Source organism: Microbacterium sp. LWH3-1.2 (assembly GCF_040675855.1).
Lineage (GTDB): Bacteria > Actinomycetota > Actinomycetes > Actinomycetales > Microbacteriaceae > Microbacterium.
In genome coordinates this window covers 1,922,982-1,980,652 of the sequence record NZ_JBEGIK010000001.1, presented here as the reverse complement: position 1 = coordinate 1,980,652, position 57,671 = coordinate 1,922,982, and the positions used below count along the sequence as shown (strand labels likewise).

45 protein-coding genes (2 of these 45 cut by a window edge) are annotated in these 57,671 nt (G+C 70.8%); 23 read left to right on the top strand and 22 right to left on the bottom strand.

Going from position 1 to position 57,671, the window contains the following annotated elements:
- The 3 genes in view from MRBLWH3_RS09080 to MRBLWH3_RS09070 are tightly spaced (at most 23 nt apart) and all read right to left on the bottom strand, a layout consistent with a single transcriptional unit that may run on beyond the window.
- Nucleotides 1-331, bottom strand: the beginning of a protein-coding gene (locus MRBLWH3_RS09080) for a sensor histidine kinase (RefSeq protein WP_363430799.1). 1,154 nt of this gene lie to the left of the window's left edge; 331 of the gene's 1,485 nt are visible here — the first part of the coding sequence; the start codon lies at nucleotides 329-331; its stop codon lies off the left edge, out of view.
- Between the two features lie 23 nt (nucleotides 332-354).
- On the bottom strand, nucleotides 355-1,668 hold the full coding sequence (locus tag MRBLWH3_RS09075) for an AAA family ATPase (RefSeq protein WP_363430796.1): 1,314 nt from the start codon (nucleotides 1,666-1,668) through the stop codon (nucleotides 355-357).
- Nucleotides 1,665-2,297 (bottom strand): hypothetical protein, encoded by a 633-nt coding sequence (locus tag MRBLWH3_RS09070; protein ID WP_363430794.1) that lies wholly within the window; start codon nucleotides 2,295-2,297, stop codon nucleotides 1,665-1,667. The genes MRBLWH3_RS09075 and MRBLWH3_RS09070 overlap by 4 nt, the downstream gene beginning before the upstream one ends.
- Before the next feature lie 98 nt (nucleotides 2,298-2,395).
- Between MRBLWH3_RS09070 and MRBLWH3_RS09065 the strand changes: the two genes are divergently transcribed.
- Nucleotides 2,396-2,677 (top strand): excisionase family DNA-binding protein, encoded by a 282-nt coding sequence (locus MRBLWH3_RS09065; RefSeq protein ID WP_363430792.1) that lies wholly within the window; start codon nucleotides 2,396-2,398, stop codon nucleotides 2,675-2,677.
- Between the two features lie 42 nt (nucleotides 2,678-2,719).
- Here the strand turns inward: MRBLWH3_RS09065 and MRBLWH3_RS09060 are convergent, their stop codons facing one another.
- Nucleotides 2,720-3,328 carry a hypothetical protein gene (locus MRBLWH3_RS09060; RefSeq protein WP_363430790.1) on the bottom strand — a complete coding sequence of 203 codons (609 nt, stop codon included), beginning with the start codon at nucleotides 3,326-3,328 and terminating at the stop codon, nucleotides 2,720-2,722.
- 129 nt (nucleotides 3,329-3,457) lie between these two features.
- Here MRBLWH3_RS09060 and MRBLWH3_RS09055 point away from each other — a divergent pair, with 129 nt between their 5' ends.
- A complete protein-coding gene (locus MRBLWH3_RS09055) occupies nucleotides 3,458-3,898 on the top strand; it encodes an Rv3235 family protein (protein WP_363430788.1) in 441 nt (146 codons plus the stop codon).
- 106 nt (nucleotides 3,899-4,004) lie between these two features.
- Here the strand turns inward: MRBLWH3_RS09055 and MRBLWH3_RS09050 are convergent, their stop codons facing one another.
- The 3 genes from MRBLWH3_RS09050 to secA all read right to left on the bottom strand — a co-directional run bounded on the left by MRBLWH3_RS09050 (nucleotide 4,005) and on the right by secA (nucleotide 8,581).
- Entirely contained in the window at nucleotides 4,005-4,361 is a 357-nt protein-coding gene (locus MRBLWH3_RS09050; protein WP_363430785.1) for a hypothetical protein, read from the bottom strand.
- 74 nt (nucleotides 4,362-4,435) lie between these two features.
- Nucleotides 4,436-5,662: a pyridoxal phosphate-dependent aminotransferase gene (locus MRBLWH3_RS09045; protein WP_363430783.1), complete on the bottom strand. Its 1,227-nt coding sequence runs from the start codon at nucleotides 5,660-5,662 to the stop codon at nucleotides 4,436-4,438.
- 81 nt (nucleotides 5,663-5,743) lie between these two features.
- Nucleotides 5,744-8,581, bottom strand: a complete 2,838-nt coding sequence (gene secA, locus MRBLWH3_RS09040) for a preprotein translocase subunit SecA (protein ID WP_363430780.1) — start codon at nucleotides 8,579-8,581, stop codon at nucleotides 5,744-5,746.
- Between the two features lie 234 nt (nucleotides 8,582-8,815).
- On the opposite strand from secA, the gene MRBLWH3_RS09035 reads away from it, so the two are divergent.
- From MRBLWH3_RS09035 to MRBLWH3_RS09005, 7 genes are all read left to right on the top strand, one after another.
- Entirely contained in the window at nucleotides 8,816-9,745 is a 930-nt protein-coding gene (locus MRBLWH3_RS09035; RefSeq protein ID WP_363430777.1) for an efflux RND transporter periplasmic adaptor subunit, read from the top strand.
- The gene (locus MRBLWH3_RS09030) at nucleotides 9,742-10,566 is read left to right on the top strand and encodes an ABC transporter ATP-binding protein (RefSeq protein WP_363430774.1); all 825 of its coding nucleotides are present in this window, start codon (nucleotides 9,742-9,744) and stop codon (nucleotides 10,564-10,566) included. The genes MRBLWH3_RS09035 and MRBLWH3_RS09030 overlap by 4 nt, the downstream gene beginning before the upstream one ends.
- Nucleotides 10,563-11,771, top strand: coding sequence for an ABC transporter permease (locus MRBLWH3_RS09025; RefSeq protein ID WP_363430771.1), 1,209 nt, complete (start codon nucleotides 10,563-10,565; stop codon nucleotides 11,769-11,771). Before MRBLWH3_RS09030 ends, MRBLWH3_RS09025 begins: the two co-directional genes overlap by 4 nt.
- 38 nt (nucleotides 11,772-11,809) lie before the next feature.
- Entirely contained in the window at nucleotides 11,810-12,427 is a 618-nt protein-coding gene (locus tag MRBLWH3_RS09020) for a PadR family transcriptional regulator (protein ID WP_363430768.1), read from the top strand.
- Nucleotides 12,424-13,140, top strand: a complete 717-nt coding sequence (locus tag MRBLWH3_RS09015) for an ABC transporter ATP-binding protein (RefSeq protein ID WP_363430765.1) — start codon at nucleotides 12,424-12,426, stop codon at nucleotides 13,138-13,140. Before MRBLWH3_RS09020 ends, MRBLWH3_RS09015 begins: the two co-directional genes overlap by 4 nt.
- On the top strand, nucleotides 13,137-16,001 hold the full coding sequence (locus tag MRBLWH3_RS09010) for an ABC transporter permease (RefSeq protein WP_363430762.1): 2,865 nt from the start codon (nucleotides 13,137-13,139) through the stop codon (nucleotides 15,999-16,001). The genes MRBLWH3_RS09015 and MRBLWH3_RS09010 overlap by 4 nt, the downstream gene beginning before the upstream one ends.
- 119 nt (nucleotides 16,002-16,120) lie before the next feature.
- On the top strand, nucleotides 16,121-17,917 hold the full coding sequence (locus MRBLWH3_RS09005) for a DEAD/DEAH box helicase (RefSeq protein WP_363435402.1): 1,797 nt from the start codon (nucleotides 16,121-16,123) through the stop codon (nucleotides 17,915-17,917).
- Nucleotides 17,918-18,007: 90 nt separating this feature from the next.
- Here MRBLWH3_RS09005 and MRBLWH3_RS09000 read toward each other — a convergent pair whose 3' ends face one another.
- Nucleotides 18,008-19,699, bottom strand: coding sequence for a SulP family inorganic anion transporter (locus MRBLWH3_RS09000; RefSeq protein WP_363430759.1), 1,692 nt, complete (start codon nucleotides 19,697-19,699; stop codon nucleotides 18,008-18,010).
- 206 nt (nucleotides 19,700-19,905) lie between these two features.
- On the opposite strand from MRBLWH3_RS09000, the gene MRBLWH3_RS08995 reads away from it, so the two are divergent.
- A complete protein-coding gene (locus MRBLWH3_RS08995) occupies nucleotides 19,906-21,264 on the top strand; it encodes a hypothetical protein (protein WP_363430757.1) in 1,359 nt (452 codons plus the stop codon).
- A gap of 363 nt (nucleotides 21,265-21,627) precedes the next feature.
- On the opposite strand, the gene hpf is transcribed toward MRBLWH3_RS08995, so the two are convergent.
- The 5 genes from hpf to mtrA all read right to left on the bottom strand — a co-directional run bounded on the left by hpf (nucleotide 21,628) and on the right by mtrA (nucleotide 27,281).
- Nucleotides 21,628-22,287, bottom strand: a complete 660-nt coding sequence (hpf, locus tag MRBLWH3_RS08990) for a ribosome hibernation-promoting factor, HPF/YfiA family (protein ID WP_363430754.1) — start codon at nucleotides 22,285-22,287, stop codon at nucleotides 21,628-21,630.
- Between the two features lie 122 nt (nucleotides 22,288-22,409).
- Complete coding sequence (locus MRBLWH3_RS08985) at nucleotides 22,410-23,069, bottom strand: phosphoribosyltransferase family protein (protein ID WP_363430751.1); 660 nt, start codon at nucleotides 23,067-23,069, stop codon at nucleotides 22,410-22,412.
- A 94-nt stretch (nucleotides 23,070-23,163) separates the two neighbouring features.
- Nucleotides 23,164-24,873, bottom strand: coding sequence for an LpqB family beta-propeller domain-containing protein (locus MRBLWH3_RS08980; protein ID WP_363430748.1), 1,710 nt, complete (start codon nucleotides 24,871-24,873; stop codon nucleotides 23,164-23,166).
- Entirely contained in the window at nucleotides 24,870-26,594 is a 1,725-nt protein-coding gene (gene mtrB / locus MRBLWH3_RS08975; protein WP_363430745.1) for an MtrAB system histidine kinase MtrB, read from the bottom strand. Before mtrB ends, MRBLWH3_RS08980 begins: the two co-directional genes overlap by 4 nt.
- Nucleotides 26,595-26,600: 6 nt before the next feature.
- A complete protein-coding gene (mtrA, locus tag MRBLWH3_RS08970; protein ID WP_363430742.1) occupies nucleotides 26,601-27,281 on the bottom strand; it encodes an MtrAB system response regulator MtrA in 681 nt (226 codons plus the stop codon).
- 243 nt (nucleotides 27,282-27,524) lie between these two features.
- Here mtrA and MRBLWH3_RS08965 point away from each other — a divergent pair, with 243 nt between their 5' ends.
- From MRBLWH3_RS08965 to aqpZ, 6 genes are all read left to right on the top strand, one after another.
- Nucleotides 27,525-29,132: a glycerophosphoryl diester phosphodiesterase membrane domain-containing protein gene (locus MRBLWH3_RS08965; protein WP_363430739.1), complete on the top strand. Its 1,608-nt coding sequence runs from the start codon at nucleotides 27,525-27,527 to the stop codon at nucleotides 29,130-29,132.
- The gene (locus MRBLWH3_RS08960; protein WP_363430736.1) at nucleotides 29,129-29,809 is read left to right on the top strand and encodes a DUF4129 domain-containing protein; all 681 of its coding nucleotides are present in this window, start codon (nucleotides 29,129-29,131) and stop codon (nucleotides 29,807-29,809) included. The genes MRBLWH3_RS08965 and MRBLWH3_RS08960 overlap by 4 nt, the downstream gene beginning before the upstream one ends.
- Nucleotides 29,806-30,993, top strand: a complete 1,188-nt coding sequence (locus MRBLWH3_RS08955; RefSeq protein WP_363430733.1) for a DUF4350 domain-containing protein — start codon at nucleotides 29,806-29,808, stop codon at nucleotides 30,991-30,993. The genes MRBLWH3_RS08960 and MRBLWH3_RS08955 overlap by 4 nt, the downstream gene beginning before the upstream one ends.
- Nucleotides 30,990-32,006, top strand: coding sequence for an AAA family ATPase (locus MRBLWH3_RS08950; RefSeq protein ID WP_363430730.1), 1,017 nt, complete (start codon nucleotides 30,990-30,992; stop codon nucleotides 32,004-32,006). The genes MRBLWH3_RS08955 and MRBLWH3_RS08950 overlap by 4 nt, the downstream gene beginning before the upstream one ends.
- A gap of 5 nt (nucleotides 32,007-32,011) precedes the next feature.
- Nucleotides 32,012-33,313, top strand: a complete 1,302-nt coding sequence (locus MRBLWH3_RS08945; RefSeq protein WP_363430727.1) for a DUF58 domain-containing protein — start codon at nucleotides 32,012-32,014, stop codon at nucleotides 33,311-33,313.
- 284 nt (nucleotides 33,314-33,597) lie between these two features.
- Complete coding sequence (gene aqpZ, locus MRBLWH3_RS08940) at nucleotides 33,598-34,395, top strand: aquaporin Z (RefSeq protein WP_363430724.1); 798 nt, start codon at nucleotides 33,598-33,600, stop codon at nucleotides 34,393-34,395.
- Between the two features lie 73 nt (nucleotides 34,396-34,468).
- On the opposite strand, the gene katG is transcribed toward aqpZ, so the two are convergent.
- From katG to MRBLWH3_RS08925, 3 genes are all read right to left on the bottom strand, one after another.
- Entirely contained in the window at nucleotides 34,469-36,778 is a 2,310-nt protein-coding gene (katG, locus tag MRBLWH3_RS08935) for a catalase/peroxidase HPI (protein ID WP_363430721.1), read from the bottom strand.
- Between the two features lie 41 nt (nucleotides 36,779-36,819).
- Nucleotides 36,820-37,308: a Fur family transcriptional regulator gene (locus MRBLWH3_RS08930; protein ID WP_363430718.1), complete on the bottom strand. Its 489-nt coding sequence runs from the start codon at nucleotides 37,306-37,308 to the stop codon at nucleotides 36,820-36,822.
- Between the two features lie 64 nt (nucleotides 37,309-37,372).
- Nucleotides 37,373-38,368 (bottom strand): stage II sporulation protein M, encoded by a 996-nt coding sequence (locus tag MRBLWH3_RS08925; RefSeq protein ID WP_363430715.1) that lies wholly within the window; start codon nucleotides 38,366-38,368, stop codon nucleotides 37,373-37,375.
- 16 nt (nucleotides 38,369-38,384) lie between these two features.
- Here MRBLWH3_RS08925 and MRBLWH3_RS08920 point away from each other — a divergent pair, with 16 nt between their 5' ends.
- Nucleotides 38,385-39,230: an RDD family protein gene (locus tag MRBLWH3_RS08920; protein ID WP_363430713.1), complete on the top strand. Its 846-nt coding sequence runs from the start codon at nucleotides 38,385-38,387 to the stop codon at nucleotides 39,228-39,230.
- Between the two features lie 128 nt (nucleotides 39,231-39,358).
- On the opposite strand, the gene ahcY is transcribed toward MRBLWH3_RS08920, so the two are convergent.
- A complete protein-coding gene (ahcY, locus tag MRBLWH3_RS08915; RefSeq protein WP_363430710.1) occupies nucleotides 39,359-40,858 on the bottom strand; it encodes an adenosylhomocysteinase in 1,500 nt (499 codons plus the stop codon).
- Between the two features lie 45 nt (nucleotides 40,859-40,903).
- Nucleotides 40,904-41,110 (bottom strand): DUF3499 family protein, encoded by a 207-nt coding sequence (locus MRBLWH3_RS08910; protein ID WP_045301176.1) that lies wholly within the window; start codon nucleotides 41,108-41,110, stop codon nucleotides 40,904-40,906.
- Between the two features lie 208 nt (nucleotides 41,111-41,318).
- Between MRBLWH3_RS08910 and MRBLWH3_RS08905 the strand changes: the two genes are divergently transcribed.
- A complete protein-coding gene (locus tag MRBLWH3_RS08905) occupies nucleotides 41,319-41,759 on the top strand; it encodes a metallopeptidase family protein (protein WP_363430707.1) in 441 nt (146 codons plus the stop codon).
- Between the two features lie 12 nt (nucleotides 41,760-41,771).
- On the opposite strand, the gene MRBLWH3_RS08900 is transcribed toward MRBLWH3_RS08905, so the two are convergent.
- The 4 genes from MRBLWH3_RS08900 to manA form a co-directional block, all read right to left on the bottom strand.
- Nucleotides 41,772-43,178 (bottom strand): DUF5719 family protein, encoded by a 1,407-nt coding sequence (locus tag MRBLWH3_RS08900; RefSeq protein WP_363430704.1) that lies wholly within the window; start codon nucleotides 43,176-43,178, stop codon nucleotides 41,772-41,774.
- Nucleotides 43,175-46,051, bottom strand: coding sequence for a glycosyltransferase (locus tag MRBLWH3_RS08895; RefSeq protein ID WP_363430701.1), 2,877 nt, complete (start codon nucleotides 46,049-46,051; stop codon nucleotides 43,175-43,177). Before MRBLWH3_RS08895 ends, MRBLWH3_RS08900 begins: the two co-directional genes overlap by 4 nt.
- Nucleotides 46,052-46,138: 87 nt before the next feature.
- On the bottom strand, nucleotides 46,139-46,465 hold the full coding sequence (locus MRBLWH3_RS08890; protein WP_363430699.1) for a WhiB family transcriptional regulator: 327 nt from the start codon (nucleotides 46,463-46,465) through the stop codon (nucleotides 46,139-46,141).
- Between the two features lie 194 nt (nucleotides 46,466-46,659).
- Nucleotides 46,660-47,808: a mannose-6-phosphate isomerase, class I gene (manA, locus tag MRBLWH3_RS08885; protein ID WP_363430696.1), complete on the bottom strand. Its 1,149-nt coding sequence runs from the start codon at nucleotides 47,806-47,808 to the stop codon at nucleotides 46,660-46,662.
- A 147-nt stretch (nucleotides 47,809-47,955) separates the two neighbouring features.
- Between manA and MRBLWH3_RS08880 the strand changes: the two genes are divergently transcribed.
- The 5 genes from MRBLWH3_RS08880 to MRBLWH3_RS08860 all read left to right on the top strand — a co-directional run.
- Nucleotides 47,956-49,428: an O-antigen ligase family protein gene (locus MRBLWH3_RS08880; protein ID WP_363430693.1), complete on the top strand. Its 1,473-nt coding sequence runs from the start codon at nucleotides 47,956-47,958 to the stop codon at nucleotides 49,426-49,428.
- The gene (locus tag MRBLWH3_RS08875) at nucleotides 49,425-50,768 is read left to right on the top strand and encodes an O-antigen ligase family protein (RefSeq protein WP_363430690.1); all 1,344 of its coding nucleotides are present in this window, start codon (nucleotides 49,425-49,427) and stop codon (nucleotides 50,766-50,768) included. The genes MRBLWH3_RS08880 and MRBLWH3_RS08875 overlap by 4 nt, the downstream gene beginning before the upstream one ends.
- A gap of 133 nt (nucleotides 50,769-50,901) precedes the next feature.
- Entirely contained in the window at nucleotides 50,902-53,223 is a 2,322-nt protein-coding gene (locus MRBLWH3_RS08870) for a CDP-glycerol glycerophosphotransferase family protein (protein WP_363430687.1), read from the top strand.
- Nucleotides 53,220-56,318 (top strand): CDP-glycerol glycerophosphotransferase family protein, encoded by a 3,099-nt coding sequence (locus MRBLWH3_RS08865; RefSeq protein ID WP_363430684.1) that lies wholly within the window; start codon nucleotides 53,220-53,222, stop codon nucleotides 56,316-56,318. The genes MRBLWH3_RS08870 and MRBLWH3_RS08865 overlap by 4 nt, the downstream gene beginning before the upstream one ends.
- Before the next feature lie 30 nt (nucleotides 56,319-56,348).
- A protein-coding gene (locus MRBLWH3_RS08860) for a bifunctional cytidylyltransferase/SDR family oxidoreductase (protein WP_363430682.1) crosses the window boundary here: on the top strand, nucleotides 56,349-57,671 show its 5' portion. It continues 99 nt past the right edge of the window; 1,323 of the gene's 1,422 nt are visible here — the first part of the coding sequence; its start codon is at nucleotides 56,349-56,351; its stop codon lies beyond the right edge, outside the window.

Below are 57,671 nucleotides of genomic sequence, written 5' to 3'. Positions count from 1 at the left end.
CAGCGCGCACACGCGTGGGCGTCTCTTCGAACCAGTCCGGCGAGGCCGAGTCGACGATGCGGCCGGTCTGGAACGCCTCGCGCACCTGCGTGCGCCACTGCGGCCGTACGCGGTCGCCGACGATGTCGCGGTAGAAGAGGGTGGCCGCGCCGCCCGGGCGCGTGTGCGCGACGGCGACGAACGAGTCATCCGATGTCGGCACCCACAGCACGATGTCGGCGAAAGCCAGATCGGCGAGGAGCTGGCCGTCCCCCGCGAGGCGGTGCAGCCACTCCACGTCCTCGTCACTGGAGCGGCCCTGGGCGTAAACGAGATCGCTGAGGGTCGACACGGACCTAGCCTAGAGCGCCCGGCTCACACCACCCGCTCGCCGACACGTGCCACGTCGTCCGCGCCGGCGCGCGTGGCTCGTCGGGCGTCTGTGCGGCGAACGCCGCGGCGCCGTGCCTCTCCGGCGCGCTGCGGTTCCGGGGCGGGCACGATCGCCTCGCCCACGAAGCGTCGCAGCGCGAGCGTGAACGGCGATCGCGGTGCGACGCCGGCGATCGGCTGCGACGTGAGGATCGCGGCATCCGCGGATCTCGGGTCCTGCGGAAGGAACCACACGTCCTCGATGCCGCCGAAGCGGTCCAGCGTGCGGCGCACCTGCCCGCGGGCGTCGATGCCGAGCGTTCCCGGGCGGAGCCGGTTGGCGACGACCGCCACCGGGGTCGAGCCGATCGTGGCGCGCAGGTCCGCGTGTCCGCGCAGGAACCGTGCGACGCCGACGGGGTCGGCCGCGACCACTGCCACCACGAGGTCGGCGGCGCGCAGTGCGGCGAGCGTCGCAGCATTCCGGCGCGGGCCGTCGAGGTCGCTCATGATCTCTTCGTCGCGCTCGAGCGACGAAGCGACGTCGACCACCGTGTACTCGGCCCATTCGCGGCAGGCGGCAAGGGCGGCGGCCACGCGCCGGTCGCTGAGCTCCGGCCAGCGGGATGGCCGGTTGATCCCCGTGAGCACGTCGACGCCGGTGCGACCGAGCGGTACGGCGATGCGGGTGAGCTCGCGCGCGTCGAGGCCGCCGAGTTCGGCCTGCCGGCACGCGGCGGCGAATCCCGGGCCCTCGTCGGCGAGGCCGAGCGTCAGCGCGAGCGACGGGGCGAGCGTGTCGGCGTCGACGAGCGCGACGTGGCGTCCGCCGCGGGCGAGCTCGACGGCGAGCTCCGCCGCGACGGTGGAGCGCCCGGGTGCTCCGGCGGGACCCCACACGGCGATCACGCGCGGCAGAGGGCGCGCGTGCGCTGAGGCGGCCGTTGCCCGGGGCGCAGCCGAGAGCGCCTCGGCGACGCGCCACGGCTCGGCGTGCAGGCTCAGCGGGACCTCGAGTCCGCACGACGCGGCGATCCGCTCCCCTGCGGCGTCTTCGACGAGGGGAACGACGCGCGTCCCGGCGCGGTCGCAGAGCGCGACGACGGTGGGCGACATCGTGGCTCGCGACACCGCGACCACCAGCGCGTCGGCGTCGGCGAGAGCCCGGAGCATCGACTCGGCGTCGGCGCCCAGCATCCCGTCCACCGCAGCGAGGGCGGGAGCGGATGCCGGGACCTCGGCGATCACGTCGATCCCCTCTCGCCGCAGCCCGTCGGCGAGGAGCCGTGCGTCGTCGACGGCGATGACGACCCTCACGAGCCGGATCCCGTCGTGGGGACGATGGACAGCGCTGACTCGTCGGCCATCGCGGCGAGCGCGGCGGGAACGTCGGACCGCGGGATGACGAGCTCGAGGGCGGCCGCGCCGCCGCCGATCATGGAGTCGTCCCGCGTCACCGACACGACAGTGGCGTCGGCGACGAGGATGCGCGGCTCGTCGTACGCACCCTGTTCCCGCAGCGGAGCCGACCAGACTTCGACGACGCTGCCCGCTTCGACCGACGCCGGCACGTCGACGGCGCTGCGGACGACGACGCTCGTGGTGCGCGACGAGGCGGGATCGCCGACGGACGCCACGGGCACCAGCTCGCCCGCCTCGATCGTGCGGGTCGCGACCACGGGATCATCGAGGTCGTCGGCCGTGAGATACGTGTCGGCGAGGGTGCCGAGCGCGACGTCGACGACCTTCAGGTCGCCGGTGCCGATCGCCTCGCCCGGGACGATCGTGTGCGCGGCCGCGTACACCTCTCCGGTCTGCCGCGCGGCCGACACGACGAGCCATACGCCGACGACGGATGCCGCCACGAGGAGCACGCCGAGAAAGAATCGCGCATCGCCCCAGAAGGCGCGGCGCGGAGTGCGGACGGGGTCGTGGGCGGCGGTCATGCGTCCATCGTCGCCGACCCGGGACGAGAGCGTCGGGCGTTATCCACAGGGGGGAGACGGCCAGGCCTGCTCTGGAGAGGCGGGTCCATAATGGGGGCATGTCAGATGACCCGACGTCCGACGCGCGTCTCTACGCACCTGCCCAGGTGGGCGAGGTGCTCGGCGTGTCTGTCGACGAGGTCATGGCTCTGGTCCACGAAGGGCGTCTCCGGGGAGTGCGCGTCGGTTCCCCCGCACGCTGGCGGATCGATGCGGCGAGCGTCGGAGAATACCTCGACGATCAGGCCGAGGAGGCGCGGCGCATGGCGCTCTGGCGTCAGTCTCAGAACGCCAGCTTCCCCGAGCTGTGGGGCGGGAGCATCATCCGCCACCCGGACTGACGCGGCACCCGCGGATGCACGGCCGGTCGAGCCGATCGCCAGTCAGGGGATCGGGGGCGCCGCGTCGGCCCGGATCCACCCGATCGCCGTGAAGGGCACCAGCCGATAGCCCGAGACGGCGTCGGCGCGCCGCGGCGCGCCCGGGTCGTGCACCGCGAGGTCGAGGTGGTCCGCGCCGGCGCGATCGATCGTTCCGGTGAGGACCCGCCCCGAGACGAGGTGCACCGCGACACCGGCCCGTCGCCGCACGAGGTCGCGCAGGACGAAACCGAGGGTGAGCCGATCGGCGAGGGGCGAGCGCGGCGGGGCAGGACGCGCCGTGCGCAGCAGGTCGGCATGCGGCATCCCCACCGCGCCGATCGCGGCGAACGGCACGATCACCGCGCCGCCCGGCCCATCGGCCGGCGCCAGGGCGACCCAGTCGGCGCCCACGCCCGTCACCGACGCGCGCAGCGTCGCGCCGTCGGCGAGGTCGAACGACGCGACCGTCGGCGCGACCCCGTCTCGTGCCCCGAGCAGCGTCAGCCGCTCCGAGAGCTGCACTCGCGAGAGCCGCAGGCGCTCGGCTTCGGTGTCGAGCGCGGCGCGCTCCGCCTCCCATTCGGAGGCGAGCTGATCCTCCAGGTCGTCGAAGAAGCGGTCCCAGCGCACTCAGCGAGAGTAGGGCACCACGGTCGATCGGTCCGCGAGTTATCCACAGCCGACCGGGCCGGATTTTCCTGAGAGTTCGCTGTGTGGTCTACTGTCCGGGAAGACATCCCCCTGTCGAGATTGGCACCCATGGCACCGACGCCCGCGGGCACCGCCCGCGTACCGTATGCGTCCCGCAGCAGCGCGCAGGTCGCAGAGTTCTTCGCGCCGCAGCGGACGCCGTCCACCGCTCTCCCCACTCCGGAGACGTTCCTGCGCAACCTCACCGTCGGCGTGCTCGAGGTCTTCGCGGGTGTGCGTGAGGTCGACCAGCTCGCCCGCTGGCTCACCGAGGACGCTTACCGCAAACTCCTGACGCGCGCGAACCTCGCGACGCGGGCGCGCAGCGCACGTGGCGTGGCGGCGAAGCGCCCCGTGCACACGATCATGTCGGTGCACGAATCGTCCCCCGCCGACGGCATCATCGAAGCGGTCGTCGTCGTACGCGGACCGGCGCGGACCCGCGCCCTCGCCGTGCGGATAGAGGGCATGGACGGCCGCTGGCGCGCGACCTCGCTCGCGCTGCTCTGATGCACCCGCCGACGTTCGCGCGCGCCGCAGGGCGTCGCACGCGCGTTGCGCCGGCGCCCACGACCCGGCGACGGAACCGGCCTCGACGATGCGGCCGGTCCCGTCGTCAGCTCTTGTCGTCCTTGTCGATGAGGTCGAGCAGCGACCGGAGAGCGTCGCGGATCTCGTAGTGGTCGTGCTGACCCGCACGGCTCTCCGCCGCGATCACACCCGACCGGTGGACCTTCGCGAAGTCGCCCACCGGGAACGAATACGCCTGTTTCGTCTCCTCGTTCTCCCGGTGGTCGATGCCGAGGTGCCAGTGGGAGAACTCCGTCCATCCCTCTCGTTCGATGTACGAGTTCTCCTCGTCGGCTGTCGGTGCGGCCTCCGACCAATCGTCGCGTTCATCGCGCACGACCTTGCCGTCCCGGATGAGCGCGCGCACATGGCGCAGCGCCGGCTGGTTCAGTTCGATGGACATGCCGCGAAGGTACGACGCCGTTCCCCGTCACGCGAGGGGGTTGACGGATGCCGCGGGCCGCGGCATCCGTGGCTTCACTGCTTGTACGACGAGAGGAAGTTGCCGAGACGCTCGACGGCCTCGGACAGCACGCGCGCCTCGGGCAGCGTGACGATGCGGAGATGGTCGGGGGTCGGCCAGTTGAAGCCGGTCCCCTGCACGAGCAGCACGTGCTCGGCGACGAGGAAGTCGTAGACGAGCTTGGCGTCGTCGCGGATCTCGTACACGTTCGGGTCGAGGCGCGGGAACGCGTAGAGTGCGCCCTGAGGCTTGAGGCACGTCACGCCGGGAATCCGCTCGAGGCCCTCCCATGCGGCATCCCGCTGCTCGTGCAGGCGCCCCTCGGGGGCGATGAGCGCGTCGATCGACTGCACCCCCGACAGCGCCGCCTGCACGGCGTGCTGCGCCGGGACGTTCGGGCACAGCCGCGTGGAGGCCAGCAGCTGGATGCCCTCCAGGAACCCGGCGGCGTGCTTCTTGGGACCCGTGATGACGAGCCAGCCGGAGCGGTAGCCGGCCACGCGATACGTCTTGGAGAGCCCGTTGAACGTGAGGCACAGCAGGTCGGGCGCGAGCATCGCGAGCGGGATGTGCTGCGCGTCGTCGAACAGGATGCGGTCGTAGATCTCGTCCGAGAGCAGCAGCAGCGAGTTCTCGCGCGCGATCTCGATGATCCCCTCGAGCACCTCGCGGCTGTAGACGGCGCCGGTGGGATTGTTCGGATTGATCACGACGATCGCCTTGGTGCGCGGCGTGACCTTCTCGCGGATGTCTTCCAGCGAAGGCTGCCACCCGTCGTCGGGATCGCACCGATAGTGCACGGGGGTGCCGCCGGCGAGGCTGGTCATCGCGGTCCACAGCGGGTAGTCCGGCGCCGGGATCAGCACCTCGTCGCCCTCGTCGAGGAGGGCCTGCATCGTCATCGTGATGAGCTCGGACACGCCGTTGCCGAGGTAGACGTCGTCGGGGTCGAACTGCGGGAAGCCGGGGACCTGCTCGTACCGCGACACGACGGCGCGCCGCGCCGACATGATGCCCTTGCTGTCGCTGTAGCCGTGCGCATGCGGCACGGCCTCGATCATGTCGCGCACGATCTGGAACGGCGCCTCGAACCCGAAAACCGCGGGGTTGCCGGTGTTCAGCTTCAGGATCGTGTGCCCCTCGTCCTGCAGCCGGTCGGCCTCGGCCAGTGCCGCTCCGCGGATCTCGTAGAGAACGTTCTGGAGCTTGCTCGACTGATCGAGGGGACGGAGGGGACTCATCGCCCCAGGATATCCGCGGCCGAGGAGGGCCAATGAACGTCAGGTGGCCCGCGCTCCGGCGCGGGCCACCTGACGGGTGTCCTACTTCTTTCGCTGCTCGGCCGCGCGACGCTGCGCGCGGTTCAGCGGCGCCGGCGCCACAGCAGGCGCCTCGGCATCCGTCCGCTGGCCGAAAGCGCCGCGCTGCGGCTCGGCGGCAGGCGCGTGCTGCTGGGCGGGTGCCGCGGCGGCGGCGGCCGTCGCCTGACGCAGGCGGGAGGTCGCCGCCTGCTGCACCTGGCCGCGGTCGTTGCGCACCTCGACCTCGCCGGCGTCGTTCGACGCCGAGTACTGCAGGCGCTGGTTGTCGACGGGCTGGGCGCCGAGACCCTTGGCCTCGACCTGAGTGACCTGCTCGGCTCCGGCCTCGCCCTGACGGCGGACCTCGACCTCGAGGTTGTAGAGGTAGCCGACCGACTCCTCCTTGATCTGCCCCATCATCGCCTGGAACATCTGGTAGCCCTCGCGCTGGTACTCGATGAGCGGGTCGCGCTGGGCCATCGCGCGCAGGCCGATGCCGTCCTTGAGATAATCCATCTCGTAGAGGTGGTCGCGCCAGCGGCGGTCGAGCACCTGCAGCACGACGCGACGTTCGAGCTCGCGCGTCGCAGCCTCGCCGAGCGTGTTCTGCCGTGTGTCGTATGCGATGCGCGCGTCGGAGAGGATCTCGCGCTTCAGGCCCTCCGAGGTGATGCCGCCCTTGCGACCGGCGGCCTCGGCCACGACCTCGTCGATGGTCACGCCGACCGGGTAGAGGGTCTTGAGCTCCGTCCACAGCGCGTCGAAGTCCCAGTTCTCGCTGTGACCCGCGCCGGTGTGGTCGTCGATGACAGCGTTGATGGCGTCTTCGATGAAGTGCTGCACGCGGTCGGCGATGTCGTCGCCCTGCAGGATGTGGCGACGGTCGGAGTAGATCGCCTCACGCTGGCGGTTGAGGACGTCGTCGTACTTGAGGACGTTCTTGCGGATCTCGGCGTTGCGCGCCTCGACCTGGCTCTGCGCCGATTTGATCGCGCGCGTGACCATGCCCGACTCGATCGCGACGTCGTCGGGGAAGTTGGTGCGGGCGATGATCGCCTCGGCCGCGCCAGACTGGAAGAGGCGCATGAGGTCGTCGGTGAGCGACAGGTAGAAACGGCTCTCACCGGGGTCGCCCTGACGGCCCGAGCGACCGCGCAACTGGTTGTCGATGCGTCGCGACTCGTGGCGCTCGGTGCCGAGGACGTACAGGCCTCCGGCCTCGACGACCTTGGTGCTCTCCTGGGCGACGCGGTCGCGCATGGACTCGTACACGGCGTCCCACTCGGCCTCGTACTCGTCGGGCGTCTCGACGGGGTCGAGGCCCTTCGTCTTCATCTCCTGCACCGCGAGGAACTCGGCGTTGCCGCCGAGCATGATGTCGGTGCCGCGGCCGGCCATGTTGGTGGCGACCGTGACAGCGCCCAGGCGCCCGGCGCGCGCGACGATCTCGGCCTCGCGCGCGTGGTTCTTCGCGTTCAGGACCTCGTGCTTGATGCCCTTCTTCGCCAGCAGGCGCGAAAGGTACTCGCTCTTCTCGACGCTCACGGTACCGACGAGCACGGGCTGGCCCGCCTCGTGGCGCTGGGCGATGTCTTCGACGACCTGCGCGAACTTCGCCGTCTCGTTCTTGTAGACGAGGTCCGCCTGGTCCTTGCGGATCATGGGCTTGTTCGTCGGGATCGGCACGACACCGAGCTGGTAGGTGGACATGAACTCGGCCGCCTCGGTCTCGGCGGTACCCGTCATGCCTGCGAGCTTGTCGTACAGACGGAAGTAGTTCTGAAGCGTGACGGTGGCGAGCGTCTGGTTCTCGGCCTTGACCGGCACGGCTTCCTTGGCCTCGATCGCCTGGTGGATGCCCTCGTTGTAGCGGCGGCCGACCAGGATGCGGCCGGTGTGCTCGTCGACGATCATGACCTCGTCGTTCATCACGACGTAGTCGGTGTCGCGCTTGAAGAGCGCCAGCGCCTTGATCGAGTTGTTCAGGAACGAGATGAGCGGCGTGTTCGCCGACTCGTACAGGTTGTCGATTCCGAGGTAGTCCTCGACCTTCTCGATGCCGGGCTCGAGGACGCCGATGGTGCGCTTCTTCTCGTCGACCTCGTAATCGACGCCCGCGTCGAGCGTCTTCGCGATCTTCGCGAACTCGACGAACCAGCGGTTCGCCTCGCCCGACGAGGGCCCCGAGATGATGAGCGGTGTACGCGCCTCGTCGATGAGGATCGAGTCGACCTCGTCGACGATGGCGTAGAAGTGACCGCGCTGGACGAGGTCCTCCTTGCGCCACGCCATGTTGTCGCGCAGGTAGTCGAAGCCGAACTCGTTGTTCGTGCCGTACGTGATGTCGCAGTTGTACTGCTCCCGGCGCACCTCCGGCGTCTGGCCGGCGACGATCGTTCCGGTCGTCATGCCGAGCGCGCGGTAGATGCGGCCCATGAGCTCGGACTGGTACGACGCGAGGAAGTCGTTGACCGTGACGACATGCACGCCCTCGCCCGCGATCGCATTGAGGTACACGGGGAAGGCGCCGGTGAGCGTCTTGCCCTCACCGGTCTTCATCTCGGCGATGTTGCCGAGGTGCAGGGCGGCGCCGCCCATGATCTGCACGTCGTAGGCGCGCTGGCCGAGCGTGCGCTTCGCGGCCTCTCGGACGGCTGCGAACGCCTCGGGCATGAGCTGGTCGAGCGTCTCGCCGGCCTGGTAGCGGGCCCGCAGCTCGGCGGTCTCCCCGCGCAGCTCCTCGTCAGTGAGGTGCTCGTAGTCCTCTTCGAGGGCGCCGACGGCCTTCACGACCTGCTGGAGCCGCCGGAGGATGCGACCCTCACCGGCGCGAAGCAGTTTCTCGAGGGGGTTGGCCACGGAGTGTCTCCATCTTCTGGCTTTCGGGAGCGACGCAACGGCGCCAGTGCCGCCCGGGTGCATGGCCCCAGGCATACCTGCCTATGTTATCCACCCGTGACCTTGGTGTGCGCTGGGTGTGCAGTCGTGAGCACGCGCGACACGCGCAGGAGTGCCGCATTCCGTTCGGTTGCATTCCGGGTATGCATATACTCGGTGACTACATACTCGGTATGCCCTACGGAGAGGTGCGACATGGTTGTCTGGCGTCGATGGATCTTCCCGATCCTGCTGGTGCTCGTGCTGGGAATCGCCGCGGCCGCGCTGGTGAAGATCGCCTTCCTCCCCGACGCGGCGCCCGCCGCCGCGGCACAGCCTTCCGCGCAGATCGCCGATCCGGTCGTCCCCGTCGAGCGGGGGGCCGTCACCAACGCACTCAGCCTGCCGGGCACGATCGCCAGGGATGGCGGGTATCCGATCCGCTCGGAGATCGACGGCACCGTCACTGCGGTGCATGTCGGCGAAGGGCAGACGGTCACGGCGGGGCAGAAGCTCTTCACCATCAAGCAGGCCGACCCTGTCAAGAACATCGATGTCCTGGCTCCCGAGGCGGGCGACGTGACCGAGATCACCGTCGTGAAGGGGCAGCCCGCCTCGATCGGCGGCGAGCTCTCCTCGCTGACGCCCGCCCGGTTCCACGTACAGGCCACGGTCGACCCGGTGCAGCTGTACCGCCTGCAGGGTGCGCCGTCGGAGGGATCCGTGACGATCCAGGGCGGCCCCGCGCCTTTCACGTGCACCGGACTCAAGGTCTCCGTCGCCGAGGACGGCACCACCACCGTCACCTGCGCAGTGCCGGCCGATCAGGTCGTCTTCGCGGGGCTGCAGGCGCAGCTCGACATCGACCTCGGCACCGTCTCGGACGTGCTCGTCGTGCCGACGACCGCCGTCAAGGGCGGGTCGGGAACCGGCGTCGTCTGGGTGGATGCCGGCACCGGGGAGCTGGAGGAACGGGACGTCGCGCTCGGGGTGAGCGACGGGGCCATCGTCGAGGTGACCGCAGGCCTCGAGGAGGGCGAGCAGGTGCGCCAGTACGTGCCCGGCGTCCTCGCGGGCGAGGACCCCGTCTGCTACGACGACGGCATGGGCGGCGAGTACTGCGAGCCCGCGGGGTGGAGCTGGTGACCCTCGTCCGCCTCGAAGGCGTCGCCAAGCACGTGCTCCTCCCCGACGACAGCCGCCTCGACATCCTGCGCGGCATCGACCTCGCCGTTGCCGCGGGAGACCACGTCGCGATCGTCGGGCGCAGCGGCTCCGGCAAGTCCACGCTCTTGAATCTGATGGGCATGCTGGACCGCCCCTCCGAGGGCGCGGTGTGGTTCCGCGGGGAACCGGTCCGGAAGATGAGGCGCGGCAAGCTCGACAGACTGCGTGGGCGCAACGTGGGCTTCGTCTTCCAGCAGTTCAACCTGCTCGCGGGGCGTACGGCGCTCGAGAACGTCGAGATGCCGCTCGGCTACGCGACCGGCCGGGAGTTCTGGCGCCGCCGGCGCACCGCGACCGAGATGCTCGAGCGGGTCGGCCTCGGCCATCGCGTCGAGTCCACGCCGGAGCAGATGTCGGGCGGCGAGCAGCAGCGCGTGGCGATCGCCCGCGCCCTCGTCCGTCGCCCCGCGCTGATCCTCGCCGACGAGCCCACCGGCGCCCTCGACGTCGAGACGGGCGGGACGGTCATGGAACTCCTCGACGACATCGCCTCCAAGGCCGACGCCGCGCTCGTGACGATCACGCACGACCTTCACGTCGCCGCCCGCGCCCGGCGGCATTACCGCCTCGAGGCCGGTGTGCTCACGCCGTTCGACCTCGGCAGCACGCCGGCACCGTCGGCGGACTCGTCCGCACCTGAGCTCGCGGCCAGCGTGGAGGAGCCGGATGCCGAAGCCGAGGCATCCGTCGACGTCGCAACGCGGGACGGCGAACCGGAGCATGCGGAGGTGACGTCGTGAGCGGCCTCATCGGAGCGCTGGGCGAAGCGTGGTCGGAGCTGCGCCACCATAAACTGCGGGTGCTGCTGAGCCTCATCGGCATCGCGGTCTCGGTCGGCGCGCTGACCGCCGTCGTCGCCCTCAGCGAGTACCAGCGGCAGCAGATGGCGGAGCAGTCCGACCAGAGCGGCGGGAGACCTGCCACGCTGTCGATCACGGCGTCGCGCGCCGACGGTGCGCCGATGGACTGGGAGTCGTTCGACGCCCACCTCGACCGCGTCGCGGAGAGGTACTCGTTCTCGCACCTCACGCGCATCGTCGACCCGGTGCAGTTGCAGGTGCAGACGCCCGAGCAGGTGCGGCCGGTGATGGCGCGCCTCGTCGACCCCGCGTACGCGGTGATCCACCGCTCCCCCGTGCTCGAGGGGCGGTGGTTCCAGGACGCGGACGCCGAGCTGCTCGCTCCCCCGGTCGTGATCACCGAGGCACTGTGGGACGTCTACGGCCGCCCCGCGCTCGGGCCGGGATTCGCGCTGACCCTGCAGGGCGACCTCACCGGGCAGTACACGGTCGTCGGCGTGACGCCCCGGCTGTACGCCGGCGACGAGGAGAAGCGCGTGACGCTCATGTTCGTCTCCTACGCCGCGCGCCGCGATGCCCTGCCGGCGGACGCCATGATCGCGTGGGAGACGTGGGTGCCCCAGGACGGCGTCGCCGACCTCGGGCCCGTGCTCGCGGCGGATCTGCGTGCCGGCCAGGATGACATCCAGGTCAACGTCAGCCGCACCGACTGGGCCTCCCGGCCCGACGCGCAGAGCTCGATGGCCGTCTTCGAAGCCGTCACGGGCGGCATCGCCGGCCTGGTGCTGCTCCTCGGCGGTCTCGGGCTCGTCAACATCCAGCTCGTCGCGATGCGCCAGCGCATCCGCGAGATCGGCGTGCGGCGCAGCTTCGGCGCGACGCAGGGACGCATATTCACGTCGGTCCTGCTCGAGAGCGTCGTGGCGACGGCGGTGGCGGGCGTGATCGGCATCGCGATAGCGGTCGCGGTCCTGAAGGCGCCGTTCGTGATGGACATGTTCTCCGGCCTGCAGGACATCCCGCCGTTTCCGGTGCGCGCCGCGGTCACCGGACTGGTCGCAGCCGTCGCGATCGGCGCACTGGCCGGCTTCATCCCGGCGCTCATGGCCGTGCGTTCCAACGTCATCGACGCCCTCCGCTTCTAGCCGTTCAGGCTTCTGCCCCTCCACCCGAAGGAGATCCCATGTCCGTCCGACAGAGTCTGCTCGCGATCCTCGATCAGGGCCCGTGCTATGGCTACCAGCTGCGCGCCGAGTTCGACCGGCGCACCGGATCGACCTGGCCGCTCAACGTGGGTCAGATCTACAACACGCTGGACCGCCTCGAGCGCGACGGACTCGTCGAGAAGGGCGACGTCGACGAGCACGGTCACGTCTACTGGGAGATCACGGATGCCGGAGCCGCCGAGGTGCGGGACTGGCTGGCCTCACCGGTGCAGCGCGCGCAGGCCACCCGTGACGAGCTGGCGATCAAGCTCGCGGTCGCCGCGACTCTGCCGGGAGTGGAGGTGGCGGACATCATCCAGACGCAGCGCCGCGCCTCGCTCGCGCAGCTGCAGGAGCTCAACCGCGCCAAGTACGCCGGCGCGAACCCCGACGGCCCGGAAGAGCTGGCGTGGTCCCTCGTCGTCGATTCCATGATCTTCTCGGCCGAAGCGGAGGTCCGCTGGCTCGACCACTCCGAGCAGCGCCTGGCGCTGCATCCGCATCACGCCATGGCGCTCGAGCTCTCGACCGACAAGCCCAAGCGCGGCCGCCCGGCTCGCGCCGAGGCATCCGTTTCTCCCGAGAAGGCACGATGACCGACACCGTGCTGCGCCTCATCGGGGTGACGCAGCAGTACGGCACGGGGGCGACCGCGGTATCGGCGCTCTCCGGCGTGGACTTCGAGGTGAGCCAGGGCGAGCTCGTCGCGGTGATGGGCCCGTCGGGCTCGGGCAAGTCGACGCTGCTGTCGATCGCGGGCGGACTCGCGATCCCGACGACCGGGGAGGTGATCGTGGAGGGCCAGTACCTCAGCGAGCAGACTCCGGCACAGCTGGCCCGGCTGCGTCGCCGCTCGCTCGGCTTCGTATTCCAGGACTTCAACCTCATCCCCACGCTGACGGCGCTCGAGAACGTCACGCTGCCCCTCGAGCTCGACGGGTTCCGGGCGCGGGTCGCGCGTCGCGCGGGGCGGGACGCCCTCGCGTCCGTCGGGCTCGAGAACAAGGCTGATTCCTACCCCGACGATCTGTCGGGCGGCCAGCAGCAGCGCGTGGCGATCGCCAGAGCCGTCGTCGGCGGCCGACGTCTGATCCTCGCCGACGAGCCCACCGGCGCGCTCGACTCGGTGACCGGCGAGATGGTGCTGAAGATGCTGCGCGCGCGGGTGGATGCCGGGGCCGCCGGCATCCTCGTCACCCACGAGGCCCGCCACGCCGCCTTCGCCGACCGCATCGTCTTCCTCCGCGACGGCCGCATCGTCGACGAGTCGCGCCGCGCAAACGCGGACTCGCTGCTGGCGGCCCGATGACGAGCACCCTCGAGCGGAGCGTCGACGCGCCCACTCCCCCGCCGCTACCCCACCCCGACCGAGGCTCGCGGACGGCCCGCTGGCGGGTCGCGATCCGGATGGCGCGGAGGCAGCTGCGACGCGCGTGGGTGTCGAGTGCGCTGGTGACGACGCTGGTGGCGCTTCCCATCGCGGGCATGACCGGGTTCCTCGTCTTCACCGCGAGCGCCATCGCCACCCCGCAGGAGCGCACAGCAGCCGAGCTCGGTGACATGGAGGCGTGGATCGCCCCAGCCGGCGTCCCCGGCGAAGGGTTCTGGCAGGTGCCGTCAGAGCCGGAGTGGAACGGATACCCGATCGACGCCGACGGCGTCATGACGATGCCGGATGGCGAGCCGCTGGACGATCCGGCCGGGCTCCTTCCCGCCGGCACCGAGGTTCTCACCGTCTCGAGGGGGATGGTCTCGATCGCCACCGACGACGGGTCGGCGCTGCTCCCGGCCTGGGCCGGCGACACGTGGGATCCGCGGTTCGCCGACGCGTTCGAGCTGGTGTCGGGAGATCGGCCCGTGGCGGATCGCGACGCGATGGTCACCCCCGCCGCGCTCGAACGTCTCGATCTCGAGATCGGCGATGCGTTGCGGCTGTCGGACGGGCCGACCTACACCGTCACCGGCACCCTCGATGCGGGGACCATCGCCGACGGCGTCGCTGCCGTGTTCCTCCCCGAGCAGGCCCGTGACTCCGTCGGGGGGACCGAACGCTGGTACCTCCCGGAGCGCGAGCTGTCGTGGGCCGATGTGCAGCGACTCAACGAGGAGGGCGGCTTGGTCGCCTACTCGCGCGCCGTGGCGGTCGACCCGCCGGAATTCTCGAACCGCTACTACTCGTCGGCATCCACCGACCGGTGGGCGAAGATGTGGCCGCTCGTGCTCATGCTTTCCGTTGCGGCGCTGTTCGCCGGCTACGTGGTGGTGATGCTCGCGGGGGCCGCCTTCGCCGTCGCGGCCCGTCGCCAGCAGCGCGCCCTCGCGGTCGCCGCAAGCGTGGGAGCGGACCGTCGGGATCTGTCGCGGACGGTGCTGCTGCAGGGAACCGCGCTCGGTCTCGTCGGCGGCGTGGTGGGCATCGCCGGCGGGATCGGCATCGCCGCGCTCGTGATCACGCTGAGCGCCTACGGCAGCGTGACGCAGTTCTGGGGCTTCCACGTGCCGTGGGAGCTGGTCGCCGCCGTCCTCGTGTTCGCCGTGATCGTCGGCACGGTGTCTGCCTGGATACCGGCGCGTAGAGTCGGTCGCTCCGACACTCTCCAGGCGCTACGGGGCGCGCGCCGACCGCAGAAGCCCGTCGCCGCGCGCCCGCTCTGGGGATCTGTGCTGATCGTGAGCGGCGTGGCGATGACGCTGCTGTGCGCGTTCGCCGTCGCGACCATCAACGCCACGAACGCCTTCGGCTACGACTCGCCCCTGCGCTACCTGCCCGCCTACGGCATCGTCGTCGGGCCGATCGTCGCACAATTCGGCATCCTCCTCTCGGGGCGATGGCTGCTGTGGACTTCGTCGCGTGTTCTCTCCCGCACGGGCGTCGTCGCGACCCTGGCGTCGAGGGACGCCGCCGCCAACGCGTCACGCACCGTCCCGGCGTTCGCCGCCATCGCCGCGACGGTGTTCATCGGCGTCTTCGCGCTCGCGCAGTCCTCGATGCAGACGGCTCAGACGGCCCGTCTGTGGTTCTACGACGCGCCCCCCGGGAGCATCGCGATCCCGATCTGGCCCGGTGCCTCGTCCCTGGGCGCGCTCGACCCGCAAGGCGCCGAGGCCGGCGCCACCGCCGCTCTCCAGATCGCGCGCGACGCGGGCGCGGACAGTGCGGCGGTCGTGTCCCGCCAGTTGAACAGCGTGTGGGAGTACCCGTCCGCCGAGGAGGTGCCCGAGCACGTGACCCTCACGATCGCCCTCCTCGGAGAACAGCATCTGCTCGACCCGGACGTGAACGACTCGTACTCGTCCTTCGGTCAGGACCCCGGCAATCCGATCTCCGTCGTGGCCGCCGGAGACGTCGCGGACGTCATGGGCGTGCAGCTGTCCGCATCCGCCCTCGCCGCCTACCGGGATGGCGCCGCACTCGTCGCCGACGATCGATTCGTCTCGGAGGGGGCGATCGACATCGCGACCTTCGCCGGTGCCGACGTCTACGAGGGACGCGTGCCCGACAACATCTGGGAGCGTCGGCCCGACGCTCCCGCGGTCGCCGAGCCGCAGCGCACCGAGCGCCTGGAGGCGATCGTGGTGGATGCCCCCCTGCAGCCGGTCGCGATCGCCGTCGACCCCGGCACCGCCGCGCGGCTCGCCATGGTGCTGCTGCCGGAACGGGTCGTCGCGACGACCCCGGCACCGCTGGGATCGGCGGAGCGGGACCGCATGCAGGCGCAGGCGGAGCTCCTGAGCGGCGCCTCCTTCACGCTCGCACCCGCCGTGGAGGAAGGACCCCCGAGCGATGCGGCGTGGATGGTGCCGCTCCTCGCGGCCGTGGCCGTGCTCGTGCTCGGCGCGAGCGCGGTCGCCCTCGGCCTCGCCCGGCTCGAGCGCCGACCCGACGATGCGACGATCGCCGCCGTCGGCGCGACACGATCGCTCCGACGCGGAATCGGGTTCTGGCAGGGGTTGATCATCGCCGGATTCGGCACGCTCGCCGGGGCCGCGGTCGGCGTGCTCCCGCCGATCGGCTTCTCGATCCAGTCGGGAGGCGCCCAGCAGCTCTCGGACGTTCCGTGGTGGCTGATCGCCGCGGTGGTCGTCGTGCTCCCCGTCGCGATCGCGGTCACCAATTGGCTGGTTCCCCCTCGAAACCCCGATCTGACCCGCCGCACGGTCATCACCTGAGCATCGCCGCGGGCCGGGGAAGCGGCATCCTGTCGCCTCACAGGCGCACCCCGCTACGGTTAACTGTGCACACGAACGCCGACCAGATCGAAGCCGAGGCTCAGACCGAGCCCGCAGCGATGACCTTCTCCGACCTCGGGCTGAGCCAGCCCGTCCTCAAGGCCCTCAAGGACATCGGCTACGAGACCCCCTCGGCGATCCAGTCGGCGACGATTCCGACGCTGCTCGGCGGCCGCGACGTCGTCGGCATGGCGCAGACCGGAACCGGCAAGACGGCCGCGTTCGCGCTGCCCATCATCGATCGCCTCGACCTGGGTCAGAAGACCCCGCAGGCGCTCGTGCTCGCCCCCACGCGCGAGCTCGCGCTGCAGGTGTGCGAGGCGTTCGAGAAGTACGCGGCCCATCTGAAGGACGTGCACATCCTTCCCGTCTACGGCGGTCAGGGCTACGGCGTTCAGCTGTCCGCCCTCCGACGCGGCGTGCACATCGTCGTCGGAACCCCCGGCCGCATCATCGACCACCTCGAGAAGGGCACGCTCGACCTCTCGGAGCTGCAGTACCTCGTGCTCGACGAGGCCGACGAGATGCTCAAGATGGGCTTCGCGGAGGACGTCGAGACGATCCTCGCCGAGACGCCCGAGACCAAGCAGGTCGCGCTCTTCTCAGCGACGATGCCGGCCACGATCCGCCGCATGTCGAAGCAGTACCTGCACGACCCGGAAGAGATCACGGTCAAGGCGAAGACGCAGACCTCCGCCAACATCTCGCAGCGCTACCTCGTCACCGCGTGGCAGCAGAAGATGGACGCCCTCACGCGCATCCTCGAGGTCGAGAACTTCGACGGGATGATCGTGTTCGGCCGCACGCGCTCGATCACCGAGGAGATCGCCGAGAAGCTCCGCGCCCGCGGGTACTCCGCCGCCGCGATCAACGGCGACATCGCCCAGCCGCAGCGTGAGAAGACGGTGAACCAGCTCAAGTCGGGCAAGCTCGACATCCTGGTGGCGACCGACGTGGCCGCGCGCGGCCTCGACGTCGAGCGCGTCTCGCACGTGGTCAATTACGACATTCCCACGGATGCCGAGTCCTACGTCCACCGGATCGGCCGCACCGGCCGCGCCGGGCGCTCGGGCGACGCCATCAGCTTCGTCACCCCGCGCGAGCGCGGGCTCGTGAAGATGATCGAGCGCGCCACGCGTCAGGAGCTCACCGAGATCCCGCTGCCGAGCGTCGACGAGGTCAACGAGACCCGCCTGTCGCGCTTCGACGACCGCATCACCGCAGCCCTCGGCGAGGCCGAGCGCATCGACGCCTTCCGCGACATCGTGGCCCACTATGTGCGCAACCACGATGTGCCCGAGGCCGATGTGGCTGCGGCCCTCGCCGTCGTCGCGCAGGGCGACACCCCGCTGCTCCTCGAGGCCGACCCCGAGCCGGCCCCGCGGCGCGAACGCACCGAGCGGACCGACCGCGCCGACCGGCCGGCGTACGGCGACCGGCCGGAGCGCGGCGAGCGCCGCACGCCCCGCGAGGGCTTCGCGACCTACCGCATCAATGTCGGCAAGCGTCAGCGGGTCGAGCCGCGCCAGATCGTCGGCGCGCTCGCGAACGAGGGCGGGCTGCGCCGCGACGACTTCGGCGCGATCAAGATCATGCCCGACTTCTCGCTCGTCGAGCTGCCGGCGAACCTCCCCGCCGGCGCCCTGGACCGCCTCGCCGACACGCGCATCTCGGGGCAGCTCATCGAGCTGCGTCCCGACACCGGGCGCCCGCAGCGCCGCAAGGACGCCGCGGGTGGTTCGTACCGCGACAACCGCGGCTCCGGCGACCGGTATGGCGACCGTTCGCAGTCGCGCGGCTCGTACGGCGACGACCGTCCCGCACGCAAGCCGCGGCACAAGCGCAGCGACGGCTGACCCGGCCGCGCCTCCGGGGCGCGGCATCCGTCCCGGTGTGCGCGGGGAAGGTGGCACGAGCCGGGGACGACTCCGGCCCCGTCAGCAGGGTCAGCCAGCGGCCCCCGCCTGCGCGGGGAACGCCCGCACGGCCTCATCGAGGTCGCTGAACACGCGGTCGGAGGGAATCCGCTCGCTCATGCCGTAGGCCGTGAACTCGTCGAGCAGGCCCGTCTCGGGCCGCGCGAGCACGAGTCGAACCCCGCGGGCGTCGAGCCAGTCGACGAGACTCGAGAACGCCTCGCCGGCCGAGTAGTCGATGTCGGAGATCCCGGCGCAGTCGAGCACCAGCCACTTCACCGGTTCGGGGGCGTTCTGCACGACCTGCTGCACGTCGTCGACGAACCACGACGCGTTCGCGTAGAAGAGGTCGGCGTCGTAGCGGAACACGACGAGCCCCGGCGCGGTCTGGGCCCCGGCGGCGGCCGTGGTGTATTCGTACCCGTCCTTGCCGCGAACGCCGAGCACGAAGTCGCGCGGGCGGTATTGCCGCCGCACGACATCGAGCAGCGACAGCGCGAGCGCGAGGATCACACCCGCACCTACCCCGACGATGAACACCGTCAGCGCGGTGGCCAACGCGATGAGGAACTCGCTTCGGCGCACCCGCGATATGCGCAGGAGGCCCCGGATGTCGATGAGTTCGAGGCCGATCACGAACACCACGCCGCCGAGCACCGCCTTCGGAAGATCGGTGAGCAGGTTCGTGAGGAACAGCAGGACGACGAGCACCACGGCGACGACCGTGAGGTTGGCGACCTGGGTGCGCCCCTTCTGGCCGTCGAGGATCTGGGTCTTCGTGGGCGACCCGTTCACGACGAACGTGCCGCTGAACCCGGCCGCGAGATTGGATGCTGCCAGCCCGACGATGTCGCGATTCACATCGGCGCGATCGCCGTGCTTGGCCGCGAAGCTCCGCGAGGTCGCCGCGCTCTGGGCGATGATGATGATGAAGCAGGCGAACGCCGTCGACAGCACGGCGGGCACGTCGCTCCACGCCGCAGCGGGGAATCCGATCGGCGGGAACCCGCCCTGGACGGCGCCGATGACGTCGACGCCGTAGCTCGACGCGTTCGTCGCCGTGGCGAGGATCAGCAGACCGACGACCGCGATGATCGCCCCAGGGACCTTCGGCAGGAAGATCTTGAAGGCGAAGACGATGCCGATCGTCGCGGCGCCGTAGGCGAGGGTCGGCCACGACACCTGGCCGAGTTCGGTGATCCACGCCCACTGCTGCTGGAACCAGTTGCCCGAGCCCTTCGGCACGCCGAGGATGTCGGGGATCTGGCTCGTGGCGACCTGGATGCCGACGCCGGTGAGGAACCCGATGAGAACCGAGGCCGACAGGAAGTCGCCGATGAAGCCGAGGCGCAGCACGCGCGCGAGGATCAGCAGAAGACCGCAGACAAGCGCGGTGAGCCCGCACAGCGCCACCCATTGCGCTGAGCCCGGATCGAGTCCGGCGATGCCTGCGGTGAGCAGGCCCCCGGCCATGATCGCCGCCGTCGCCGAGTCTCCGCCGACCACGAGGAGCTTCGACGCTCCGAGCAGTGCGAAGGCGAGCAGCGGCAGCAGGATCGTGTAGAGCCCGGTGACGATCGGCGTCTGCGCGATCGAGGTGTATCCCATCACCTCGGGGATCGCGACGGCGGCGAGCGTCACGCCCGCGATGACGTCTCTCGGAAGCCACGACATCTTGTAGCCGCGCAGCGAGACCGGGACGAGGAAAGAGGGCAGGGCCATGTGGACTCCCTTGGGCGAGGATCGCGCCGGCGCCTCCGACGTCGGCGGGGAGGTGCCGCGAGGACCCCAGGCGCCCGGCCACGCGACTATGCGCTCATTCTGGGGCACCAGGGCGCGCGTGCGCCAGGGGCACGCTCTGCGCGAACAATCCCCTGTCGGTCCCGCATGCCTCAGCCCGCTCCCAGCGGCCCCCGTAGGATCGATCCATGGCCGGATTCTGGGGCAGACGCAAGCGCGAGCAGGAAGAGCTGAACACGCAGGACGCCGATCTGGCGCGCCGTGCACAGCAGGCGCTGGTCGCGGCCGACGAGCGCATCCGCCTCACGACCGACGAGCTGGCGTTCGCGGACGCCGAGCTGGGCGCCGGTCCCACGCAGGAGCTTCGCGAGGCGCTCGCGTCGGTGCGCACGCACTTGCAGGAGGCGTTCCACCTCCACCAGCTCAACCATGACGAGATCCCCGACACCCCCGAAGAGCTGCGCACCCGCAACGCGCGCATCGTGCAGCTGTGCGAATGGGCCGAGGACCTCCTCGATGACCGCACCGAGGCGCTCGCGGCGCCGATCGAGCGGGCACGTCGCGCACCCGAGATCATCGCGAAGGTGCGGGCGGATGCTGCGCGCCTGCGCCTGCGGCTCCCCGATGCCCGCTCGACCGTCGATCGGCTGGCCGTCCGCTACTCGTCGCACGCGCTCTCGCAGATCGACGCGAACCCGGCCGAGGCGGAGCAGCTGCTCGGCTTCGCCGAGCACAGCGCGGGCGTTGCGGAGCGCCGTCGCGAGGCGGGCCAGCGTGAGCAGGCCAACCTGGCCCTCGAGGCATCCACCGAATCCGTGCGCCGCGCCGAGACGCTGATCGATGCGGTCGAGACCTTCGAGGTCGAGGCGCTGCGCGCCGAGTCCACGCTCGCCGCGATCGTCGAAGACTCCCGCGCAGACCTCGTGGTCGCGCTCAGGGAGCCGCACTCCGCCGCGGTGCAGACCGCGATCGAGGAGCTGCAGGCGGCGCTGGCCGCGCTTCCGGCCGCAGGCGTGAACACCGATCCCTTCGAGCAGCTCTCACGTCTGCGCGAGGCCAACGCGGGACTGGATGCCGCGATCGCGGCCGCACGCGATCGAGCCGCCCGTCCGATTCCGCCACTCGAGCACGTGCGCCACGCCATCGACGACGCCGACCGCCAGCTCGCCGTCTCGCGCGACGTGATCGCGGGGCACCGCGGCTGGATCGGCGCCGACGCCCGCACGCGGTTCGCCGAGGCCGAGCGGGTGCGCCTCGACCTCGACCGCTACCTCGGCTCCTCCGCTGCCGCGGTCACCACGATCGACGAGGATCACCGCGAACAGGCGTTCGCCATGGCCCGCCGTGCCGCGTTCCTCGCCAGCGAGGCCCTGCAGCTGGCGCAGCGTGACATCGACGCCGCCCGTCCGCAGCCCGACCAGTGGGGCGGCCCGGGCTACGGCCAGCAGGGGTGGGGCGGCGGTCGCCGTAGCGGCGGCAGCGACCTCATGGGCGGCATCCTCGGCGGCCTGGTGATCGGCAGCATCCTGGACGGCTTCATCGACTGACGTCTCCCGGAGCGGTCTCACCCCTCCCTGCTCACCTCACCGCCTCCTCGGCAGAAACACGGGCTGGTCACGACGACACGCCGGGTGAAGCATCCGTCCCCCGGCGTGTCACGTCACGGACCCGTGTTCCGGCAAACCTGCACGAACCCTTGGGGCCGGGTCCGAGGGCGGCGACCCCGCAGGCGGGTGTTTCGGATGATCACGTCAGACACCTGTGGACGGATGACCCGGATGCCGCGGCCACTACGATTCGACTCGTCGGTGGCGTACCGACTTCCATCGTCGACCGGGTGGGGGCATCCGTTTCACGGACACGCACAAGGGGTGCGACCGCCGCAGCGACCGCACCCCTCGGAGAATGTGTCAGGACGCGAGCTCCTCCGGCTGCGCCATGGTGGTCAGCGAGATCACCCCGTAGTCCCAGCCCTTACGGCGGTACACCACGCTCGGGTGGTCCGTGCGCGCGTCGATGAAGAGGAAGAAGTCGTGGCCGACCAGCTCCATGCGGTCGACGGCCTCCTCGACCGACATCCACTCCGGGTGGAACTCCTTCGTGCGGATCACGACCGGCGTGTAGCCCTCTTCCTCCTCGTTGCCCGTGACGACAGGGATCTCACCGGTGGCGACGGCACGGAGCACGTCGACCGACGCCGGCTGCAGATCGATCCCCTGGAGCGCGCCGCTGCCCTTCTCGAACTTGGCGCCGCGCGGGTGGTTGCGCGCGTCGACGCGCTTGTCCTTCGCGCGGCGCAGCTGTTCGCACAGCTTGTCGACCGCGAGGTCCAGTGCGGTGAACTTGTCGCCGTCGGTGGCCTCGGCCCGGATGACGGGCCCCTTGCCGTTGACGGTGAGTTCGACGGTCTCATCCTCCATACGACCGTTGTGGTACGCGCGGTGTGTGACCTTGACGTCCACGCGTTGAGCGCGCGGGGCGAGGTTCTCGATGCGGAGGGCCTTCTCCTCGACGACACCGCGGAAGCGATCTGTGATGCCCACTCCCACGCCGACGATGCTGGTTTCCATCCTTGACCTCCTTGTTCCGGTCCGCCCGGCCAAGGGCGGACCATCAGTCGCCTTGTCATCCCCACGCTAGCCGCGCGTCCGGACTCTGTCACCTGTGAGTTTCGAATGCGTCAGGATGCCGTTCACCGGCTCGTGGGACGCCTCAGCGGGGTGGCCGCGACCGTCACCGCAGCCACCACGTCGGCACCCGCGGCGCGCAGCGCGCGGACCGCTTCGGCAAGGCTGGCGCCGGTCGTCACGACGTCGTCGACGACCACGACGCGCAGGCCCGCGGCGTCCGCCGCAACCAGGCTGTCGGCGACGTTCCGCGCCCGAGCGTCGCGATCGAGACCTCGCTGGTCGGACGTGCGGCGGGCGTAGCGCAGCAGCCGACGGGGACGGCGACCGGTGCGCCGCACGAGCAGATCGGGAACGCGGTAGCCGCGCCGCCGGTGGGCCTGGCGAGACGTGGGCATCGGCACGGGCACGGCGTCCGCGGCACCCGCGCGGTCAAGGGCCGCCGTCAGCGCGGGCGCGAGCGCCGTCGCCAAGCCGGTGCGCCCGTCCTCCTTGACCGCGCGCAGCACTCGCGCGGGCACCCCGTCGAACGCGAGCCCGCTCCACACCGCGACGGCCCCACCGGGCGCGTCCACGACCTGCTCGCGGGGATCGGGGGCGAGGGCGAACGCGCATCGCTCGCACAGAGCGACGTCGGCTTCGTCGCACCCCGCGCACGCGACGGGAAGAAGCAGCGCCAGCGCGTCCGCACAGGCCTCGCGCACCGCGAGCACGATCTCCGACATCACCGCCCCAGCTTCCCGCGCGCAGGGGGCGACCCGGCGCCCACCGCCACGATCCGTGGACGGCTCGCTCGCGCAGACGGGTGTGGAGGAGCCGCTACTGCGGCGCGCCCTGCTGGGTCGCGAGGACCACGATGCCGGTCGCCGTGGGCTGCCAGCTCGTGCCGCGCTTGACGTACAGGGTGCCGTCCTCGGCACGCAGGCGGAGGCTCGAGATTCCCGTGCCACCGGCGATCGCGGCGATTCCCGAAGGGGCGGTGGAGCCGGCGGTCGGTGCGCCGACCACCTGCTCGATGACCGTCGAGTCGGTGTCAGCCCCGCTGGTGAGCACGCCGACCGAGACGTCGTCGATCCACGTGACGCCGATCCGCGTGACGCCGATGATGGCGCCGCCCACCACCGCGAGCTGAATCGGCTGGCCGATGCGCGCCGGCACGCCGTCCTCGCGGACGACTCCGGCCACCGACACCACCGTGCGCCCGCCCGCGCTCACCACCGCGGCGAGGCGCGTGCCGTCGCGGGACAGCGCCATGCCGGCGATGGCGGTCGCGTCGCCCCACGCGTCCGCGACCTCGATCACATCCCCCGTGGGCAGGTAGGCGCGCAGCGCCGACGGATCGTCCTGGGGGACGCTCCACACCACCCCGGCCGGGTCGATCACCGGATCGACCAGCCTCGGACGCGTGTCCAGCACCTCGGGCTCGGTCCCGGCCGAGTTCAGCCGCACCACCGCCCCGGAGGCCAGGCGGGCAGCCGCCAGGTCGCGCTCCGCCCCGACCTGCACGCTGACCGGCGAGGCGGCCTCCACCGCAGCCGAGAGGCCGGGGATCTTGTCGATCTCGTCTCCGGTGAGGAAGCCGAAGCCGGCTTCCGTCAGCACCAGGGGGGCCGCCGCCACGCGCGTCGAACGCACCGCGACGGGCTGCGCGTCGATCGGGGCGGACTCGACGGTCATCACGACCTCGGTCACGCCGGCGGCGCGAAGGCTCTCCTCGAGCTGTGTGAGCATGCGGTTGCGAGCGTCGCTGCTCGCGGCCAGCATGGCGTCGCCCTTGAGGGCGACATCAGAGACGCCTTCGTCCGCCGTTGGCACCACCGCGACCTCCGACACGCCGTCGGGGAAGGCGGTCTGCACCGATTCGGCCAGCCACTCGCTCATCGGCTTGTTGACGAGGGCGTTGGCGATGCTGCCCGCAGCCTTGGTGACGGGGAACCAGCGGACGTCCGGCACGAGGAACTGCCAAGAGGGGTCGAAGTACATCAGCGGATAGCGGTGGAACACCTGCGGGAACTGGGCCTCGTCGAGCCAGACGCCGTCGGGTGCCTCACTGATGCGCCATTCGCCGTCCTCCTGCTGGTCCAGGCGGAACGTCCAGTTTCCGGGCGAGAGATCGGCACGCTGGTACGACCCCTTGTCGTCGACCGACCCGAGGACCTCGGATGCGAAGTCGACGAGCCCCTCCCCGGTCTCGACGTAGTCGCGCTCGGCGCGCTCGTCGACGATCACCTGCGCATCCGGATTCCACGTCTCGGCCATGGCAGGCGTCAGGAATTCCCTGGCGACGTCCCAGCGACCGACGACGCCGGGGCCCGAGCCGGCATCGATGAAGCCCTCCACGATCTGCTGCGGTGTCGCCCCAGGCTGCGGCCGGTTGGGGATGAACACCACGTTCTGCGAGCCGTTTCCGGTGTTGCCGTTCTCGAGCCCGTACTCGGGGGGCCCGCCCGTCGGGAAGCCCGCGCAGCCGGTCACCACGACCGCGCACAGTGCGAGGATGAGGGCCAGGATGCCGCGTACCCGGGTCATGCGGATCCTCCTCGGGGCGCAGCATCCGTCCCGCTCCCACCATTCGCACCATCGGCGCGGGGCAGGTCGATCGGAGACGTGAGGCCGAGGTCGTCCAGGGCGGCGACGGCGTCGTCGCCGGGATCGACCGGGATCGGCGACTCCCCGTCGAGCGGTGCGGCCTGCCGCGGGAGGGTCAGGACGAAGTTCGTGCCGCGGCCGACCTCGGACCAGACCGCCAGCTCGCCGCCGTGCAGCTTCGCGTCGCCCAGTGCGATCGACAGGCCGAGGCCGGTACCGCCGATCGTGCGCTTGCGCGACGGGTCGGCGCGCCAGAACCGGTCGAAGACGTGCTCGACGTCTTCGGGCTTCATTCCCATGCCGTAGTCGCGCACGCCGATCGCGACGGCCTGCTGATTGCTGTCGACGCTGACCACGATGGGACGACCCTCGCCGTGTTCGATCGCGTTGCCGAGGAGATTGCGCACCACGCGGCGAACGCGCCGCGGGTCCATGTCGACCGGAGAATACCCCCCGGGCGCAACGAGACGCACGTCGGTGCCGTGCTGCTCCGCGAGCTGCTGCATCGATCCGATCACGTCCTCCGCCAGGTGGGCCAGGCTCGTCGGCTCCAGCTCGAGCTGGACCGATCCCGCGTCGTAGCGGCTGATCTCGAGCAGGTCGGTGAGGAGCGTCTCGAACCGCTGCACCTGGGCGTTGAGCAGCTCGGCTGCGCGTGCGGTGGCGGGGTCGAAGTCGTCCCGCTGGTCGTTGATCATGTCGGCGGCGAGGCGGATCGTCGTCATCGGCGTGCGCAGCTCGTGCGAGACGTCGGAGACGAAGCGCTGCTGCACGAGCGAGAGATCGGCGAGCTCCTTGATCTGCGACTCCATGCTGTCGGCCATCGCGTTGAACGAGCGGCCGAGCGTCGCCAGCTCGTCCTCGCCGTGCACTTCGAGGCGCACGTCGAGACGGCCCGCCGCGAGCTTCGCGCTGGTGTCGGCGGCCTCACTGATGGGGGTGGTGACGGAACGCAGGACGAACCAGGCGATGCCGCTGATGAGCAGGACGAGGCCGATGCCGACCACCCACAGCGTCCGCTGCACGAACGTGAGCGTCTCCGGCGCGTTGGCCAGGTCGTAGGCCAGGTACAGCTCGTACGACGCCACACCCTCGATCGTGAGCTGCTGACCCACCAGGATTCCCGGGACGGTGGAGTCGTCACCGTCGGGAAGCGCGACGGGCTGCCAGATCTGCTGGTCGGGATTGGTGCGGACGAGCGCCCGCATCGGGATGGTGAGCAGCTCGTTCATCACCTCCTCGTTCGTGCTGAAGTCCTGCGGCGCGTTGGGCACGAGGGGCCCGATCCGGTAGGCGCCGACGATCACGGCCGACGACTGGTCGCGCAGCGCGGTGAACGCCAGGGTCATGACGTTCTGCAGCTGGATGGAGTCGTTCTGCACCGACGCGTCGAGGGTCCGCTGCGCCGCGGCGCGCGCCTGCTCGGCGTCCATCAGCACCTGGTCCTTGCGCGACGCGAACAGGTCGTTCTGGATCGCAAGGGCCATCCACACGCACGCGACCACGACCGCGAGCGCGGTGAGCCCGATCGTCACCAGGATCGTGCGGAACCTCAGCGAGCGACGCCAGAGCCCCGCGATCTCCCCCGGCCACGCTCGCCAGAGCCGCCACCAGGGGATGCGGGCGCGCGCCGGTGTCACGGCCGTGATCGGCGCGGTCATGGCGGCCTAGACGACGGCGCCGGCGCGGTATCCGACGCCGCGCACCGTCGTCACGATCTTGGGATTGTCGGGGTCCTTCTCGACCTTGGCCCGCAGCCGCTGCACGTGGACGTTCACCAGACGAGTGTCGGCCTTGTAGTGGTAGCCCCACACCTGCTCGAGCAGCATCTCACGCGAGAACACCTGCTGGGGCTTGGATGCCAGGGCGACGAGCAGCTCGAATTCGAGGGGGGTCAGCGCGATGGGCCCGTTGCCGCGACGCACCTCGTGCGCCGCCACGTCGACCGTGAGGTCGCCGATCCGGAGCGAGTCGTTCGCGGGCTGGCTCGCGGGCCGCAGCCGCGTACGGATGCGGGCGACCAGCTCCTTCGGGTTGAAGGGCTTGACGATGTAGTCGTCGGCGCCCGACTCCAGGCCCTTCACGACATCGGCCGTGTCGGTGCGCGCGGTGAGCATGATGATCGGGACGCCGGATTCGGCGCGGATGCGGGTGCAGATCTCGATGCCGTCCATGCCCGGCAGCATCAGGTCGAGGAGGATGAGATCGGGGCGCTCGGCGCGCCACGCCTCGACGGCCTCGGCGCCGTCCGCGCAGAAGGCCGTCTCGAATCCCTCCGTGCGCAGCACGATCCCGATCATCTCGGCAAGGGCGGTGTCATCGTCGACCACCAGGATGCGTGAAGTCATCGCGCGCGTTCGTTCCTTCTGTCCAGGCGCAGAGGACGACGTGCGCGTCCCCGTGCGCTTCCCACAGAGTAGTCGACCAGGGCTGTGGACCGGCCGAAGCTCGCCCGAACGGACGCCGAGAGCCTCATCCACACGGCCGCTGCGGCATCCGCTCGATGTGGAACGATAGGGGCAAGCGCCGTCCGGAGCGCGCGGCCGATGCGCTGCGCAACCCGCGACGCGCCGCCGACCGAGAGGGGAATCGTGTCCGCATACCCGGCCTGGACGCCGGCGTCACGCCCCGGGATCATCCCGCTGCACCCGCTGTCGTTCGGCACGATCCTGGGCCGCTCGTTCTCAGCGCTGCGGCAGAACCCGCGCGTGCTGCTGGGCTTCGCGCTCGTCGTGCAGACGCTCGCGTACATCGTGGTCCTGGGCGGCGTGCTCGCGGTCGGCTGGGCGTCGTTCTCGCGCCTCGACACGCTGCGGCCGGGCACCGAGGAGTACGACACGGTGATGGCGGGGTCGATCGCCCTCACCGCCGTCGCGGGGATCGTACTCTCGCTCGCCGCGGGCGCGCTCAGCGTCATCGTGCAGGGCATCGTCGTCGTCGAGGTGACGCACGCCGCCGTGGCCGAGAAGCTCACCCTCGGCGCCCTCTGGCGCCAGGTCAAGCCGATCGCGTGGCGCCTGATCGGCTATTCGCTGCTGGTCGTCCTGGCGATCGTCGCGCTGGTCGCCGTGGTCGTGCTCGCGATCGTCAGCATCGCGATCGCGGCACCACCGGCGGCGATCGTGCTCACGATCCTGGTCATCCTCGCGTCGATCCCCCTCACATGGTGGCTCATGATCAAGCTGCTGCTGGTGCCGGCGGCCATCATCGTGGAGCACGCCACGATCGTCCAGGCGCTGTCGCGCTCGTGGACCCTCACGCGCCGTCGCTTCTGGCCCGCCCTCGCCATCATCATCGTGATCAGCGTCATCTTCGCCGCCGTCGCGCAAGTGGTGAGCCTGCCGATGAGCTTCCTCTCGATGGGGCTGACGACGATCATCGCGCCGACGGGCGATCCCGAGCCGACGGCCATCATCGGCTTCATCGCCGCGACCCTGCTCACCCAGGTGCTCACCCTGCTGCTGCAGTCGGTCGCCGTCGTCGTGCAGTCCACCGCGACCGCACTCATCTACATCGACTGCCGCATGCGCCGCGAGGGGCTCGACCTCGACCTGCTCGCGTACGTGGAGCGACGGGATGCCGGAGCCACCGCCCTCGCCGACCCCTATCGCGAGCACATCGGGCGCGAGATCGCGCCGCGCGGCATTCCGAGCGCGTACCCGGCACCCGGCTCCGCGCCGTACCCGCCCGGCTACTCGATTCCGGGATACCCGGCGGAGCCGGCCGGCGCGGTCTTCTCGGCGCAGGCACAGCCGGACTACGGGCCGCCACCCGGGTACGCACCGCAACCCGGGTACCCACCGCAACCCGGGTACGCACCGCAACCCGGGTACCCACCGCAACCCGGGTACGCACCGCAACCCGGGTACGCACCGCAACCCGGGTACGCACCGCAACCCGGGTACCCACCGCAACCCGGGTACGCACCGCAACCCGGGTACGCACCGCAACCCGGGTACGCACCGCAACCCGGGTACGGGCCACCGACCGGATACGGGGCTTCGGCCCAGCCCGGTCACGGCGTTCCGCCCGCGCAGGGCGCCCCGACGCCCGGCCCCGCCGCGCCCGCGCAGCCGCCCGCCATCCCTCCGGCCGCCGCCCCCGCATCCCCGCCACCCGCGGACGAGCAGTCCCCCACCCGCTGGACCGCCCCCGGCGCCGCGCCCGACGGCGCCCACCGCGAGTCGCCGTGGGCGTGACCCCCGCCGCTCTCCGCGCCCTCGCGCGCGTCCTCGACGCCGTCCCGCCCCTCACGCCGGACGGTGACGAAGCGCGGCGGTGGGCGGAGCAGGAGCTGTCGGACCCCGCCTACGACATCGCCGAGCCGACGCCGTTCGACCGGATCGCGCGCGCCGTCGGCGACTTCATCATGTCGCTGCTCAATCCGGACCTCTCGGGTGGCTGGGGCTCCACGTTCGCGCTGGTCGCGGCGATCGTGGTCGCCGTCGTCATCGTCGCGGCGTTCCTGCTGTGGGGCATGCCGCGAGTCACGCGCCGCGCCGCGCCGCGGACACCGCTGCTGTTCGGCGAGGCCGAGCACCGCTCCGCCGCCGAACTGCGCTCGGCCGCGGCCGAGCGCGCACGCGCCTCGGACTGGGACGCCGCCATCGTGCTCCGGTTCCGCGCTCTCGCCCGGGGCTGCCTCGAGCGCGGCGTCGTCGACCCGCCCCCGGGCGCCACCGTGCATGCGTTCGCGCGAGCCGCAGGCGCCGCCTTCCCCGCGCTCGAACCCCGGCTCGAAGCCGCAGCGACCGCCTTCGACGACGTCCGTTATCTGCGCCGTCCGGGCACCGAGGAGCTCTACCGCCTCGTCGAATCCGCCGATGACGCCGTCGTCTCCGCGCGCCCCGTCGTGCGCGAGGAGGTCCCCGCGTGAGCACCGCGACCGCGAGCCCGCCGGAGACGTCGACACCGGATGCTGCGCCCCGGCGCGGCCGGCGAATCGCGACGTGGGTCGCGATCGGGCTCGCCCTGCTCGTGATCGGCGGGATCGGCGGTGCGGTGTCGGCGGCGAACCAGTGGACCCAGCGCGATGCGCTCGACCCGGACTCGACCGGCCCCGCCGGCACCCGCGCCCTCGCCGAGATCCTGCGCGACCACGGCGTCGAGGTGCGGGTCATGCGCGACCGGGCGTCGGCGACCGAGGCTCTCCGCACCGGACCCGCCACCCTCGTGCTGCCCGACGCGCCGGCGCTCTCGGACGACGCGCTCGCCGACCTCGCGGCCGGGGCCACCGACATCGTGCTCGTCGAACCGCGCGCCCGCACACTCGACCTGCTGCTCGCGGGCTCCGCCCCCGCCGGAGTCGCGCCTGACACCGCGATCGAGCCCGACTGCGACATCGAGGACGCGATCCGCGCCGGCGCCGTCGCGCCGGGTGCCGTCTACAGCGGGAACGACGGCTGCTACCCCGTCGGCGATGCCTTCGGGCTCCTCGTCGACGGGGCCGACGGCGGCCGCGTCGCCGCGGTGGACGCCCGCCCGCTCTTCACCAACGAGCACCTCGCCGAGAACGGCAACGCCGCGCTCGCGGCGAACCTCATGGGGCGGCATCCGCTCGTCGTCTGGTACGTGCCCGGTCCCGCCGACACCGACCTCGCCGACACGAACCCCTCCCTCGGTGATCTCACGCCGCCCTGGGTGAGCGCGGTCATCGCGCTGCTCCTCGTCGCCGGCATCGCGGCGGGCGTATGGCGCGGCCGAAGGTTCGGTCCCCTCGTCGCGGAGCGGCTGCCGGTGACGGTGCGCGCGTCCGAGACGACCGAAGGCCGTGCGCGCCTCTACGCACGCGCAGGCGATCCCCTGCACGCCGCGGACCGGCTGCGGATCGGCTCACTCCGCCGCATCGCCGCACTTCTCGGGCTCGCCGTCAACGCCGCCGCCCCCGAGATCGCCGACGCCGCCGCGGGCCGCGCCGGGCTCGACCGGCGGACCGTGCGCGGCACCCTGATCGACGACATCGCCCGCGGCGACGCCGACCTCGTCGCCTTGAGCACACGCCTGAGAGATCTCGAGGACGCCGTCCGCACGGCCGTCCGCCCCGAAAGGAATCCCCGATGACGGACACGCCCGCCTCCGCCAACACCGACGCGCCCGCCGCACCGGAGGGCGCGCCCCTCGACGACGTCGCGCTGCGCGAGGCGATGAACCGCGTGCGCCTCGAGGTCGGCAAGGCCGTCGTCGGGCAGGACGGCACCGTGACGGGCCTGCTGATCGCGCTGCTCTCGCGCGGCCACGTGCTGCTCGAAGGCGTTCCCGGAGTCGCCAAGACCCTCCTCGTGCGGGCCTTCTCGACAGCGCTCGGCCTCGACACCAAGCGCATCCAGTTCACGCCCGACCTCATGCCCGGCGACGTGTCGGGCTCGCTCGTGTACGACGCGAAGACCGGCGAGTTCGAGTTCCGTGAGGGACCTGTCTTCACGAACGTCGTGCTCGCCGACGAGATCAACCGCACCCCGCCCAAGACGCAGGCGGCTCTGCTCGAAGCGATGGAGGAGCGCCAGGTCTCGACCGACGGCGTGACCCGGCCGCTCCCCGACCCCTTCCTCGTCGCAGCGACGCAGAACCCCATCGAGCACGAGGGCACGTACACGCTGCCCGAAGCGCAGCTGGACCGGTTCCTCCTCAAGCTCATCGTCGAGGTGCCCGCGCGAGATGCCGAGCTCGCCGTGCTCCGTCGCCACGCGAGCGGGTTCGACCCGCGCGACCTCGCGGGCGCAGGGCTTCGCCGTGCGGCCACTGCCGATGAGATCCGCGCGGCGCAGCGGGCGGCGGCATCCGTCACCGTCTCGGACGACGTGCTCGGCTACGTCGTGGATCTCGCGCAGGCCACGCGCCGGAGCCCCTCCGTGCAGCTCGGGGTGAGCCCGCGCGCGGCGACCGCCCTGCTCGCGGCGTCGAAGGCGTGGGCGTGGCTCGGCGGCTACCCCGCGATCACACCCGACCACGTGCAGACGATGCTGCTTCCGACGTGGCGCCACCGCATCCGGCTGCGCCCGGACGCCGAGCTCGAGGGCGTGTCGGTCGACGCCGTGCTGGGCTCGGTCCTGCAGCAGACCCGCGTCCCGATCTGACGCGCATGTACGTCACCGGTCGTCTGCCGCTGCTCCTCGCCGCCGGAGCGCTGCCCGTCGTGCTGCTGTCGGCGGCGGGCGTCGACGAATGGCTCGCGTCCGCGGGGTGGGTGCTGCTGTGCCTCCTCGCGGCGCTCGGCGACGCCGCGGCGGCACCGGATCCGCGCCGGATCACCGTGACGCGGACGATGCCCACGCGCGTGCTCCTCGGACAGCCCGCAGTCGCCGAGCTCGTGCTGCGCAACGGCGGCGAGCGTACAGTGCGCGGCCGTGTCCGCGACGCGTGGCAGCCCACCGCCGGCTCGCCGGCGGAACGCGCCGCCGTCGCGATCCCGCCCGGCGAAGTCCGGACCATCACGGTCCCGCTCCTCCCCCGGCGCCGCGGCGAGCTGCGCTCCCGCTTCGTCGTCGTGCGCTCCGAGGGCCCGCTGCGCCTCGCCGGACGCCAGGCCCGCATCGACCAGCCCGGTGCGCTCCGCGTGCTGCCGCCCTTCACCGCGCGCCGCCACTTGCCGTCGCGGCTCGCCCGCCTGCGCGAGCTGGACGGCAACACGAGCGTGCAGGTGCGCGGTCAGGGCACCGAGTTCGACTCGCTGCGCGAGTACGTGCGCGGCGACGACGTGCGCTCGATCGACTGGCGCGCGACGGCCCGCGCGAGCACGACGATGCTGCGCACGTGGCGCCCCGAGCGCGACCGGCACGTCGTGATCGTGATCGACACCGGACGCACGGCCGCCGCACGGGTCGGTGACGGCGTGCGGATGGATGCCGCGATGGAGTCGGCGCTGCTGCTCTCCGCGCTCGCCACCCGGGCCGGCGACCACGTGCACCTGCTGATGTTCGACCGGGCGATCCGCGCCCGCGTCACGCGCGTGGACGGGCCAGGACTGCTGCCGGCCCTGGTCGACGCCATGGCTCCCGTGGAGCCGCAGCTGATCGACACCGACTGGGATGCCGCGTTCGCGCAGGTGCGCGCGCTCACCTCCCGCCCGTCGCTGGTCGTGCTGCTCACCGCGCAGGACGCCGCCGAGGCGGCGCGCGGGTTCCTCGGGTCGCTCCCCGCACTCGCCCGCGGAGCGCACGTGCTGGTCGGCACCGTCACGGATGAGCAGGATCCTCTCCCCGAACGCCCTGATGCCGCCGACGTCTACCGCGCGGCCGCGATCGAACAAAGCGCCCACGACGCCGCCGTCGTCGCCGCCGCGATCGGCCGGGCCGGCGGTGAGGCGATCGCCGCGACCCCCGAGGACCTTCCGCCGCGGATCGCCGACCGCTACCTCGCTCTGAAGGCGGCCGGTCGTCTCTGACGCGCCGGGTCGAGGTTTGGGCGCTCCGCGAACGTTCGGGGCGCGCGCCGCGCGCCCCGAACGTCGCTCACGCGCCCCAAACCATCGAGATACAGCGGGCGGAGGACCGGGAACGCGACCGACACCTCGGGCCGCCGCATCCGCTCCCGGGAACAGCCGGGAACGAACGCCTGAACATCCGACGAAACTCAGCGAGGTCAGGCGCTATCCGCGGACACTCGCGTGCGGTTCCTGGGAAACCGCTGAAAATGCCGCTAGCCTCGCGGCGAGGAAAGGAGTCCGCCATGTCGGATACCACCATCCCGCCCACCACGGTGAACAGGCTCGTCGCGGAGGCTCTGGGAACGTTTCTGCTCGTCTTCGGCGGTGTGGGCGCTGCGCTGTTCGCAGCCAACTTCCCGGCCGGGGATGAGGGCAACCCGCTGGGCATCGCCTTCGTCGGCGTCTCGCTGGCGTTCGGTCTGACCGTCGTCGCGGGCGCCTACGCGTGGGGTCCGATCTCGGGCGGCCACTTCAACCCTGCCATCACGCTCGGGCTCGCTGCGGCCGGCCGCTTCGAGTGGAAGAACACGATCGGCTACATCATCGCGCAGGTGATCGGAGGCGCCCTCGGCACGACGGTCATCGTGCTGATCGGCATTTTCGGCACCGACAACTGGCTCGCCAACGCCCAGGACGGCGGCTTCGCGTCCAACGGGTACGGCACCGGCGACTTCGGCTCGCCCGGCGGCTTCGAGCTGGGCGCCGCGATCATCGCGGAGGTGCTGCTGACGGCGATCTTCGTGCTCATCATCCTCGGTGTCACGCATTCCACGCGTGGCACGGCCGCGCTCGCGCCCCTCGCGATCGGACTCACGCTGACCCTCATCCACCTGATCTCGATCCCGATCGACAACACGTCGGTGAACCCCGCCCGCTCGATCGCGGCGGCGATCTACGGCGGCCCCGGTCCGCTGTCGCAGCTGTGGGTGTTCATCGTGTTCCCGATCGTCGGCGGCCTCCTCGCCGGCGTCCTGCACCGCGCGCTCTTCGAGCCCAAGGGCACGCTGCCCCCGGTGCAGGCCGAGGCGCGCGTCCCGTAAGGCATCACAGCGGAGGACAAGAGCGGCCCGCCCCCTTCCGGGGTCGGGCCGCTCTTCTGCGTCTGCGCAGGTGTCAGACGAGGTCGAACCGGTCGAGCTCGGTGACCTTGCCCCAGGCCTTGACGAAGTCGCGCACGAACTTCTCGTTCGCGTCGTCCGACGCGTACACCTCGGCGACGGCGCGCAGCTCCGAGTTCGACGAGAACAGCAGGTCGACACGGGTGCCGATGCCCACCGGCGCGCCCGATCCGTCCTTCACGCCCGCGAACGCGTGCGCACCAGGGTCGAGCGGCTTCCAGGTGGTGCCGAGGTCGAGCAGGTTCACGAAGAAGTCGTTCGTGAGCACGCCCTTGCGATCGGTGAAGACGCCGTACTCCGAGTCGTCCCAATTGGCACCGAGCACCCGCAGGCCGCCGACGAGCACCGTCAGCTCCGGCGCGCTCAGCGTGAGCAGGTTCGCGCGGTCGATGAGGTGGTGCTCCTCGGGCATGAACGCCTGCGGCCCGTAGTAGTTGCGGAACCCGTCGGTGGTCGGCTCGAGGAACGCGAACGACGTGACGTCGGTCTGCTCCTGCGTGGCGTCGGTGCGGCCCGGATGGAAGACCACCTCGGCGTCGACACCGGCGTCCTTCGCCGCCTTCTCGACCGCCGCGTTGCCCGCGAGCACGATGAGGTCGGCGAGCGACACCGTCTTGCCGGAGGTCTGGCCGTCGTTGAACGAGGCCTGGATCTCCTCGAGCTTCGCGAGCACCGTGGCGAGCTGGGCGGGCTTGTTGACCTCCCAGTCCTTCTGCGGCGCTAGGCGGATGCGGGCGCCGTTGACGCCGCCGCGCTTGTCGCTGCCGCGGAACGAGGATGCCGCCGCCCACGTGGTCTCGACGAGCTGCGACACACTCAGGCCGCTGTCGAGGATCCGCGCCTTGAGCGCGGCCGCGTCTGCGGCGTCGATGAGGTCGTGGTCGACCGCGGGCACGCGGTCCTGCCACAGCAGCTCCTCGGCGGGGACCTCGGCGCCCAGGTAACGCTCGATCGGACCCATGTCGCGGTGCGTCAGCTTGAACCAGGCGCGGGCGAACGCGTCGGCGAAGGCCTCGGGGTCCTCCTTGAACTTCCGCGAGATCGCGTCGTACGCGGGGTCGGTGCGCAGCGCGAGGTCGCTCGTCAGCATGCGGGGCTCGCGACGGCCGTTCGAGTGGGCCATCGGCACCATGTCGGCGCCGCCGCCGTTGATCGGGCGCCACTGGTGACCGCCGCCGGGGCTCCGCATGAGCTCCCACTCGTAGGCGTAAAGGATGTGGAAGAACTCGTTGTCCCAGCGGGTCGGGTGGTACGTCCACGTGACCTCGAGGCCCGACGTGATCGTGTCGTCGCCATGGCCGGTGCCGTGGTTGTTCTTCCAGCCCAGGCCCTGCTGCTCGAGGCCGGCGGCCTCGGGGTTGTGCTCGATGTTGGTGTCGGGCGCGGCGCCGTGGGTCTTGCCGAACGTGTGGCCACCGGCGATGAGCGCGACGGTCTCCTCGTCGTCCATCGCCATGCGGCCGAACGTCTCGCGGATGTCGCGGGCGGACTTCAGCGGGTCGGGCTCGCCGTTGGGGCCTTCGGGGTTGACGTAGATGAGGCCCATCTGCACGGCTGCGAGCGGCTTCTCGAGCTCACGGTCGCCCGAGTAGCGCTCGTCGTCCAGCCAGGTGGTCTCGGGACCCCAGTACACGTCGGCGTCCGGCTCCCACACGTCGGCACGGCCACCCGCGTAGCCGAACGTCTTGAAGCCCATCGACTCGAGTGCCACGTTGCCGGCGAGGATCATGAGGTCGGCCCACGACAGCGACTGGCCGTACTTCTTCTTGACCGGCCACAGGAGGCGACGGGCCTTGTCGAGGTTGACGTTGTCGGGCCAGCTGTTCAGCGGCGCGAAGCGCTGCTGACCGGCGCCGCCCCCGCCGCGACCGTCGGTCACGCGGTACGTGCCGGCACTGTGCCAGGCCATACGGATCATGAGGGGGCCGTAATTGCCGAAGTCGGCGGGCCACCAGTCCTGCGACGTGGTCAGCGTCTCGGCGATGTCGGCCTTGACCGCGGCGAGGTCGAGCGACTCGAAGGCCGCCTTGTAGTCGAAGTCCTCACCCAGCGGGTTGGCGACCGCAGGGTTCTTGGCGAGGATCTTGAGGTTCAGCTGGTTCGGCCACCAGACACTGTTGGCGTTTCCGGTGGTCGGGTGAGGCTGACCGCCGTGGATGACCGGGCAGCCCTCGGACTCGTTCGGGCGCGGCCGGGTCTCGCCGTCTTCGCGCTCATCGACCGGGGTGTCGATCGGGGTGACCGCCTGATCGGCGTCGGTGGGGTTCTCACCGATCTCCGGGATCGTGTCGTTCTTGTCGGTCATGGCTTCCTTCCAATCGGGGTGGGCTGGGGAATCGGACAGGATCAGGCGCGCGCCGCGCCGGAGACGGCCGGCTCCCCGGCGATCGATCCGGCGTTCGCGCATGCGGGGCAGACGCCCCAGAAGGTCACCTCGGCCACCTGCACGGCGTAACCGTGCGCGTCGGCGGGTGTCAGGCACGGTGCTGCGCCGACGACGCAGTCGACGTCTTCGACGGCGCCGCACCGCGAGCAGATGAGGTGGTGGTGGTTGTCGTCGACCCGCAGCTCGAAGAGGCCGGGGCGTCCCGCGGGCTCGATGCGACGTGCGAGGCCGGCGTCGACGAAGTCGCCGAGGGCGTTGTACACCGACTGCAGGCTCGTAGCGGGGAGCGTCCGCGCGACGACGGCGAACAGCTCGTCGGCGCTGGCGTGAGGGCGCTCCACGAGCGCGTCGACGACGGCGCGCCGGGAATCCGTCACTCGCAGGCCCGCGGCACGCAGGCGCGCCACCGTGTCGACGGCGTGCGCGTCGATGCGGGTGTGCGGGGCCATACCCCGAGCCTAGCGTTGTTTTGAGTGATTCAAAACAGTGGTATGCAGCATCCGTCCCACGAACTCATCCGGCGACGAGGGTCGGCGTGCCGGCCTCGTACTCGGTGAGATCTCCGGTCTCCCCCAGCCGGTGCGCGCGGCGCCCGACCACGAGCATGTACACGAGGAACAGGGCCAGCGCCACCGCGCCGATGCCGATCTTGACCGGCCATGGCCACGGCTGCGCCGTCACGAAACCCTCGATGACCCCCGAGACGCCGAGGGCGATCACCAGCCCGATCGCAATCGTCGCGAGGGAGCGACCCGCCGCGGCGAGGGCCTCGCCGCGCGAGCGTGGCCCGGGAGCCACCCATGCCCAGAAGATCTGCAGACCCGCGGCGCCCGCCACGAAGATGCAGGTGAGCTCGAGCAGGCCGTGCGGGAGGATGTAGAGCACGAACACGTCGCCACGGTCGAACGCCGCCATCACCGCGGCCGCGGTTCCCACGCCGACGGCGTTCTGCACCAGCACCATGATCGGCCAGACGCCGGTGATGCCGAACAGCACGCATTGCGCCGCGATCCAGGCGTTGTTCGTCCACACCGTCCCGGCGAACACGGCCGCAGGGTTCTCGCTGTAGTAGTCGGTGAACTGGTTCTCGGCGTACTGCTCGAGCTGTGCCCGGCTGCCGAGGCTCGCGATCAGCGCGGGGTCGCCCGATACCCACAGCGCGACGACGACCATCACGATGACGAACCCGACCGCGATCGCGAGCGTCGTCCACCGCACGCGGTACAGCGCCGCCGGCAGCTGCAGCGCGAAGAAACGCGGGATCTGCCGCATCGCGTTCTCGGGTGCACCCGTCAGCCGCAGCCGGGCGCGGCCCAGCATGGTCGAGACGTGATCTCCTTGGATGCTGCGGCCCGCGGACGTCTTCGCGTCGGCGAGGTCGGCGGAGGCCGCGCGATATCGCGTGACGAGCTCGTCCACCTCGGCGCCCGAGAGGTGGCGGGCGCGGCTGAGCTCGTCGAGCCGCGCCCATTCCTCGCGCCGAGCGGCGGTCAGCGCGTCGAGATCCATGCGCTTTACTGTAGCCATGCCCGCCGTAGAGCCCTCGATCGTCGACATCCACCAGGACGAGGTGCTCACCGGCGAGGCCGTCGCGCTGGATGTGCAGCCGCTCGGGTTCTTCATGCGGGCGCTCGGGGTGATCATCGACATGATCCTCGGCGTCGTGGTGTTCCTGCTGCTGGTGTGGGGCCTCACCTGGCTCACCGGGATCGGCGCCGTGGACGAGGCGGTGATGCCGATCCTCACGATCGTGCTGCTCGTGCTCGTCATGGTCGTGATCCCGACCGTCGTCGAGACCTCCGCTCGCGGGCGCAGCCTCGGCAAGCTCGCCGTGGGCGGGCGCATCGTGCGCACCGACGGCGGAGCCTCGGGCTTCCGGCACGCGTTCATCCGCGCCCTCGTCGGCGTCTTCGAACTGTGGTTCACGCTGGGCGCCGTCGCCGCGCTCGTCGGCGCCTTCACCCCCCGGTCGCAGCGCCTCGGCGACCTGCTCGCCGGCACCTACTCCGAGCGCACGCGCACGCCGCGCCTGCCCGACCCGCAGCTCGGCATCCCGCCGGTGCTGGCCGAGTGGGCGGCCGTCGCGGACGTCGCACGACTCCCCGAGCGCCTCTCGCGGCGTCTGGCTCAGTTCGCCAGGTCGGCGCCGAGCATGGAGCCCACCGCACGCGCGCGGGTCGCAGCATCCCTCGCCCGCGAAGCCGCCGAGCACGTCTCACCGGTGCCGTCCGTCGATCCCGAGACCTTCCTCATCGGGGTCGTCGCCGTGCGCCGGGAGCGCGAGCTACGCGCGTTGCGGCTCGAGACCGCACGCGCGGATGCACTGGCGGGCCCGGTGTCGGCCCCGCCGCGCGGCTTCCCCGAGCGCTGAGCCCCGCCGCTCCCTGTCCTCGCGAGACAGCAGCGGGAGCCCCGAGACTGCGCTTTGCGACCGCTGTCTCGTCGCCCGGTTGCTGTCTCGCGGGAGGACGCGGGCGCCCAGCGCGACCGCGCCCGCGGTCAGTAGCGGTAGTGATCCAGCTTGTACGGGCCCTCGACCGGCACGCCGATGTACGACGCCTGGTCGGGGGTCAGCTCGGTGAGCTGCACGCCGAGCGCGTCGAGGTGAAGGCGCGCGACCTTCTCATCCAGGTGCTTCGGCAGCACGTACACGGCGGTCGGGTACTCGTCGCGCTTGGTGAACAGCTCGATCTGTGCGAGCACCTGGTTCGTGAACGAGGCGCTCATGACGAACGACGGATGCCCCGTCGCGTTGCCGAGATTCAGCAGCCGGCCCTCGCTCAGCACCAGCACGCTGCGCCCGGTCGGCAGGCGCCACTCGTGCACCTGGGGCTTGATCTCGACCTTCTCCACGCCCGCGAGCGACTCGAGGCCCGTCATGTCGATCTCGTTGTCGAAGTGGCCGACGTTGCCGACGATCGCGAGGTGCTTGAGCTTCAGCAGGTGGTCGACGGTCACGACGTCCTTGTTGCCGGTGCCCGTGATGACGATGTCGACCTGGTCGGCGACGTCGTCGAGACGCGCGACCTGGTACCCGTCCATCGCGGCCTGCAGCGCGCAGATCGGGTCGACCTCACTGACGATGACGCGCGCGCCCTGGCCGCGCAGGGCCTCGGCCGCGCCCTTGCCCACGTCGCCGTAACCGCACACGAAGGCGACCTTGCCGCCCATCAGCACGTCGGTGGCCCGATTGATGCCGTCCGGCAGCGAGTGGCGTATGCCGTACTTGTTGTCGAACTTCGACTTCGTCACCGAGTCGTTGACGTTGATCGCGGGGAACAGCAGATCGCCGGATGCCGCGAGCTCGTAGAGTCGGTGGACGCCCGTGGTGGTCTCCTCCGTCACCCCGAGAAGGCCCTCCGCCATGCGCGTGAAGCGCTGCGGGTCGCGAGAGACGCTGGCACGCAGGGTCTCGAGGACGATGCGGTACTCGGCGGAGTCGTCGGGCGCAGCATCCGGAACCGAACCCGTCTTCTCGAACTCGACGCCCTTGTGCACGAGGAGGGTCGCGTCGCCGCCGTCGTCGAGGATCATGTTCGGGCCGTCGAAGCCCTCCGCGGTCCAGTCGAAGATGCGGTCGGCGAGGCGCCAGTACTCCTCGAGGGTCTCGCCCTTCCATGCGAAGACCGGAACGCCCGCGGGAGCGTCGACCGTGCCCGTCGGGCCGACGACGACGGCCGCGGCGGCTTCGTCCTGCGTGGAGAAGATGTTGCAGCTCGCCCAGCGCACCTGCGCGCCCAGCGCGACGAGGGTCTCGATGAGCACCGCGGTCTGCACCGTCATGTGGAGCGACCCCGCGATGCGGGCTCCCTTCAGCGGCTGCGCGACACCGAACTCCTCGCGCAGCGCCATGAGCCCCGGCATCTCGTTCTCGGCGAGGCGCAGCTGGTGGCGCCCCGCTTCGGCGAGCGCGAGGTCGGCGACCTCGAACTCGAAGCCCTCGCGGGATTCGGTGGCCGTGGAGTCAGCAGGCGCGGCGACAGGCGTGGAGGTCGGCATCCGCCCATTCTCCCACGCCGGCTGCAGGCCCGGGATAGGTGCCGGTCAGGCGCGGAGCGTCTCGTGGCGCACGACGACCCAGCCCTTGGGAACGGACAGGCGGTCGGTGTGGATCGCGCAGAGGTCGTGAGCGTGCGGATCTCCGGCCGCACCGAGCGGACCGAGGGCCGCCATCTGGTCGCCGTAGTCGTAAGTGAGGGTGGACACCGCCTCACGGGCGCATCCGACCTTGGAGCAGACTCTCTCGCGCATCGAGTAGACGCTATCGCGCACCGACGACACGGGAACGGATGCCGCGCCGCAGCCGGCGAGGCGGAGCTCCGGCCCGGGCCACCCGGCGTGGGCAGCATCCTCATTCGAGGATCTGCGCCGAGATGCGGACCGAGCGTCGGCGCGTCGCCCCGCAAGCGGGCAATGCTCCTCAGCTGAGGACCGCCGCGCGAGACCTAGGATGGGGGGCATGGCGTGGCGTCGGAGCAGGACCAGCGAGCGCGCGCCGCGGCGCGCGTCCCGTCACGGGCGCCACGGACGCGAGGGACGCAGCTCCGTCGTCCGTCCGCCGCTCCCCCCTCTCGACACGCGCGTCGACCGGTTCGACCTGTCGGTCGGCACCGCGGCCGAGTTCCTGCGGTCGGCGTGGCCGGAGTTGCGCGACGTCCGCTTCGAGGTCGCCGACATGCCCGCCGCGACGGACGACGACGGCATCCCCCGGTGGACGGTGCTGCCCGACGCGGGCCGCATCATCCTGTACCGCCTGCCGATCGAGCGCCTGAGTCATCTGCATCGCGACGACGAACTGCACCGGCGCATGCTCGTCGAAGGGGCCGTCTTCCGCGCAGCCGCCGAGTACCTCGACCGCGACCCATGGGACCTCGGTCCCGAGCGCTTCCGCTACTTCTGACCCGGACCAGGGTCAGGGGTAGACGATGATCTCGGGCGTCGCGACGTCGGCCGGCCACACCGGCACACCGGCGAGCGCACCGTCGCCCGAGAAAGACAGGCCGGCGCGCACCGGCGCCTGCGGATCGAACGCGTACACCGTGCGGGTCGCCAGGCGCACCGCGATGGATCCGTTCGCCGGAACCGTCAGGTTGAGCGCCGAGCCGCCGTCGGTCGGGGACACTTCGACCGTCACGGGCTCGCCGGTCGGATTCACGAGCGTCAGCGACGGCGTCGGACCACCGGGCGTCGCGAACAGCGACGGCACCGACACCTCGGGCGCCGGCGTGTACCAGGCGAAGTCGTCCCCCGCCGAGATGCCTGTCGCCTGCCACACCGCCGCGACCACCGGGGCGTCCGCCTCGACGGTGACCGTATAGGCGCCCGGCGCCAGTCCGTTCAGCGCGAGCTCGAGCGGCTTGCCCGCCTCCAGCGGCAGCTCCTGCGGTTCCCCGATCGTCTCGGTGCGGCCGGCGGAGTTGACGGTCACGCGTACCGTGGCGGGAAGCGAGGGTGACAGCATCCGCAGCACCGTCGTCTCGTCGGCCGCCCCGTCGGTGTCGGCCGGACGCGCGACCGTGATGCCGGTGATGACCTGGGTGTTCTCGGTGTGGGCGATCGGGCCGACCTGATCGACTCCACCGGGGGTGAGGGTGCGGGTGATGCTCGCCTGGAGCGATGCGTGGATCGGCGCCCCGACCGCCGAGACGCGGACGACCGGCGTCTCCTCGCCGAGCGCCAGGCCCGCGAGAGGGACGACGCGCTGCGTGCCGGGCGCGATCACGAGGTCGGTGCCGCCAGGCGGCGTCTGCGGTCCGTCGACGCCGTACACCGTCAGCTGAACCGTGGCGGGAACCGAGCCCGGATTGGCGAGCAGCACCAGGTCTGCAGCGCCGGTCGCTCCCGATCCGCCGACCAGCCACGAGTCGACGAGGGGCGGGCGGCAGGCAGACGCCGCGAAGCCCGAGAGGTCGTCGGCCCTGGCGATCGCGGCGCCGGTCGCAGCGATGTCGACCGCCTGGTCGTCGCGCGGCTCGGCGGTGTACGCGAGCGGGCCGGGCCCGACGCCCGTCGTCATCAGCTGCTGCTCCGCGGCTCCCGCCCCGTCGGCGGTGCCCCCGATGACGGACTGCGGCGCGGCGAGGGTCACCGTCGACGCCGCGGTGGGGTTGCGGCCGATCGACAGCAGCCCGCCATCGCAGGCGATCACGGATGCCGCGGGCGCCGGCGTCGCGGGCACGCTCAGCGGCTCGCGCACGACCGTCGGCCACGGCACGGAGACCGCGGTGACGACGGCGATCACCGCCAGGATCGACACCGCGGTGCCGATCAGCAGCCGGGCGCTCGTCGTCGCCCAGCGGAACACGCGACGGTCGCTCATCGGCCCTCCTGCCAGTGGGGTCCCACGACGCGCGGGGTGCGCCGGGCCTCGCGGATCGAGGCGGCGGTCGGCACGGCCAGCAGCAGCGCGATGCCGAAGATCGCGAGCTGCCCGAACGCGATCCAGCGGCCGAGAGCAGAGACGGATGCCGCCTCCACGGGTCGCGGCGCGATCTGGTCGACGACGCGCCACAGCTCGCCCTTGGCGGTGTCGCCGACCACGACGAGCGTGTCGCGCTGGCCGAGCGCGGTCATGGCGGAGAGCCGCATCGTACGCGCGGCATCCGTCTCCGGTTCCGTGCTCGGCGCGAGCAGGATGAAGCCGACACCCCGGTCGGCGAGCTGACCCACGACATCCTCCGAGGAGGGCGTGACGAGATCGGCGGCGAGCTCGGCGAGCTCGTCGTCCTGCGGGGTCGCCTCGGTGCGCGTGGACAGCAGCGTGGTCTGTCCGCCGATCGTCTCGCTGGCGCCCCACACCACCTGGGTGGCGACTCCGGCATCCGCCTGCGGCGTGAGCACGATCGTCCCGACGTCGGGGTCGTCGCGCCCTTCCGCCGCGACGAAGGCGGGGAGCGTGCTGGCCGGACCGTCAGCGATGGTCGCCGTGCCGCGGGTGAACGCGGTGAGGGAGGGAAGCGCGAGCGTCACGGCGGCGGCGAAGACGAGGGTCGCCGCGATCCCCCGCGCGAGGGCCATTCGTGGAGCGAGGCCCGCGTCGAGCGCGACGAGGGCGCCGCCGACGCCGCCGAGCCAGGCGAGGCTCAGGCCTGTGCCCGGCCACAGCGGCACGGTGGTCGACTGCGCGAACGCGACCGAGATCCCCACCGCGGCGAATGCCGTCCCGAGGCCGAGAGCGGTGATCGCGAGCAGTGCGATGCCCGCGGCCCAGCGCTGGGTGAGCGGTGCGGCGAGGGCGAGCAGTGCGAGCGGGACCGTGAGCCAGGGCACCCACCACGTCGGTCCGTCGGGCAGGACGGTCGTCCAGCCGGCGAGGTCGGGGGTCGGGATCCCGGCGGCGAGCAGTGCGCGCCCGGTGACGTCGGCTGCCACCTGGGGACCGGCCCACGGCACGCCGGGGTCGGCGACGAGGCCCCACGCCTGACCGTTCGCGAGAGCGTTCCACACGAGCGGAAGCGCCAGCGCGGCCGAAGGGATCAGTGTCCAGATCAGGCGGGCCACTCCCCGGCCCGCGCGGAGGATGACGGCGACGAGCAGCGCGCCGACCCACACCACGAGCATCGCGGGCGCGAGCGAGGGGGCGGTGGCGAGGACTCCGGCGAGGAGGATCGACGCCGCACCGGCGCCGGCCCACGAGCGGTGCGCCACGGCGCCGGCGTAGAACAGCCACGGCAGCAGCAGGTGCAGAATCACGCCGGTCGGGCGCCCCTGCGTCAGCGCGACCAGCAGCGTCGGCGACAGCGCCCAGAGCGCACCGCCCAGGAGTCGCATGCTCGCCCGCTCGGTGACCCGCGTCGCGGCGAACCACCCGCCGAGCGCGGCGAGGGGCAATGCGAGCACCCAGAGCAGCACCAGCGCGCGGGACGGCGCCCAGGCCCAGAGGGAACCGAGGACTGCGACCACGGCCGCGAACGGATCGGCGGGGCCGATCGTGTCGAGGCCCAGAGCCCGCTGGCCGTACATGGCGTCGTCCCAGAGCTGCCCGACGGTGGTCGCGAGCGGCTGGAGCGCTCCCCCGCCCAGCACCGGCCAGGCCAGCAGAGCCGGGAACACGGCGACCGAGACGGCGAGCGCCGCCAGGACGAGCCACGCCCCGCCGCCGGCGAAGAACCTCAGGTCGCTGCGCCGGTGGCCCCCGAGGGCGACTTCGGGGTCGTCGTCGAGCCGTTCGCGCAGCTCGCTGCGCGATGTGCGCAGCGGCGCGATCTGCGCCCAGGACGCGGTGCGGGCGCGTGCAAGGCGACGGCGTGCGCGCCAGACCGGCACGAGCCGCACGAGGGCGACAGCAGCTGCCGCCCACTCGGCGGTGATGCGTCCGGGCTGCTTGCGGGCAAGATCCACGATCGTTCGCCACAGGGCGAGGGGAAGGATGGTGAGCCAGTGCAGCGGGGCGGCGACAGCCGGCGCATAGACGAGCCGCCGGTGCAGCTGCGCGACGCGCTCCGCATACACGGCGCGGCGCTGCCGCTGCCGGGTGAGCGGCGTGGGCAGCCCCGCGACGCCGTCGCCCGCGGTCGCGACCAGGGCGCTCGGCACGAGGGAGACACGCCCTCCCGCGAGACGCGCCCGCACGCCGAGATCCAGTCCCTCGTCGGCGCCCGACAGCCCCCGGTCGAGGCCGCCGAGCCGGTTCCAGGCGTCGGCGCGGATCAGAATCCCGCGGACATCGGCACCCAGCACATCCTCGCGTGCGTCGTGCTGCCCCTGATCGAGCTCGTCGTCGGCGATCCCGACCGTGCGGCCGAACCGCGTCATCCCCACGCCGAGCGACACGATCTCGGTCCGGTCGTCCCAGCGCACCAGCTTGGGGGCGACGAATGCGACCGACGGCGACAGCTCGAGCGCGCCGGCGAGGCGTGCCAGCGCATCCGGCTCCGGCGCGGTGTCCTGTGCGAGGAGCCACACGGCGTCGCCGTCCAGACGCGGGGAGACGAGGGCGGTCGCCGCCGCGTAGCCGGTGGACGGAGCGGCCCGGAAGACGAACTCGGCGCCCGCGGCATCCGCGATCTCGAAGAGATGATCGTCGCCGCCGCACACCACGATCGTGAGGATGTCGACGGGACGCGTCTGCTCGCGGAGCGCTGCGAGCGTGCGCTTCAGATGGAATGCCGCCGGGGTACGACCATCGGGACGAACCACCAGGATGGCGTGGACGCGGTTCGAGGTGACGGTGTTCGACGTGGCGGTGGGCATGTCCTGGTCAGCCTAGGTCGCGCTCGAAGGTCACGCCGGGCGCACGCGCCGGGTCGGCCGGATCGAACCGGCCGACCGGCGTGCGCGTCAGCCCGCTCGACGCTTCAGCTTGCGACGCTCGCGCTCGCTGAGACCGCCCCAGATGCCGAACCGCTCGTCGTTCTGCAGCGCATAGTCGAGGCATTCGCCTCGCACGTCGCACGACGTGCAGATGCGCTTCGCATCACGCGTGGAGCCGCCCTTCTCAGGGAAGAACGCCTCCGGATCGGTCTGCGCACACAGTGCGTCGGTCTGCCATCCGAGCGGATTGTCTTCTTCCGCGTCGATGTTGCGGCGTATCCCCGGAACCCCCAGTTGAACCGGATCGACGAACCAGTCGTCGGGAACGCCGGAACGGAATTGCGAAACCGTCATGTCGTTCTCACCCCCCGTGATCCTGCTCCACGCTGGTGCGTGTACGGCTAATTACACCCGTGTAGTTCGGCGAGGTCAAGTCGCAGATAGTAAACGCTCAACCGACTCTTGAACCTTCACGACGCGCCGACGGCGTGTCGCTCTGTCATAACGGTCCGATGAGAAATCGATGAAGCGCGGATGAGAGGGTCCGGTCAGCGACCCGGCAGGGCGACGAAGAGCTCGCCGGCACCCGTCACGCGCACGCCCCCCTCGCTCGGGGTGACGAGCACGGCGGCGCCCGGCGACAGCCTGGCCGCCTCGTCGCTGTCGAGTCCCGCCACCGTCGGAGACCCTGCCGTGGCCACCGCGATCGCCGGACCCTCGAGCGCCACGTCGACGCCCTCCTCGCTCGCCGCGACGGCGAGCAGCGCGAAGTCGGCGACCGGCACGTCGTACCGGCGCACGCCCACCGCGACCTCACGCGGCCGGATCACGGGCGGAAGACCCGGTGTCGCGTCGAGCACGCTCACCAGCTCCGCCGCGTCGACGTGCTTGGGGGTGAGCCCCCCGCGCAGCACGTTGTCGCTGGCGGCCATGAGCTCCACACCGAGTCCCTCCAGATACGCGTGGAGCACACCCGCAGGAACGAAGAGGCCCTCGCCCCGATGAAGCGTCACGAGGTTCATGAGCAGCGCGACGACGATTCCGGGATCGCCCGGGAACGCGGCATCCAGTGTGCGCGCGAGCGCGAGCTCGGCGGCGAACTCGCCGGACTCGGCCGACACCGCGGCCGCGATGATGTCGCGCGCCGCGTCGGCGCCGTCGGACAGGAGCCAGCCGATGACGTCCGCGAGCGAGGCATCCGTTCCCTCCAGACGCTCGGCGAGGGGCGCGGCTCCCGGTCCGAGCGTCGCGATGAGGCGGCGCGTCGCGTCGAGGTCGCGCAGACCCGCCAATGCGCGGAACGTGGCACTCAGCGCGACGATGAGCTCAGGCTTGTGGTTCGCGTCGCGATACGTGCGGTCGGCGGCGTCGCGCGGGATCCCCGCGGCCTCCTCACGCGCGAAGCCCGCCTCCGCCTGAGCCTTCGACGGGTGCGCCTGGATGGAGAGAGCGGATGCTGCAGCCAGCAGCTTGAGCAGATACGGCAGGGGCTCGTCGACACCCGACGCGGGCCCCTCGTCGGCGATCCAGCGGTCGAGCGTGCGACCGTCGGCCGTCTCAGAGGGATCGCCAGGGTGGTCTCCGAACCACACCTCCGCCTCGGGGCGACTGGACGCCGCGCGTCCCTCGAGATCGGCGAGCAGGGAGGTCGAGCCCCAGGCGTAGTCACGGGGGTCGTTCGCGAGCGGGATCAGCACCCGAACAGCCTAGCCAGCCGGGATATACGCCCCGTCCCCCTCGTCGAGCGAGCGAAGCGAGTCGAAACGCCCGGTGCCAACGAGCAGCCCCGATCCGCTCGTTGAGCGAGCGAAGCGGGTCGAAGCACCCGGGGTACCCTGAGAGCGATGGCCGTCCATTCCAAGCATCCGGCGTCGGCGCCGCCGGGACCGCCGGTCCGCGAGAAGACCGGCCATCTCATGCTGCGCGGCTGGTGCATCCTGGTGCTCTTCATGTCGCTGTCGGGCACCGCGTGGGTGAATGCCTTCGGCGAACTGACGACGACGGTCATCACGATCGCGGGCGGCGTGCTGTCGGCGGCGCTGTGGATCGCGCTCCGTCCGCCGGTGCAGTGGCGACGACTCCCCTGGTTCGTCGTGGCCTACGTCGCATGGGCGACGCTGTCGCTGGCGTGGTCGGCGTGGCCCGCGACCACCGCACTCACGCTGCTGCTGCTGTGGATCACCACGCTGCAGGCGCTCTTCATCGGCAGCGTGCTCACGTGGCGCGAGCTCGTGCGCGCGGCCGCGTCGGCGCTCAAATGGGTCATGGCGCTCTCGTTCCTGTTCGAGCTCTGGGTGTGGGTGTTCGTGCGCGCGCCGATCCTGCCGGGCTTCGTCGTCGACCAGGCGGACGACCCCATCGAGTACTGGTCGCGCAACAACCTCTTCGAGTGGGACAAGCGCATCCAGGGGATCATGGGCAACGCCAACCTCCTGGCACCCGTCGCCCTGCTCGCGATCATCGTGTTCAGCATCCGTCTCGCCTCCGGCGCTCCGCGACGCACGTTCCTGTGGATCTGGATCGGGCTGTCGGCGTTCCTCTTCGTCCGCGCCGGATCCGCGACGGCCTACCTCACCGCGGCCGCGGTCGGCGTCGTGCTGATCACCGTGCTCTTGATGCGCACCGCGACGAAGCCCGGCGAGCGCACCAAGTACTACGTGGCGTACGTCGTCGTCGGTCTCGGAGGGCTGCTGGCGCTCTGGCTGCTCCGCGACACGATCTTCACCTCTCTCGGCCGCAGCGCCGACCTCACCGGGCGCGAGCGCATCTGGGGCGCGGTGCTCGCCCGCGCAGCCGAGCGCCCCTGGACGGGCTGGGGCTTCGCGACCCCCTGGGTGCCGACCGACCCGGCCTTCGACGGGTGGATCACGGACCACGGCCAGACCGTCATGCAGGCCCACAACATGTGGGTCGACGTCTCGATGCAGCTCGGCATCGTCGGCGTGGTGCTGCTCGCAGTGCTCTACCTCGCGTTCGTGTGGCGTGCGTGGTTCTTCGCCATCGACCGGCCGCGGTGGGACCTCCGCGCCGACCGCCCCTACTCGCCGCTGACCCTGCTGCCGACGCTCGTCGGGGCGATCCTGCTGGTGCAGGGGCTCGCCGAGTCGAGCCCGCTGCTGCTGTGGGGCTGGCTCTTCCTGGTGATGCTCGGCGCCAAGATCAAGCAGTCGCCCCACGTCGGCGTCGGCCCGGCCGAGCAGACGGTGGCGATCGAACGCGGTGAGGCCGTCGCTCGTGACGAGACCGGCGGACGCGAGCCCGGCACGCCGGCGGGTGCGGGCGGGGCGGCCGACCTGCCCGCAGGGCGCGGCGCGTGACCGACTCGCCGCATGCCGCAGCGCCCGGATGGCTGGGCACACTGCTGGCCTCGGCATCCTTCGCCCGCGCGTTCACGCTCGTCGTCTTCGCCACCGTCTTCTCGGCGCACGCGATCGAGCGCATCGCCGGCCGCGTCACCTACGTGAGCATCGTCACCGGCCTGTGCGTGCTCGGCCTGTCGGTGATGATCGCGCGCCGCCGCGAACTCTCGCTGCTGCGGCTCGTGCCGACGACGGTCGTGACGTTCGTCGCGTGGGCCTTCGCGAGCATCTTCTGGTCGAGTGATTCGAGCGCCTCGTTCTGGAACTGGGTGTCGATGGCGGCGCTCGCGTTCCTCGCGGTCGTCATCGGGCACGTGCGCGACACCCTCCAGACCGTGCGCGCGCTCGCCGATGTGCTGCGCGTGCTCCTCGGGGTCTCGCTCGCGCTCGAGGTGCTCTCGGGAATCCTGCTCGACCTCCCATTCACGTTCCTCGGCATCCAGGGCAGGATCGCCGAGCTCGGACCGGTGCAGGGCATCTTCGGCACGCGCAACCTCCTCGGCTTCGTGGCTGTGATGGCGCTCATCACCTTCCTCATCGAGTACCGCACGCAATCGGTGCGCCCCGGCGTCTCGCTCGCATCGGTGGTGCTCGCGGGCGGCCTGGCGGTGCTGAGCGACTCCCCCACCGTCGTCGTGCTCGCCGTGGGGGTCGGGCTGGCCGTCGGCGCCCTCGCCCTCGTGCGCCACGCGCGTCCCGAGCGCCGCGCGGGCCTGCAGCTGGCACTCGGGGCCCTCGTCGTCATCGGGGTGTTCGCGGGCTACGCGGCGCGGCATCCGATCATCGCCCTGCTCGGTGCCGGCACCGACTTCTCGATGCGTGTCGAGCTGTGGAACTTCATGGTCGACATCCTGCGCCAGAAGCCCGTGCAGGGCTTCGGCTGGTTCGGCGTCTGGGACCAGGGCGAGTACCCCTTCAACGCCATCAACTTCTGGCTCGACAAGGACCACGCCACCGGGTTGAACGCGTACTTCGACGTGGCGCTGCAGCTCGGCTGGGTGGGGCTGGTGCTGTTCCTGGCGCTGGGGGCGCTTGCGCTGGGACGGTCGTGGCTGGTTGCCGGCGAGCGGCGGTCTGTCGTGTACGCCTGGACGCCGCTCATGCTCGTCGCACTGCTCGTGGACTCGATGTTCGAGAGCTTCACGCTCACGGGGTTGGGGTGGCTCATGCTCGTGCTGTGTGCCGTGCGCGCCGGCCAGTCGCGCTCGTGGCGCGAGAAGCTCGACAGCGGAACGGATGCTCCAGCCGTGGGCGGTGCGGAGGGCTCGGGACTGCCGCACGCCGAGGGAGAGCACTGAGGCGGCCCGGCGTGGACGGTTCCTGAATCGGCGGCGAGCAGCGACAGTCCCAACATCGCCTACACTTATCTGGATCGATCCTTCAACCCCCCGTGAGTGAACGTTGCGTGAACGCCTACGAGGCTCGCCCCTCGTGCGCGCCCTGCGTTTCCTGCCGTATTCAGCGCCGTACCAACTGCTGGCGGCGGTGACGCGGGCTCGCCCGAACCGCGTGCTCTTCCTCTCCGACTCCCGGCGCGACTTCGCCGGCAATTTCGCGTACCTGCGCGACGAACTCCAACGCCAGCAGCCCGGACTCGACGTCCGCGGCGTTTTCAAGCCGAGTCTTCGCGCGCGTCGGCCACTCCGGGACGCCATCCGGCTGCCGTACCTGATGGCCAGCAGCTCGGTGATCGTCCTCGACGACTTCTACCCGCTCATCTATCCGATGCGTATCCGACCCGGTACCCGACTCGTGCAGGTGTGGCATGCCGCCGGCGCTTTCAAGCGGGTCGGCCACAGCCGCGCGGGGCTCCCGGGCGGACCGATGCCAGGCAGCCGCATCCATCGCAACTACACCGACGCCATCGTCAGCTCCGAGGGCGTGCGGGACGACTACGCCGAGGCGTACGGGATCCCGGTCGAACGCGTACATGCCCTCGGCATGCCGCGAAGCGACTTCTTCTTTGATCGCGACCGTCTCGAACGGACCCGTTCGACGGTTCGGGCCGCCCTCGGGCTCGCCGACGGCATCAAGCTGGCGGTGTTCGCGCCAACGTTCCGCGGCAACGGGCAGCGCACTGCGTACACCGACGACAGCGCCGAGTGGGACCGCGTCGCGGCGGACCTCGGAGACGGGTGGGCACTCGCGATCAAGCAACACCCGTTCGCCCTGCGCGACGGCGCGCGCATCCCCCAAGGCGTGCTCGACGCCTCCGAGGGATTCGAGATGAACGACCTCCTCGCCGCGGCCGACGTGCTCATCACCGATTACTCCTCGGTCGTCTTCGAGTTCGCGCTCCTGCGTCGACCGGTGGTCTTCTTCGCGCCCGATCTCGAGGACTACTCGATGAAACGGGACTTCTACCGCCCGTTCGACGACTACGCGATCGGCCCGGTGGTGACGGTTCCGAGCGAGCTGGCCGGCGCGATCGCGGGCGCTCGCGTGGACGACCACCGGCTGAAGTCCTTCCTGGAAGAGTTCTGCGGTGCTTTGGATGGCCGCTCATCCGAGCGGATCGCGCGAACGTTGCTTGACACAGCGTCCCCGCGGCGGCGGGGGCCCGTCGACACGGCGTCCGCTCGACTCATGCGTCGACTGGGGCTGGATCTCGTCGCCGCTCATGCATCGCGGATGCTGCTCACCCTCGTCAGCACTGCGATGCTTGTGCTGCCGCGGCGCCGCAAGGTGACGATGCTGAGCCGCGAGCGCGACATGGCCCCGGTCGACTTCGCGCTCCTTCGGGATGCGCTCCTGCAGCAGGACGCCGACGTGGACGTCGTCATCTCCGCTCGAAGGGTTCCCGGCGGTATAATGCCGAAGCTGGGGTACGCGTTGCACCTGCTCGTCGAGCTCTACCACGTCGCCACGTCGCGCGTCGTGATCCTGGACGGATACTCCTTCGTCGCTTCCGCCGCACGACACGGCAGCGGTCTGACGGTTGTGCAGATCTGGCACGCGCTGGGCGCGATGAAGAAGTTCGGCCTGAGCATCCTCGGCCGGCCCGAGGGCCGCGATCCGCGGCTCGCGAAGGCTCTTCGCATGCACGACCGCTACGACATCGTGGTGGCGAGCGCCGAGCGATGCCGAGAGTCGTACGCCGAGGCGTTCGGCATCGATCCCCAGCAGATCATTGTCTCCCCCTTGCCCCGGGTGGATCGTCTGCGTGATCCGGTGGCCCGGCAACGGGCGCATGAGCGATTCACCCGGCTCTACCCCGATCTCGCAGACCGTCCGATCGTTCTCTACGCACCGACCTTTCGCGCCCCCCGCAGCGCCGCGCGCGAGCCGGTCGACCCGGTCGAATTGACCAGGGCGCTAAGGCGTGCGGGGTACTCGGTCATCACGAAACTCCATCCGCTCCTCACTCCTCAGGAACATCCCGAGCTCCGCACCGCCCCCGGCATCTCGACGCAGGACCTCATGCTCATCGCCGATGTCTTCGTCACCGACTACTCGTCGGCTATCTTCGAGGCCGCCGTCGCCGGCGTGCCTTCGTACCTGCTCGCCCTCGACCTGGACGACTACGCCGCATCCCGGGACTTCTACCTGCGCTACCCCGACGACCTCGGCGTGCCTTTCACACGGTCGGTCGAGGATCTGGTGGCGGCCATACACCGTGGCGACGCCGACCAGCGGCAGCTGAGCCGGCTCCGCGAGCAGTTCGTGCAGCTCCCCGAGGACGGCCTGGACGCAGCATCTCAGCTCGCATCCTCCTTGCTGACCTTCCTCAAAGAACGCGAACCCACACCATGAGAAACCGTCTGACCTGGGTTTTCAACTGCGCCGACACATTCTCGGGCAATCCTAAGTGGCTGTTCCTGTACGTCGCCCGGCATCGTCCGGACATCGAGGCCGTCTGGATCACCGACTCCCTCGAGACGGTCCGGTTCGTCCGCTCGCTGGGGTTCCGAGCAGAGCTGACGACCTCATCGCGCGGAAAGCGCGTGCAACGGCGAGCCGGCGTCTACGTGGTGAACCAGGTGAAGGAGCGCATTCCCGCGGAGCTGGACGGAGTCCTGCTGCTGAACCTCTGGCACGGGGTCGGAGTGAAGTCGATCGAGCGCCGCCTTACTCAGGGTCGGCTGCAGACCCGCATCGCCAAGAAGTACATCGAGAACAACAAGGCGTACCACGACACTATGTCGTTCCTCGTCACCTCACCAGCGATGGAAGCGCACTTCCGTGCGCAGGTGGGGCTCGACGAGGAACAGCTCATCCGGGGCGGTTACCCCCAGAACATCTACACGCGCCTATACGGCAGGTTCAGCTCGTACGATCACGACCTCCGCGCGCGGCATGGTCTGTCTCCTGACGCCAGGATCGCGGTCTATGCGCCCACCTACCGTACGGAGCACAGGGGTGAGTCGTTCCTGCGGACCGCCTTCCCCGCCCCGGACAGACTGATCCGTGTTCTGCGCGAGACGAACACCCTCCTCATCCTCAAGATGCACCCCTCGATGTCGAAGGACTCTGGGTTCGTGCACATGCGAGAACGGTTCGGCGATGACCCGAACCTGCACTTCTGGGACAACCGCGACGACATCTACGAGATGCTCGGCGACATCGACCTCGGCATCGTCGACTATTCGTCGATCCACTATGACCTGCTGGCGGCGGGTGTCCGGAAGTTCATCCGGTACGCGTTCGACCTCGATGATGCCGGCACCCAGGAGCACAGCCACGACTACCTGTCACTGTCCGCTGGCACTCTGGCCCGGACGTTCGACGACCTGCTCGCCGCGCTCGGCAGCGATAACCTGGTCGACGCGCACGAGTGCGCTCGTCTGGCCGAACACTTCTGGGCCTACGACGACGACGACACCTTCCCACGGCTGGTCGACACGGCCCTGACACGTGCGCTCCGAGATGTCGAGTTGCCGACGCTGTACAGCTTCGACGTCTTCGACACCGTCATAGGGCGCCGCGGGATCGCCCCGGTGTCTGTCTTTGTCGACGTCCGCGACCGCATCCTCAGCGCCGGCGGACGGTTCCCGCCCGAGATCGCGCGCGACTTCGTCCGCGATCGGCAGACGGCGGAGAACGCGTTGCGCGAGATGAAGCGGAAGGATCCTGCGCTGCGGGACTCCCGCGCATTCGAGATCACGCTCGCGGACATCTACCGCCGCCTGGCGGAGATCCTAAGTCTCAGCGTCGACCAGCGGGATCTTCTCATGTCATGGGAGATCGAGGCCGAGCTCGCGGCGACGGTGCCGCTGCCGTCGGAGGTCGCACGCGTGCGCGCACTCCGCGACGCCGGCGAGGATGTGATGTTCCTCAGCGACATGTACCTGCCGGAGTCCGTGGTCCGCACACTGCTCGTGAAGGCGGATCCGTCGTTTCACGACATCCCCCTCTATCTGTCGAGCAGCACCGGCGTGCAGAAGTCAACGGGACACCTTTACCTGCATGCGTACCACGACATCGGCTACGACCATCGGATGTGGCGGCACACCGGCGACAACCTTCGCGCCGACCACAGAGCTGCCGGCGCGCTCGGGATCAGCACGCGGCTGCTCCCCCGACGCGAACTCGACCGGTACGAGTCGGCATTGGCTACCGCGCTGGGCACGGGAGATGGCTACCGGGTCGCCGGGCTGCTGCACCACCGTCGATTAAGCGGATCCACCGAAGGGCCCGAGCAGTTCGCCTTCCGGTACGTCAGTCTCTTCCTCGTGCCGTACGTGCTTTGGGTCTTGGAAGACGCCATCGCGCGCCGCTATCGGACCCTCTACTTCCTCTCGCGGGACGGGTATCACCTCAAGCGGATCGCCGACGCCGCGATCGAAGAGCTCGGACTCGATCTGCGCACGCGCTACATCTTCGGTTCCCGCAAGGCATGGCGCCTGGCGTCGCAAGTCGACCGGATCGACGAGGAGTTCTTCGGCGAGTTCGGAACGTTCGCGGGGGCCAGGACCGTGTCCGCGCTGGCCAAGATCGCCGGAATGTCGCCTGCCGAATTCTCTGCGGTCATCCCCGAGGCGGCCGCCTTCGCACCTGATGCCCGCCTCTCCCGCGCGTCGCAGGGAGCCCTTCGCGCCGCGATGTCGGCCTCCGCCGCCCTGGACGCCCATCTGCTGCAGCGCGCCGCCGAAGAGCGTCGTGCCTGCATCGCTTATCTGGACCAGGAGATGGCATTCGACGAGAACTTCGCGGTGGTCGAGTACTGGGGACGCGGGTACACCCAGGACTGCCTCCAGCGGATCCTGGCCACCGCCGGTCTGTCGACGACGACGCTGCCCTTCTACTACGCACGCAGCATCTACGGCAGCGACGAGCGGAGCGCCCGCCATAACTTCACCTCCAGCGCCTTCTCGATGCTTCCCGTCGAGGCGATCTTCGCCAACCTCGACCACGGCACCGTCCAGGGCTATCAGCGGACCCGCGGAGAATGGGAGCCCGTCGTGGAACCGCGCCAGAACGATGCGGACCTGCACGACGCCCTCGACTCCGAACTTCCGGAGTTCACCCGAGAGTTCCTGCGCCTTCCGCTGACCCAGCCTGCTCGCACACGCAGAGGGCTGTTCGCGTTCGCGTTCGACCACTTCCGCAGCCAGCCCGCCACGACGCCGTACCTGACGTACCTCGCACCCCTGCGCGACGCTGTGGAGCTCGGGGGCGAAGAGCGTGAGTTCGCACCGGCTCTGTCGGTCTCCCTGTTCTTCAGCTACCTCAACCGCGATACGCGCGCATCCGTCACCCGGAACTGGCCGATGACGTTCGCTCGCACGAGCGGGCTGCCGCGCCTTCTGCTCGATGCGCAGCAGAGGTTCGGCTTCCGCCGCACGCTGCGCGCAATCGAGCGCAAGGCGAAGTCCCGTACCGACAACCGTTCCGCTACCTGGTCCTGAGCGACGCCCCAGAAAGAGACCCGATAACTCATGCCCGCCTCCCGTACCGTGGCCGTTCTTCTCGCCGGCGGTGTCGGCGTCCGCGTAGGACTCGGCATCCCGAAGCAGCTCATCAAGATCGCCGGCAAAGCGATCGTCGAGCACACCCTCGAGGTGTTGAACGCCAGCCCGTACATCCACGAAGTGATGATCGTCATGAACGCCGGCGCGATCCACGAGCTGGATTCCCTCGTCGACCCCGACCGTTTCCCGAAACTCACCCGGATCATCCCCGGCGGCCCCACGCGCAACGACTCCACGCAGGCCGCTCTGGCCGTCCTCGGAGACGACCCCGACACTAAGGTCCTGTTCCACGACGCGGTGCGCCCGTTCGTCGACGATCGCATCCTCCGCGACTGCGTCGAGGCGCTCGACGACTACGACGCCGTCGACACCGGCATCGCGTCCGCGGACACGATCATCGAGGTCGACGCAGCCTCCCACATCACCGCAATCCCGGAGCGTGCGCACCTGCGGCGGGGCCAGACCCCGCAGGCGTTCCGACTGGGCACCATCCGTCGTGCCTACGAGCGCGCCGCGCAGGATGCCTCCTTCCACGCGACCGATGACTGCGGGGTCGTCTTCACATACCTTCCGGACGTGCCGATCTACGTCGTCCAGGGCACGCCCCAGAACATGAAGGTCACCGAGCCGATCGACGTGCACATCGCCGACAAGCTGTTCCAGCTCCAGTCCGAGAGCCTCTCGGCCGAGAATGGGGCCCTTCCCGATCTGTCGGGCAAGGTCGTCGTTGTCTTCGGCGGCAGCTACGGGATCGGTCGCAGCATAGTCGAACTGGCGGGAGTCTGCGGCGCGGTCGTCCACGAGTTCAGCCGGTCCACTACGGGGACGGATGTGCGCTCACGCGCGCTCGTCAAGGGCGCACTGAAGAAGGTCTTCGCAGCCGAAGGCCGCATCGATGCCGTAGTTCTGACGGCGGGTGTGCTCCAGATGGGCGCACTCACCGATACCCGGATCAGAGACCTCGAGAGCACCATCGAGACGAACTTCCTGGCCCCCGTCATCGTCTCCCGCGCCGCGCACAGGTATCTGTCCGCCACGCAGGGGCAGTTGCTGCTGTTCACCTCGAGCTCGTACACACGCGGACGCGCGAACTACGGCGTCTACTCGGCGAGTAAGGCCGCGGTCGTCAACCTCACTCAGGCCCTGGCCGAGGAGTGGGCCCCGGGCGACGTCCGCATCAACTGCATCAACCCGCAGCGGACGCGTACGCCGATGCGGTCGTCGGCGTTCGGCGACGAGCCTCCGTCAAGCCTCCTCGAACCCGAACACGTCGCGGAGGTCAGCCTCCGC

Bases quoted from the DNA above. Each gene is read 5' to 3' on its own strand.
- MRBLWH3_RS09070 (WP_363430794.1), bottom strand. From the start codon at position 2,297: ATGACCGCCGCCCACGACCCCGTCCGCACTCCGCGCCGCGCCTTCTGG.
- MRBLWH3_RS09065 (WP_363430792.1), top strand. From the start codon at position 2,396: ATGTCAGATGACCCGACGTCCGACGCGCGTCTCTACGCACCTGCCCAG.
- MRBLWH3_RS09055 (WP_363430788.1), top strand. From the start codon at position 3,458: ATGGCACCGACGCCCGCGGGCACCGCCCGCGTACCGTATGCGTCCCGC.
- MRBLWH3_RS09050 (WP_363430785.1), bottom strand. From the start codon at position 4,361: ATGTCCATCGAACTGAACCAGCCGGCGCTGCGCCATGTGCGCGCGCTC.
- MRBLWH3_RS09045 (WP_363430783.1), bottom strand. From the start codon at position 5,662: ATGAGTCCCCTCCGTCCCCTCGATCAGTCGAGCAAGCTCCAGAACGTT.
- MRBLWH3_RS09035 (WP_363430777.1), top strand. From the start codon at position 8,816: ATGGTTGTCTGGCGTCGATGGATCTTCCCGATCCTGCTGGTGCTCGTG.
- MRBLWH3_RS09020 (WP_363430768.1), top strand. From the start codon at position 11,810: ATGTCCGTCCGACAGAGTCTGCTCGCGATCCTCGATCAGGGCCCGTGC.
- MRBLWH3_RS09015 (WP_363430765.1), top strand. From the start codon at position 12,424: ATGACCGACACCGTGCTGCGCCTCATCGGGGTGACGCAGCAGTACGGC.
- MRBLWH3_RS09010 (WP_363430762.1), top strand. From the start codon at position 13,137: ATGACGAGCACCCTCGAGCGGAGCGTCGACGCGCCCACTCCCCCGCCG.
- MRBLWH3_RS09005 (WP_363435402.1), top strand. From the start codon at position 16,121: ATGACCTTCTCCGACCTCGGGCTGAGCCAGCCCGTCCTCAAGGCCCTC.
- MRBLWH3_RS09000 (WP_363430759.1), bottom strand. From the start codon at position 19,699: ATGGCCCTGCCCTCTTTCCTCGTCCCGGTCTCGCTGCGCGGCTACAAG.
- MRBLWH3_RS08995 (WP_363430757.1), top strand. From the start codon at position 19,906: ATGGCCGGATTCTGGGGCAGACGCAAGCGCGAGCAGGAAGAGCTGAAC.
- hpf (WP_363430754.1), bottom strand. From the start codon at position 22,287: ATGGAAACCAGCATCGTCGGCGTGGGAGTGGGCATCACAGATCGCTTC.
- MRBLWH3_RS08985 (WP_363430751.1), bottom strand. From the start codon at position 23,069: ATGTCGGAGATCGTGCTCGCGGTGCGCGAGGCCTGTGCGGACGCGCTG.
- MRBLWH3_RS08980 (WP_363430748.1), bottom strand. From the start codon at position 24,873: ATGACCCGGGTACGCGGCATCCTGGCCCTCATCCTCGCACTGTGCGCG.
- mtrB (WP_363430745.1), bottom strand. From the start codon at position 26,594: ATGACCGCGCCGATCACGGCCGTGACACCGGCGCGCGCCCGCATCCCC.
- mtrA (WP_363430742.1), bottom strand. From the start codon at position 27,281: ATGACTTCACGCATCCTGGTGGTCGACGATGACACCGCCCTTGCCGAG.
- MRBLWH3_RS08950 (WP_363430730.1), top strand. From the start codon at position 30,990: ATGACGGACACGCCCGCCTCCGCCAACACCGACGCGCCCGCCGCACCG.
- MRBLWH3_RS08945 (WP_363430727.1), top strand. From the start codon at position 32,012: ATGTACGTCACCGGTCGTCTGCCGCTGCTCCTCGCCGCCGGAGCGCTG.
- aqpZ (WP_363430724.1), top strand. From the start codon at position 33,598: ATGTCGGATACCACCATCCCGCCCACCACGGTGAACAGGCTCGTCGCG.
- katG (WP_363430721.1), bottom strand. From the start codon at position 36,778: ATGACCGACAAGAACGACACGATCCCGGAGATCGGTGAGAACCCCACC.
- MRBLWH3_RS08930 (WP_363430718.1), bottom strand. From the start codon at position 37,308: ATGGCCCCGCACACCCGCATCGACGCGCACGCCGTCGACACGGTGGCG.
- MRBLWH3_RS08925 (WP_363430715.1), bottom strand. From the start codon at position 38,368: ATGGATCTCGACGCGCTGACCGCCGCTCGGCGCGAGGAATGGGCGCGG.
- MRBLWH3_RS08920 (WP_363430713.1), top strand. From the start codon at position 38,385: ATGCCCGCCGTAGAGCCCTCGATCGTCGACATCCACCAGGACGAGGTG.
- ahcY (WP_363430710.1), bottom strand. From the start codon at position 40,858: ATGCCGACCTCCACGCCTGTCGCCGCGCCTGCTGACTCCACGGCCACC.
- MRBLWH3_RS08910 (WP_045301176.1), bottom strand. From the start codon at position 41,110: ATGCGCGAGAGAGTCTGCTCCAAGGTCGGATGCGCCCGTGAGGCGGTG.
- MRBLWH3_RS08905 (WP_363430707.1), top strand. From the start codon at position 41,319: ATGGCGTGGCGTCGGAGCAGGACCAGCGAGCGCGCGCCGCGGCGCGCG.
- MRBLWH3_RS08900 (WP_363430704.1), bottom strand. From the start codon at position 43,178: ATGAGCGACCGTCGCGTGTTCCGCTGGGCGACGACGAGCGCCCGGCTG.
- MRBLWH3_RS08895 (WP_363430701.1), bottom strand. From the start codon at position 46,051: ATGCCCACCGCCACGTCGAACACCGTCACCTCGAACCGCGTCCACGCC.
- MRBLWH3_RS08890 (WP_363430699.1), bottom strand. From the start codon at position 46,465: ATGACGGTTTCGCAATTCCGTTCCGGCGTTCCCGACGACTGGTTCGTC.
- MRBLWH3_RS08880 (WP_363430693.1), top strand. From the start codon at position 47,956: ATGGCCGTCCATTCCAAGCATCCGGCGTCGGCGCCGCCGGGACCGCCG.
- MRBLWH3_RS08865 (WP_363430684.1), top strand. From the start codon at position 53,220: ATGAGAAACCGTCTGACCTGGGTTTTCAACTGCGCCGACACATTCTCG.